This window comes from Photobacterium sp. GSS17, from assembly GCF_028621875.1.
GTDB classification, from domain to species: domain Bacteria; phylum Pseudomonadota; class Gammaproteobacteria; order Enterobacterales; family Vibrionaceae; genus Photobacterium; species Photobacterium ganghwense.
Genome location: NZ_CP117518.1, coordinates 1,729,869 through 1,787,539 on the forward strand (window position 1 = coordinate 1,729,869; position 57,671 = coordinate 1,787,539).

Sequence of the window (57,671 nt, forward strand, 5' to 3'; positions counted from 1 at the left end):
GACCAACGCTGGCTATCATGGCTGCGCCGGTTAACCTGTCACTCACGGCATACCTGCTGAACGTCAAGCATCCTGATCCGGTTCTGACCGGAGCTCTGGCTGGTGTTGGAATTACCATGACGATTCTGGTTTATTTGTGCTATTTCGATTTGCTGCGCCAGCGTTTTCAGCCATCTCTGGCTGCTCTGACCTTCCCCTCGGTGATCAGTGCAGTGGCACTGGAACGTCTGACCCAGTGGCTAAGCCAGGATTTTCCACACTGGGCCTGGCTTGAAAACCTGGGCATTTTTGAAATCATGGTGGCGACCGGACTAGTGTTCTGGGTCGGCTGGAATTACATCGGCATGTACTGGCCGCACGCCGCGCCAAGCAAAATTATGCAATCAAATCAAAGCAGTTAGTCTCAATAAAGGGTTTTCGATAGAAAGCCCTTTTTTATATGTGGCCTTATACTTAGGGAGAAAGTGCCGGACCAGGCGGCACGAAACACAATCGATAATAAACCTGGCTTACCTGTGAAACGCTGTGGAGGTAAAGAATGAAATACCTGATGTTACTTGTGGCAGCCTTCGTTCTGGCAGGTTGTTCCGGACAGTCTTACGATACCGAGCTGGCAAAAGAAAGCCGATGGAAAGCGCTGGGCATTAAGGACGGTGAAAACGGGCGCCTGGTCAGAACCAAAGATGAACTCAATCAGCTAACCCCGCTGAAAGAAGACGCGTATGAACTCTATCAGCTGGGATACCGGGAAGGGATTGAAGACTACTGCCTGCCTTACAAAACTTATAAACAAGGGAAAAAAGGAGCGCAGTATACCGGCCAGTGCCTGAACACGTCTCATGAGCGCCTGGCCATTGAAGGATGGGAAGCCGGCTACAAGGAATATGTGGCTGATCAGGACAATCAATGGCTGAACAGGGATTAAGGAACGTTGTTATCCCGCTAACCTCTTGGCCTGCTATCCAAAGTCATCGGATAGACCCCCAATAGAAAATAGCGACCCAATAGGATAGCAACCCAATAAATGATTTTCAGGCCGGACATGGCTTCTATAAAGGGGCATCATCGAGTAATGAAGCCCCTTTATCCTCTTCTTGGATGCCTCAGTTTTTGTTGTCATGAACTGGTTGCCATGTGCTGTTTCCAGGCCGCATTTTCTATTTTATTTACTCGCCATGTTTGCATTGTCATGTTGGTACTGTCATGCGGCCTGCAGATGAATCTGGCTTATTCAGCTTGATCTATTCAGTCTGAGTCTGCTTTTCTGAGCGCCGGTTCCAATTAAAAACCCACTCACTCCTTCATAATAATGCCGAAACAAGCTGCTACTGAGCCAGTAGATAACCAGCTGGTTCTACAGACTCGTCGGCTCAATTAACAAGGAGTGAAACATGGCAAAATTACTACAGGTCGATTTTGAATTTAATGGCCCTTTTGGTGAAGAAATGGCGAGGGCACTGACCGAACTGGCAGAATCGATCAATCAGGAACCAGGTTTAATCTGGAAAATCTGGACAGAAAACCAGGCCGAGCAACGTGCAGGCGGGGTCTACCTGTTTGAGGACGAAGAAAGCGCTAAAGCGTATCTGGACATGCACTCAGCTCGACTGACACAAATGGGCATTCGGGATATCCGGGGCTACATTTTTGATGTCAATCAGCCGCTGACCGCGGTTAACCAAGGCCCTGTGGCATAGAGTAATGTCGCGTAAAGTCCTGTCACGTAAAGTCCTGTGGCGTAATGTTCCACAGCGAAAAACTCCGTAACGAAAAGCTCCGTAGCGTAAAGCCCTGTGACATCAATATTGGCCACGCCGGTTTTTGTGGACAATATTTTCCATGACAAGGCTTGCAACTTCAGCCTCGTCGAGATTTTCAGGACTCGTCCAACGCTGGTAACCCGGAGGTTGGTATCACGTCACCCACCCGGAATACGACAGCCTTTTCTGGTACAAAAATTTTACGGATACATGAAAAAACGGCCCTGAGCTTGCGCTCAGGGCCGTTTCCCGTTCCGTAAAAATCCTGTGTTCCAAGCAGGATAGTCTGGGTGCCCCCAGTGTCAGGCCAACACCATCTTTCAATGCTATTGAGCCTTATACCACCTCCCTGAGAGGGAAGTAGTGAAAATGCTTTCGATTTGAATGTCTCAAATCTGGAGCCAATTTATCACATAATTTTATTAATGCAAAAATTATTTTAATCATTAACTGATTTTTTGAATATCACCTTACTATGTGAGAATAGGAAACTGAGGCGGGATACATAGCTAAACCATCGCATGCCCCATCCTAGCCTCAGAAAATAGATGAAAAACCATACAAAAACCTGTAAGAATGATCAAAACACACCATCTTTGCCAGACAGTCTGCAATACGTATAGTCGTGCAGCCAAACAAGACTTACAGAAAAAGTTGAATGGTGCCTTGATAAACCATCACCTCAAACCAATAAACAAGGCAACCCACTGCTGCAACACTCAACTACAACCACAAAATATCAATTATTTTTTAGTTTATTGGATGCTATTCAACAATTTTGACTCTCACATCCCTCAGACCCCCAGTAACAAAGGTTTCCAAGCCGCAGGATACACTTCACGCTTTGCTTGCCAGAGATGACCTCTGCACTTGTCGGCCACCGACCACCAGCAACGCGCCCAGCAGGAACATACTCAGGCTATACACCACAATCGGCAATGACATTTCACTGGAGCCCAGTAACGTCAGTGTAACCATCAACGCCAGAGTGCTGTTTTTCACTCCCAACTCAACCCCTAAAGCCAGCGAGTCCGCTGTCGGGAGTCTGGCCAGCCTTCCGGATATAACCCCGGCACAGACACCTAACCCGTTGAGAAGAAGCGCCGCCGGGCCAGCCTGAACCAACAGCGCCGGTAATTGTGCGCCAATATTCAGAACAATATTGATCACCAGCAAAAACAGGGTCAGTGCGCCTAACTTATTGACCCAGCTTTCAGCCCGTAGCGCCCAAGCAGACCAGTGGTAACGAATCGCCATACCGATCATGACAGGCAGCAGCACCACCCCAGCCATCATGGCGACCGTTTTACCGACCGGTAAAGTAAAGGTCATCGCCGTGCCACTGAACAGCTCCAGGGCATAGCCGGTCACTACCGGCAGTGACAGAATCGTCAGCAGACTGGCGGAAACGGTCAGTAAGATTGACAGTGCCACATTACCGCGAGCCAGCAAAACAAACAGGTTTGACGTTGTTCCTCCCGGACAGGCGGCAATGACGACCAACCCGACAGCCATCGCCGGGGATAAATTCAACCCCCAGGCCAGCCCGAATGCCAGGATAGGCATAATCACGATCTGGGCGAATGTTCCGATGACCAGCCCTCGTGGTTGCAGGGCAATCCGGCGGAAGTCAGCACTGGTGAGTGTCATGCCGATACCGGTCATGATAATAAACAGCGATACCGGTAATCCGATGGATATAAGTGGGGTTGATTCCATTCTGAGCCTCCTTGCTTCAATAATCACACATCGATGCTTTCAGCAAAGCAGCCTCAGGGGCTGGTTCACTGAACTATTCCAGTTTTCGTACGTAGTGGTCCATCACTTCAGGGTTCAGCACGGTGACCCGACCGTATTCCAGTTTCAGTAAGCCTGCCTGTTCAAACTGCTTCAGCACTTTATGCACGCCCTGTCGGGTCATCCCCATCATGTTGGCAATATGTTCACGGGTCACCCGCACACTGAATGGCAGATCGCCCAGAGACTGGCCGCGCTGATATTCCGCCAACAACAACAATCGACGGCCAATACGCGCCTCCATACCTCGGAGCGCATCATCTTCAATCACCGAGATCGCCGACCATAAACGCCGACTCAGCAGATCCAGTGCGACGGCGTAATTTTCAGGGTATTTGCTTAACAACTGGCGGAACTTATCACCCGGCAATTCAATCAGGGTGACGTTACTGTGTGCCGTTGCTCCGTAGACTCTTGCCATACCCGGCGAAAACACGTTATCGCCAAACCAGGTGCCAGCCTCAAAAATCATCAACGTGGCTTCCTGTCCGGTTGCGCTGACAGAATTAATCCGTACCGCACCTTCAGCAATCACCGATAACGCAGAATGCCGATCACCTTTGTCATAAATCAGCGCTTTCTCTTCAAAATTCCGCACTTTTGCGATGGCAACGGCTTCAGCAATCCCTTGCTCCGGCAATCCGGACAGTATCGGACACCCCTGTAACACCTTGTTAACATCTATCATGGACTCAGCCTACGTCATAATTACTCAGTACAATGTCAATGATTTAACATTTTGCCGGGCTTTTCTGTGCTCTCATTAAACAAATCGTTAACAAAAGGAAAAAGATGATGGCACTTTATGATTCCCCAAAAGCCGCTTTTACCGACATGGCGAACGGCACGGCTGAAGACTGGCAAATTATTGCGAAAGAATTTGGCGAGTTCGCCGCCGAGTTACCAGACAGAATCATGACTCACCTGAATTTACTGAGTGGCGATTTCGGCGGGTTTCCGGTTGATCGACTGACTCACTGTCTGCAAACCGCCACGTTCGCCTATCGCGACGGTAAGGATGAAGAATACGTGGTGTGTGCGCTGCTTCATGATATCGGCGATACACTGGGCTCATACAACCATGCCGACGTGGCAGCGGTTCTGATCGAACCATTTGTCAGTGAAGAAAATCACTGGATGATTAAGCATCACGCCATTTTCCAGGGGTACTACTTCTTCCATTACCTGAATATGGACAGGTATATGCGAGATGCTTATCAGGATCATCCCTATTTTGAACGCACCCTGGAGTTTGTGACCAAATACGACTCCCCGGCCTTCGACCCGAAAGGTGACACCCTGCCTCTTACCTTTTTTGAACCTATGATTCGTAAGGTGTTTGCCAAACCGGTGCGCTCGCTCTATAAGCCGGCGCAGGAAAAAATGCATCGGGCTACGGTGGACGCCGTTCAGAACTAAGCCTTACCTAGCCCACCAGCAAGTGACAGTACAATCAGACTTAGTGGACAGTGCCCATTTGGGGCTACACCACATCGTATAAAACATTATATGGAACATCGCCCACAGGAGGTGAGTATGAGCAATTCGTTGAAACATCAGGTCTCTGAAGAAGAATGGAAACTACGGGTCGAACTGGCCGCCTGTTACCGTCTGGTCGCCCTGTTCGGCTGGACCGATTTGGTATTCACCCATATCAGTGCCCGCATTCCAGGGCCAGAGCACCACTTTTTGATCAATCCGTATGGGTTGATGTTTGATGAAATCACCGCCTCCAACCTCATCAAAGTGGATCAGCAGTGCCGCAAGCTCAGCGACAGTCCTCATCCGGTCAATCCGGCCGGGTTTACCATCCACAGCTGTATTCACGATGCCCGCCACGACGTTGGTTGTGTGCTGCATACCCACACCAAAGCCGGCGTCGCCGTGAGTGCTCAGAAAGACGGCATTTTGCCGATCAGCCAGCAGTCTACCTTTGTTTTGTCGTCACTGGCCTACCATGACTATGAAGGCGTCGCCGTTCGGGAAGATGAAAAACCGCGCCTGCAACGTGACCTGGGAGATGCCACTTTCTTTATGCTGCGCAACCACGGTTTACTGACGGTGGGCAACACCATCGCCGATGCCTTCCTGGCGATGTATGCCTTCGAAACCACCTGTCAGATACAGCTAGCCGCCCAGTCCGGCGGAAACGAACTCATTCATATTGAGCCGACAGTCGTCAGCTCCATTACCGAAGCCCTGAAAGTACAGGGGCTCGACGGTGAATTCATCTGGCCGGCACTGATGCGTAAACTGGATCGCTTGGATCCGAGTTATAAAGAATAATGCCTCAGCGTTTGCCTGATATAAAAAAACCGCCCGTGAATGGGCGGTTTTTGCTTAGTCGAATAGAGGAGAGGCGCCTACAGAGCCGTCTGCACCATCGGCTTACTTTGCGACTTTACAAAGTAAATGCAGCCAGCCAGTACCAGCAGAGGAACAACAGGGTCAAACCAGCTACCGTGAGTGCCGAACAGCAGGTTCAGAATCATCACCAGCGTACCGCCAATTGCCCAGGCAATTGTCGTTGGAACCGTCCAGATCACCAGTTGCTTACGTACTTCGGTTACGCCCATCAGACGGTTCACGATGTGGAACAAGCTGTCATTGAAGTAACCAGCAAACAGGCTGCCCATGGTTGCCGCAGAGGCAGCAAACAGCATGTTGATTCCTTCCATTTCAGCCAGTACAGGTGCAGAAATGGATGCCGCAGTAATCATAGAAACGGTACCGCTGCCCTGAATAACACGAACCAGAGTGGCGATAATAAACGGAATCATGATAGGTGAAATTGACAGCGCAGCAATCTGGTTGGCAATTTCAGCCCCAGCACCTGACTCACGCAGCACACTCCCCAGCGCACCACCGGCACCGGTCACCAGCAGGATAATCCCTGAAGTTGAGATCCCTTCTTCCAGCTTGTGTGTCGTCGTTGCTTTGTCCAGGTACGGTGTCAGGGTGTAAACCGCCAGTAGTGTACTGATTGACAGAGCAATTACCGGGTGACCCAGGAAGTTAATGGTCGCGCCCAAGGCACTGACCGACAGCCCTTCCATACCCAGCTGCTTTTCAGCCAGAGACATCAGCGATTTCACCAGAATCAGCAGAATCGGTACCACAATCGGCATAATAGACTTGGTCAATGACGGCAGGGTTTTCGACGCCTTCGACGCCATGTAGTCGTCATGAACTTTCTTCAGATCACCGGATTCGTGTGCCAGCGTTGGTGGTGCCATGTACTCAGGGAAGTGGTTCTCCAGCCAGCGAGCGTACATAACGATGCCGTAGATACATGGCAGAGCAATCAACAGACCCAGACCCAGCATAGAGGCGATATCAACCCCGAAAATGCTGGCCACACCCAGCGGTCCCGGTGTCGGCGGAATACAGTGGTGCGCCACGACCAGACCACCGGCCAGTGCCACAGTCAGCGTCAGAATAGAACGCTGTGACGTTTTCGCCAGCGACTTAGCAATCGGGTACAGAATAATGAGTGCGCTGTCGACAAACACAGGGATACTGACAATGTAACCGGTAATGGCCAGCGCCATTTCCTCACGCTTTTTCCCCAGCCACTTGATGAAATGGTAGGCGATAGATTCGCCGGCGCCGGATGTTTCCAAAATGGCGCCCATCATAACCCCAAGGCCGATGACAATCCCGATACCGCCCAGTGTGCCGCCAAAGCCTTTGCTGATTGCGGCCATGGTATCGTCAACACTCAGGCCGCCAATCAAACCGGCGATACAAGCTGCCGCCAACATGGCAATCAGGACGTGGACACGGGTACGCAGAACCAGAAAAATCAGAACAAATACAGCAATAATCAAACCAATAACTGAAATAGGTAACATTACACCGCCTCCTCTTCCGAGACCGGATACTGACTCAGATACGCAGCCAACACCGATTGAAAATCACGATCGGCCTTAAAGCCCAGCGCCCGTTCTTTTTCATTGTTGAACGCTTGCGGCCAGCTCGCCACAATGCGTTCAATCGCCGGATCCGGCTCATTACTGACCAGCTCGACCCGCGCAGGATTGACGGCTTCGGCCATCGCCGCCAGCATAGTGGCCGGGGTAACCTGAATCCCTGGCAGGTTAAAGGTACGGAAGCCCTGAATGGCATCCGCCGATAACTGGCTGGCGTGAATAATGTTGTCAATCACCGTTTCAGGACTAGAGATCCACAGCGGCAGATCCTGTGCAACCGGGCAGTTGGAACGCTCGCCTTTAAGCGGCTCACGGATGATCCCGCTGACAAACGAGGACGCGGCTTTGTTTGGCGTGCCCGGACGGATACAGATAGTCGGCAGACGCACGGTGATGGCATCGACCAGACCGCGACGGCCGTAGTCGTTTACCAGCAGCTCACACATGGCTTTCTGGGTGCCATAGGAGGAACTTGGCTGAGTGGCCGTCATCGGTTCAATCACCGCCGGTAGCTCGCCACCGAATACCGCCAGCGAACTGGAGAACACAAAGCGGATGGCCGGATTGACCTGACGGCATTTTTCCAGCAGCAGTTGAGTAGCGACCAGATTAACCTTAACCCCCAGGTCGAAATCTTCTTCCGCGTGGCTCGACACAATGGCCGCAAGGTGGAAAACATGGGTGGTTTCCTGGTCGACAATCATGTCGACATCAGCCGCATTGGTGATATCTGCAACCACAGAAGAAATGCGCGCGTCAGTGATCGCCGTTTCCGGTAGTGGCACCCGATCCACCACTTTCAGTGAGGCAATATCAGGGTAGCGGTTAAGTAGGGTACGGGTCAGCATGGCGCCTAAAAACCCGGCGCCACCAGTAATTACGATGTTCATAGGATTGTCCTTGTCGTGATATCTAATTTGTACTTCCTGTTACAGGTACGGTGTTACCCAGTTCAGGCCTTCTTTTGTGCCTGTTTTCGGGTTGTATTCGCAGCCAATCCAGCCGCTGTAGCCCGCCTGATCCAGCGCGGCAAAAATATGGGGGTAATTCACTTCGCCCTCTGACGGTTCATGACGAGCCGGTACAGAAGCAATTTGGACGTGACCAATGGTCTGCGCCAGATCCCCGATCATGGTCGTCAGATCACCGTCCATGATCTGGGCGTGATACACGTCAAACTGCAGTTTCACGTTCGGGCGATCTATACGCTCGATAATCTTCGCCGCATCCCGCTGATGGGCAATGAAATAGTTCGGTACGTCCCGGCTATTTAACGGCTCAATCAGCAGCGTAATGCCATGCTGCGCGAACTGGTCGGCGGCGTAGCGAATATTGGCGACAAACGTTTCTAGGTGCTGCTCGTCGCTGAAGCGAGGATCAATGATCCCGGCCATGGCATGCACTTTCGGGCACCCTAACACCCTGGCGTAATGCAGTGCGGTGTCCACACTGTCACGAAATTCTGCTTCACGCCCCGGCAAAGCGGCCATGCCTCGTTCACCGCTGTCCCAGTTGCCCGGCGGCATGTTAAACAACGCTTGTTCCAGCTGGTTTTCCTGTAACAGTGCAGCCAATTCATCGGCTTCGAATGCGTACGGAAACAGAAATTCCACCGCCTTAAACCCAGCCTCACGGGCCAGCGCAAAGCGCTCCAGAAACGGCTGCTCGGTGAACAGCATGGTAAGATTTGCAGCAAAACGGGCCATTATTTCCCTCTCCCTTTCAGGTCAGTGACTTCACCGTCAGTCAGATAACGGATTGCCTTGCCGTCAAGCATCAGCGCCAGCTTGGCGGTTTCTTCCAATTCCTCGGCGTTATCCACGGCGTCACACAAATCCGTTCCGGTTACCACCGGGCCATGATTGGCCAGCAGAAACGCCCGGTAATCCGCCGCGCGGTTTGCCAGCTCAGTGGCAATCTGTGGGTCGCCCGGACGCAGGTACGGGATCACCGGCAGTTGTCCAACCCGCATCACGTAGTACGGTGTAAAAGGACGAATCGCATTGTCCGGATCCAGACCTTCCAGACACGACAACGCGGTCAGATAAGTTGAGTGCAAGTGGACGATGGCATTGCACGCCGGGTTATTACGATAAATCGCCAGATGGAACGCGACTTCTTTCGACGGCTTGTCACCGGAGAGATGCTGACCGTCGATGTCTACCACCGACAATCTCTCAGCGTCCAGACGACCAAACGACGAACCCGTTGGTGTTGCCAGAAAGTGACCGTCAGGCAGTTTCAGCGAGAGGTTTCCCGCGCCGCCAGTGGCATAACCCCGTTCAAACATGGAACGCGCCAGGCTCACCATCTGCTCTCTTAATTGTTGCTCAGTCATGGATATACCCTTGTGCTGTCGTAAAGAACTGTTCGTCACCAAAGTTGCCGGATTTCAACGCCAGCGAAAGTGGCTGGTCGATGGCTTTAACCCACGGTACACCCGGTGCAATTTGCGGTCCGATGTGGAAACCTTTTACCTTCAGGCTTTGCGTCACCACGCCGGAGGTTTCACCACCTGCGACAATAAAGTTGGTCACGCCGTGCTGTTGCAAACGCTGAACCAGCTGATGGAAAAACTGTTCAACCGCTTGACTGGATGCCTGCGCACCAAATTCCGCCTGAATCGCATGGAGCATTTCCGGCTCAGCGGTGGCGTACACCATCGGCGCCAACTTGCCGCCCAGATGAGAGGCCACCCAGTCAAACACAACGTCAACATAGTTGGATTCACTCAGGCACCGTTTCACATCCAGCGCAAAGTGCGGTGCTTGCGGCTGGTAGGCCGCTACTTGACGGTTCGTCATGACCGAGCAGGAGCCGGATAAAATCACGGTGGGGCCAGAAACCGGCTGGCCAGCTTGCATCGCGTCAGACTGATCGGACAGGGACTCAGACCAGTTTTGCGCAATCCCGGCAGCCAGTCCGGAGCCGCCGGTGATCAGTGTCAGATGGCGGCAAGCCTCACCAATCGCAGCCAGATGTTGATCGTTAAGCGTGTCGACCACGGCATAGCGATAGCCCTGCTGTTTGAGTTCCGCAAAACGCGCCGCAACATTGTCAGCCCCCAGCTCAATTTCTCGGTAGCTCACCAGACCGGTTTTTCCGGTTGCCTGGGCATCCATCAGGCGCATCAGGTTGGCATCTTTCATTGGCGTAACCGGATGATTTCGCATCCCGGATTCACTGAGCAGATCGCCCTGCACAAACAGATGCCCCTGGTACACGGTACGGCCGTTGACCGGCAATGATGGACAGATAATGGTAAAAGCCTCGTCCAGCGCGTCCAGCAGCGCATCTGTCACCGGGCCGATGTTGCCTTCCGGTGTACTGTCGAACGTCGAGCAATATTTAAAATAGAATTGCTGGCAACCCTGAGCCTGTAACCACTTCAGCGCGCTGACCGACTGCGCCACAGCCTCATCGACTGGGCAAGAGCGGCTTTTCAGGCTGATCACAACCGCATCCGCTTCTACTGACACGGCTTCCTGCGGAACGCCGTTTAGCTGAATGGTTTTCATCCCGTTGGCGACCAGAAACCCAGCGATATCCGTCGCACCGGTGAAGTCATCGGCGATAACACCTAATAACATCGTCCTTACTCCTTGTTCGGCAGCGTAATACCCGGGAAAATTTTGATGACGGCACTGTCATCTTCTTTCCCATAACCGGCATTGCTGGCAGTGGTAAACATGTTGAGGGCCGTACTGGCCAAAGGCAGCGGGAAGTGGAGTGATTTGGCAGTGTCGGCCACCAGCCCCAGATCCTTCACAAAAATATCCACCATGGATTTCGGGCTGTAATCACCGTCCACCACATGCTTCATTCGGTTTTCAAACATCCATGAATTGCCGGCAGCATGGGTTACTACGTCGTACATCAAATCCAACGGGATATTGGCGCGCGCCGCCATTGCCATGGCTTCCGCTCCCGCTGCAATGTGAACGCCGGCCAGCAGTTGGTGAATGATCTTTACCGTAGACCCCATGCCGATCTCTTCCCCAACGGTATAGACCTGACTGGCTACCGCCGATAGCACCGGCTCCAACTGGGCAAAGACAGCTTGCGGACCAGACGCCATAACGGTCAGCTCACCCGCCGCCGCTTTAACAGCGCCGCCGGAAATTGGCGCATCCAGCATCGGCAATGAGTAAGTCGCCAGATCAGCCGCAATCGCTTTGGCATCTTCCGCAGAAATCGTGGCGCACACCATCACCGGGGTCTGAGGCTTTAATGCCGCAGCCAGGCCAGAATCAAAAAGGACGGTACGCACTTGTTGGGCATTGACCACCAGCACGACAACCGCATCCAGTTCCTGAGCAAAAGCAACAGCACTGGTTGAAGTCGCTTTGGCACCACAAGACGCCAACTCTTCTAACGCGGCGGGATTCACATCAACGCCATACACGTTAAAGTCGGCACGCAGGCAGGATTTCGCCACCCCCATGCCCATCGAACCGAGTCCAATCACCGCGACCGATTGCATTTTGCTCATCGAACTACCCTCATTGATTGTTATATTTTGTGAATTAATGTTCATGTTTGTGATTCTAGCTGCTAATCGAAACATTACTGCAATACTCATCACAAAAATTAACATTGAGTGATTTGTTATTTGTGAATGTGTGTGAAGAAAAGAACGACACGAATGTTAAAAAATGCAATAACAATAGGTTACTGACACCATCACACTTTCACTTAACAAATATTCACATCACTGCGTGATATCGTGTTATGATTTTTTCGGGTTTGATAAATAAAGATGAGTGAGAAATATGATTCCTGCCGAGCGTCAACGAGCCATTTTGGCGTTATTGAGTAACCAGCAAGTCATCAGTATCAATGAGCTGACCCAGCAACTGGATGTGTCACACATGACCATCCGCCGTGATATTGCCAAACTGGAAGCTGACGGCCGGGTCATGTCGGTATCCGGCGGGGTCCAGCTGACCGAGTCCATCCATCTTGAATTGCCGCATGACGATAAGATCACTCAGCAGCGGGAAGAGAAGGTAAAGATTGGTTTGCACGCTGCAGAGTTGATTCGCCCGCACTCCACCATCTATTTAGATGCCGGAACCACCACCCTTGAAATCGCTCATCAGCTGACTCAGCGAGCAGATTTAACCATCATCACCAATGACTTTGCGATTGCGGCGTACCTAATGGCGAATTCGGAATGTGTGCTTTACCACACGGGCGGAAAAGTCGACCGGCACAATCAGTCCTGCGTCGGCGAAAAGGCGGCAAACCTGCTGCGTGAGATGAATATTGATCAGGCGTTTGTGTCCACGTCATCCTGGAACCTGCGAGGGATCTCTACCCCAAGCGAAGATAAAGTACTGGTCAAAAAGGCTATTGTCGCGGCAGCACAGAATAACTATCTGGTTACCGACTCGTCGAAGTATGGTCGGGTAGCGACCTTCCATGCTGTCGATATCAGCGGCTTCGACAAAGTAATCACCGACAAATTCTTCCCGCAAAGCTGTATCCAGGACTTTGCCGAGCGAGGCGTGGAAGTTATTACGGTTTAGGCGAAGTACGGTATAGGCTGAGATAGATATATAGATAGATAACATTAGCTTCCCGGCGCAGGGCTTGCCATTCTCTTTGGCAGCTCTGCGATACATCCCCCCACCCAATACATCTCTTATCTTTTCATTTCACGCTCACCCGGCAGGCTTCTCCTCTCTTTTCCCCTTAGGCGGACCATATGTTGGGCTGATGTTAACACCCCTTCTTTCACCGACCTTTCTATCAATACTGCAAAACTGAGCTGTCCTTTTCTCATAATGACCTTCTTTACTAGAAGATGCTAAAAATTTCAGCAGATGCAGCATTTTCACCAAGCAAAAATCAAAACCGCAGCATTGGCAACATTATGAGACTTCAAATTATTCACAAAATAACGAACATTTAACTACATCAAGAAATAAAAACGGTATTAACGATTAACATTTGTTAAAAATTCAAAGTACCATTCTTTAAAATTTCGTATAGACTATGTCAAAAATAACTATTCACCAAAACGTAGAATACGTGAATGGGTGCCTGAAAAACGTAAGATCGAGTTGGTCGAAAACACTGCAGCATTGCAGTCAAGATGTCTTCATTCATAAACCGCGTCAGTTGGCTCAACCTGATAGCACAAAAATTAAAGAATAAGACAAACAGCAAACAGACCAACCAGTATTTCATGAAATTTCAGGACACGACTTCATGGATATATTCCCCATCAAACGGGAAATCGTCAGGTGAACACGGATGTAAGCCGTCGGAAAGTGAACCTTATTCCCTCCTCTCCCATCGCCCACCCGTGAATTTTTATCCAGTAACAATACATAAAAGCTAAACATAAAAATCATAAGGCGTTCCTGTAAACGCTTGAGTGTAGTCAGTCGCACAAGGAAAGAACATGGGTAGAGCAGCCACCGCCACTATTAATTTAGATGCATTTCGTCACAACTATCGTCTGGCAAAATCAGTCGCACCAGAACAAAAAGCTATTGCGATTGTTAAAGCCGACGCCTATGGCCACGGTGCAGTGAAACTGGCCTTCGCGCTGGAAAACGAGGCCGATGCGTTTGGGGTCGCCTGTATCGAAGAAGCCATTGAACTGCGTGAAGCCGGCATCAAACAACCTATTCTGCTGCTGGAGGGTTTCTTCACAGAAGACGAACTACCCGTCATCAGCGACAACAACTTCTGGTGTGCCGTTCACAGCCTGGAGCAAATCGACATCATTGCTCGCAGTCAACTGAACCAGCCTGTGAATTTCTGGCTGAAAATGGACAGCGGCATGCACCGTCTGGGCGTCAGCCCACAGGACTACCGTCTGGCCTACGATAAATTACGCAGCCTGCCGCAGGTGAACGAGATTGTCCTGATGAGCCATTTTGCTGACGCCGATGCTTTCGGCAGTGCAATCACCGCCCAGCAAATCAGTTGTTTTGAAGAGATCTCCCGTGACATTGACGCGCCGGTCAGTATTGCCAATAGTGCCGCGGCCATGGAGCATACCTCCACCCGCCGTGAATTCCAGCGTCCGGGTCTGATGTTGTACGGATCAAGCCCGTTTGAAGCTGCTCAGCCAATGGCCGAACAACTGCAACCTGTAATGACACTGACCTCGGAAGTGATTGCGGTGCGCGAACTGGGGCCGGGTGATGGTGTGGGTTATGGACACCGATTCGTGTGTGACGGCCCGACTAAAGTCGGCACCGTGGCGATTGGCTATGCCGATGGCTATCCGCGCCATGCCAAAGACGGCACGCCGGTTCTGGTCAACGGCCAGCGTACCCGCATCATTGGCCGTGTCTCAATGGACATGCTGACGGTAGACCTGACCCATATCGACGATGCTCGCGTGGGCGCGAAAGTCGAGCTGTGGGGTGACAACCTGCTGGCTGCCGAAGTCGCTCCTTACTGCGATACCGTGCCTTACACCCTGTTCACCGGCATCACCCGCCGTGTTCACAAAAAGTATATCGGCTAAACCGACTCTGTTATTGCCATAAAAAAACCGCCAGCATTGCTGGCGGTTTTTTTGTTGTAACTTTAACTGTTGTGGCCTTCACGACGCACTTAGGCGTGCAGCAGCGCCATCGCTTCTTTCGCGATCACCCACTCTTCATTCGTCGGGATAACCATCGCAACTGGCGTGTTTGGCTTGCTGATAATACCGCGGTTGCCGAAACGCGCTGCAGCGTTCGCTTCTTCGTCTTCGCGGTAACCGAAGATCTTCAGATTAGCCAGGATCTGGCTTCGTACAGGCAGCGAGTTCTCACCAATACCGGCAGTGAAGATAATGGCATCCAGCTCGTCCAGAGCAACCATGTATGAGCCGATATATTTAGCAACACGGTAACAGAAAATTTCAAACGCCAGAGTTGCCCCTTCGTGGCCGTTTTCCATCGCCTCAACAATACCGCGGCAGTCACTGGTCAGGCCGGAAACACCCAACAGACCTGAGTTCTTGTTCAGCTCATTGAAGACTTCTTCCTGGCTCCAGCCTTTTTTCAGCAGGAACTCAATGATGCTTGGGTCAAGGTCACCACAGCGGGTACCCATCATCAGACCAGCCAGCGGGGTGAAACCCATACTGGTGTCAACGCTTTGACCGCCTTTCACCGCACACACAGATGCGCCGTTACCCAGGTGAACAGAAATGAAGTTGCTGTTTTCAACTGGCTTGTTCAGCATTTTCGCCGCTTCACGGCTGACAAAGTAGTGGCTGGTACCGTGGAAACCGTAACGACGGATGCCGTATTCTTTGTACAGTTTCTGAGAGATAGCACCGGTGTAAGCTTTCGCAGGCATTGTCTGGTGGAAAGCAGTGTCGAACACAGCGTACTGTGACAGCGTCGGGAACGCTTTAATCGCTGCGCGCATACCAATCACGTGGGCAGGGTTGTGCAGTGGCGCCAGGTCACTCAGGTTTTCGATTTCCTGCAGCACAGCCTCATCGATTTTCACTGTCTTAGTGAATTTTTCGCCGCCGTGAACCACACGGTGGCCAATCGCAACGATATCTTGCTTCATGCCCAGCTCTTCCAGCAGGGTCACAATTCGGTCAACGGCCAACTGGTGGTGATTACCTGTATCAGCCAGTTTGTATTCCTGTTTCTCGCCGTTGATCTTCCAGCTGACGTTCGCTTCAGGAAGGCCAAAACATTCGCCCAGACCGCTCAGTGTCGCTTCACCACTTACCGTGTCGATAAGGGCAAACTTCAGTGAGGAACTGCCAGAATTGATTACAAGTACTAGAGAGTTGCTCATGGTTATCTCATCAGATTATTGTGGGCTCAAGGACAACGCGTGCCCCATGACACATCTGTCATACAGACCGGCTGAGGAGAACGTGTGGAGCAGCATTCTCTCAGCATTATATCTTTTGATTACATTATTCAATTTTTTTTGAATAACTCAACTTTTGTTTCCGAAAAAGCAAAATAAATTGAAAAATCGCTGGTTCAGATCAAAATAACCGCAACGAAAACGTTTACTTTTGATGATTTATTCATCAGATGCGATCTGTATCACTCAAGTTTTTTTAGTATCGTTCAACAATATCAACAGTACAAAACTGCTTCTGGGACCTCACACGCATATTCCGGCCAGCGCGTTGAACACTTTAAGATGATGAGGACTTTACACAACGGACTCATTTTAAACGGTGATCACACAGCACAATGGCCACTCTGTCAGTTACCCCACCAGGCTCAATGGCGCTTTCTGAAACCACTGGGTCAGAAAGTTCATCAGGCAACGGATCCGGGGGTTCACATGGACATCGTGATGGCAGACCAGCCACCACTGAGCATCAGGAATGGGGGCGCCAGGCAGCACCGGCACCAGCTCAGGATAGCGGGCCGCGACACTGGCAAACATGACCGTGATCCCCGCTTTCGCCCGGGCCAGTTCCAGTTGCATTTTGTAACTGTCAGTCCGGTAGCTAAAGTGAGATTTATTCACCGTTCCGCCAACCCGCGCGGCGGCTTGCGAATACACCTCCAGCCTGTCGTAACCGATCAAGCGGTAATGGCCGGTATGCATATCATGCAAGCTGTCTGGCACACCATGCTGGCGCAGGTAGTCACGATGGGCATAAAAACCGATTGGTGCCTGATGCAATAAACTGACCACCATATCTGGCTGGGACGGTTTCTCTCGGGCAATCCAGATATCCGCTTCCCGTTTGTTGAGATTCACACCACGATTTTCCACCAGAATTTCAACCTCAATACCCGGGTATTCCCGCCCGAAAGCTTCAAGTGCCTTCGGCAGAAAGTAAAACCCCGCCACCTCACCGGCCGCCAGCCTGACAGGCCCCTGATGGTTATCAATGCAGGTATTCACCTGCCGCAAAAAGCCTTTGACGCCCAACTCTGCTGCCCGGGCTGATTCCAATAACCCCTCCCCTGCCGTCGTAAGGGATAAACCGTTTGACGAGCGGTCAAAGAGGTTAAACCCCATTTTTTCTTCCAGAGCAACAATTTGTCGGCTGACGGTGGGCTGTGACATCCCCAGCACTTGCGCCGCGGCCGACATGCTGCCTTCTTCCACAACGGCCAGAAAAATCCGGATGCTATCCCATTCAATGCTATGCATTATCAAATACCCACTATGCCGATTTATCTATGTACTATACCCACAAAAAGTCCTTAACTTGTTGAGATTGTCTTTGATATGAATCGCAAGGTGGAAGGTAACTATGAAGAAAGCGTTAGTACTCGGCGCAGAACAGCAGATGGGCAACCTACTCTGCCAGGCGCTGAACAAACACCACTGGGACGTGGTCGCCGCCATCTCCGATCATACCCAGCCGGTTTTTCTGTCTGACAACCTGATGATTGCGGAAATGGCCCCGGATGATCATGCGCTGATGGAGCAACTGGTCAGCGAATCGGAAACCGTATTCTTGCATCTCCCGGATCCATGTGCTGGCCCGCTATGCAGTTTCTCTCTCGATACACTGATCGAACTTGTGGCCCGTTATCAACGCCATCTGGTACTGACCACCAACCACTACGACATTCATCATTCCATGGGCAACTGGCTGTGGCAGCGCAAGGCTCCCCTTCCCCTGCATCTGCCTGCCTCTCTGACAGCCCGGATCCAGCAGGCGGTCGCAACCGGTGCCAGTGTCTCTGTGGTGTGTTTTGGCTACAGCCTGGATGATCAGTTCCAACGCAGCTTTCTCGGAATGCTGATCAAGGAAACCAGCCAGAAACTGATCCTGCAATCCCCCAGCCCTTATGAGCTTTGCCATTACTGGACGTTTCTGCCTGATCTGGCCGAAAACCTTGTCCATCGCCTGACTGTTCAACCGTGCCAACCCACAGGACTCGATGTGTTTTTTTACCGGGGATATAAAGCCAACATGCAGGACATTGCCCGCTGTCTTGCACTGTCGAGCGGCAAGCCCGTCAGTGTGATGCCGCTGCATTGGCCGCTGTTCGGACTCCTTGCTCTCTTCTCCCCCTTATTTCGGGGATTCACGAAAATGCGGCGCTTCTGGCAGCAAGGCGGGCAGCTGGCCATCACAGGGAAGTTGCGGGGACATCCGGCGATGACACACACGCCGCTGGAGCTGGCCATGCAACACTGCTGGAACAAAAGGCGGCGCCCGGCGTGAGGCCACCTCATATTGACTTCATTGCGGCTCCGGGTATGATTCGTCCAACTTTCACTTTCCTCACAGGAGCAAACATGCTGATTTTACAAGCTGCCGCAAGTGCTGCTGTGACGACTATTGCTTACCTCCAGCAACCCTGGATTGCCTAGCGCTGGCCGGGAACGCCTGTTTTCTCGGCCACCGGGTGCGCACTCACCTTACGATTAACAAAGATTCAGCGACCACAACGAAGACCTTAGCATCGGCTTGAATGATGAGAGGCGGTGGTCCCCTTTCCCCCGTGGCCATCACACTTTACTCAGACTCAGGTTTTTGCTTCCTCTATGCGCGGAAAACGGCGCAGACGCGAGTGAGAACCACACGGAGATCACGATGGCATTATCAAGCAAGGCTTTATTGAAGTTGGTTCTATCGACAACGGTGTTATCGATAACCGCTCTGTCGAAAATACCCCAAAGAATTTGGGCCGGATGGAACACACTTAGGGAGAATCTCAGAGCGAATCGTTTAGCAAGGGAAAAAGCTGGGCAAACGCCTCGCCTGTCGCCCGGCCAATCAGACAAACACTGGTCAACCGTAGCGCTGTTGCATGAAACCGTCACCAACCCGAACATTATCCTGAAAGGTACCCATAGCTATTACAGCGATGCCTATGACGATGGCTTCGAGCAGTCTGTCGTACGCTATCTGCTGGGCGATGAAGTCAGCCGTCACTGGAAGCCACGCTGGAAAATCGACAAACTCTTTATTGGCGATTATGTCTGTATCGGTGCCGAAGCCGTTATCCTGATGGGCGGCAATCATACCCACCGTCACGACTGGTTTTCATTGTATCCATTCGCCGACACCATTGAAGAAAGTTATCAGGGCAAGGGCGACACAATTCTGGCAGACGGATGCTGGATTGGGATGAGGGCGATGATCATGCCCGGTGTCACAATTGGTGAAGGCGCAATTGTTGCCGCTAACAGCGTTGTGACCCAGTCAGTCGCCCCCTACACGATCGTTGGAGGTTCACCGGCCCGCTTTCTTCGCCACCGTTTTTCAGCAGCAGTGACAAACAAACTACTGACCTTACGGATCTACGACTGGCCAGAAGAAAAGTTTACCGCCCTGAAGCCGTTGCTGTGTGCTTCAGATATTGAGGCGCTGGAGCATGCCAGTCAGAATTACGACATGGTACAAGCGTGACACAACACCCTCGGATTCAGTACCACCGAACGTAACCAATCGTCAGCCGGGCAACCGGCTGACATACCCAACGGCAGTACCGATTGCTTGTTTCACGGCTTATCAATGGCCCCGGAACCTAAAACCACCTCTGAACAGGCCCCCCGAACAGACAGCACCTGAACATACAGACAGGTCACAGCTTCGCTTTAAACGCCAGATAATACTGGTACAACTCATCGACATCACTGCTGCACATCACATCCATATGCTTTTTCAGCAGCGCCAGTGGCCAGTCCCACCACTTCATTTCCAGTAATTTCGCAATCTGTTCGTCACTGAAGCGCTTTTTCACGACCTTCCCCGGGTTCCCGACAACGATCGCGTAGGGCGGCACATCTTTGGTGACCACCGCTCGCGCACCAATCACCGCGCCGTCACCAATGTTGACGCCGGGCATGATCACACATTCGGTCCCCAGCCACACATCGTTACCAATCACGGTATCACCGTCTCGTTCAAAGCCCGATTTAACCTTATCGCCAAACTTGCCGACATCAAAAGGAAAGGATGAAATCCAGTCATGGCGGTGCCCCTGGTTGCCCGCCAGCATGAACGTTGCGCCGGAAGCGATTGAACAGAACTTGCCAATAATGAGTTTATCGACCTCACCAAAGATACCGGATTCCCAGACAGCCCGGCTGGAATGATCGCCCAGTAAGTAGCGTACGCAATGATCTTCAAAATGCTTATCGTGGTAATACCCGGAGTAATAGGTATATTCCCCCACGGAAATATTAGGATTTTTTATATGATCCCTGACTTCATAACCACCCAGCCATGAAGGAAAAATGGATGCTGACATAGCCACACCTTATAATGATTGCCTGAACTCACACCCGGCTCTGCCGACTGAAACACAAGTAATGCCATGTGTCTGAATCCGCTATTTTCTGCCTATCGAGGTGAGCTTTACGGCATCGCCTTTTTTACTGCTTTTGCTCAACAGTATAGTGATGATACCCATATCAATAAATGGCAACTTCTGATACAAGTTGAAGAAGTTACCGCCAAACTGCTGAAAAACGGGCTAACGCCACTGGGAATGGATTGCCCGCAGGCAGACCCGGAAATGGAAAATAAAGGCGTCAAGGACGCTGAAAACTGGTTGCATCTGAGCTGGCCAGCCCTGCTCGATACCCTGATCCCGTGGGTGGAACCTTACGCCGTGCGCTATCGCCGACAAGCCGATGACGCCACGGATCACCACGACTTGTACGCGTTGGTACGCGATCACGAAGATGCCATTCTGAACTTTCTGCAGGCAGAGAAAGCCCGTCCGGGAACCGGCCTGCCATACCTGCAACACTTTCTGACAACCTATGCATCGCAGGCTGTCGTATCCTGGCCGACCAGTGGTGTCATGATTGAGATGAACGATAGATTACCCCAACAAGGCCCAGCCAGAATTTGCGTCATGAAGCACAAATTTACCTGATGAATGCCAGTTCCCAGCGATTCAGCTAACAGATTCCATGTCCGGTGATTGTCTATTCCAGTGCCCTGGATTATCACTCTGAATGGAGGATGCAGCAGCAGGGACATACGATGAACAGCAAATTCAGAACACGTTGCGTGATTTTTGACTGCGATGGCACGTTAGTGGACAGTGAAATCCTGTGTAATCAGGCACTGGTTAATATTTTCTCACGGCTTGGCGGACACCTGACCCTTCAAGAATGCCTGCAGCATTTTCAGGGTGGAAAGATTGTCGATATTCTGGCGGCAACCCGGTCCCGAACCGGAGTGCGAACGCCAATTGATGTTCTCGAGCCAATGTACCGTGAAGAGTGCCGTCAGCTGTTTGAACAGCATCTCAAACCCATTCCCGGTGTCCCCGAATTACTGGCGACGCTCCACGAGCAGGGGATTGATATGTGTATCGCGTCAAATGGCCCGGTGCACAAAATGGAACATACCCTGAGCCTGACTAACCTGCTTCCCTACTTTGAAGGCAAGCTGTTCAGCGGCTTTGAAGCCTGCAGCTGGAAACCTGACCCGGATCTGATCCACTTTGCCGCCATGAATATGGGTTACCGGTTACAGGATTGTGTATTTGTCGATGATACTCTCAAGGGTGTGCAGGCCGGTATCAATGCAGACATTCCGACCTTTCATTTCACGGCGTGCGCCAATACCCCGCACATCGACCACCCGCTTGTCACACCACTGACAACCATGCCGGATTTGCTCAGGCACATTGAGCCGGCCTGAAGAGAGCCGTTCTGAAAGCATCTTTGTTCCGCACCGCAGCGTACAAGACAAACAAAAACGCCGGGCTGTGATGCCCGGCGTTATCTGTACTGAAAAGTCTTACTGCTTTTTCACGTCGACAGGATTGCACTCGCGGGAGTGCTTGTCAGAGGAACACACTCAATGTCGCGACAATTACAAACGCGATGGTCCCGAGCAATGTTTCCATCACCGTCCAGGTTTTCAGCGTGGTTTTCTCATCCATTTCCAGCAGGCGACCAACCAACCAGAAACCTGAGTCATTGAAGTGCGACAGCACAGTCGCCCCTGCGGCGATCGCAATCACGATAAAACACAAGTCAAACTCAGTCAGTCCCACGGTTGCTGCCACTGTCGGTGCAATGAGCCCGGCGGTCGTCGTCAAAGCAACCGTTGCCGAACCCTGAGCCACCCGAAGTGCCGTGGAAATCAGGAAGGCCGCCAGAATCACCGGCATACCGGTATCTGCAAGAAGTTGTGACAGAGCATCACCAATTCCGCTGGCACGCAGCACTCCACCGAACATGCCGCCGGCACCGGTCACGAGTATCACCGCACAAATCGGCGCCAGTGATTCGCCGCACATTTTCTCAAGCCTTGCCATGCCGTAGTCTTTGGCAAACACCGCCAGGCAAACCAGCAGAGTGATCAGCAGCGCAATCGGCGTTTTACCTAGCATCTGCAGTACATTGACCCAACCAGCATCGCTGTTAACCGTGCCGGTGACGGCCAGGGTATTAAGGCCAGTGTTCATGAAAATCAGCACCAGTGGCAGCAGGAGGATCCCCATGACAACTTTGAATGACGGTTTATTCTTCTCATCAATTTGCGCCTGTGCCGACAGGAAAGCCTGTGGCAACGGCAGAACAAAGCGCTGTCCGGCCCATTGCCCATACAGGTAGGCCCCAAGGTACCAGGTTGGAATCGCCACCAGCAGACCCACAATCGTCAGCAGGCCGATATTGGCATTCAGCAGCTCACCTGCCGCTACAGGACCCGGATGGGGCGGCAAAAAGGCATGCATGACCGCGAACGCACCGGCCGCCGGCAGGGCGTATTTCAGGGTAGACCCCCCAAATTGTTTCGCGACGCTGAACAGGATTGGCATCATCACAATCAGCCCGGCATCAAAGAAAATCGGAAAACCGAACAACAGTGAGGCTATCCCCAGCGCCAGTGGGGCCCGATGAGCACCAAAACGCCCAATCAGTGTTTCGGCCAGCACCTGAGCACCTCCGGTGATTTCCAGGATACGGCCAATCATGGTGCCCAGGCCGACCAGTAACGCGACCGACGCCAGTGTGCCACCAAAGCCAGACAGCATGGTCGGCACAACTTTGTCGACAGCCACCCCGGTGGCCATCGCCGTCAGCAAACTGACCACGGTGAGCGCGATAAAAGCATGAACTTTTAACCGCATGATTAATAACAGTAATAAGGCTATGGCTGCAGCAGCCACTGATAGCAAATATGCCGGATCCGGTGTATTGGCTATAGAGTTCATAGGAGTACCTTTTATTTATTCATGTTACGCCGCTATCCCGCGACTCTGATTATTGTGGGAAACTTCACAAAGTTCATAGTTACCGGTAACATGTTACCGGTAACATGCTAAGTTACAAGCCAAGACGCAAGCCAAACTTCAAAAATGAGATAGAGGTAGAAAAATGGCAGGTAAGAGCATTATCGTGATGGGCGTATGCGGCAGCGGTAAATCCACTGTTGGTGAACGCATTGCCCAAGTCCTCAACGCCAAGTTTATTGACGGTGATGATCTGCATCCTCGTGCCAATATCCAAAAAATGGCCAGTGGTACCCCGCTGAACGATGACGATCGCGCCCCGTGGCTGATTCGGATCCGTGACGCGGCTTATAGCCTGGAAAACAAGAATGAAACCGGCGTGATCGTCTGTTCTGCGCTGAAACGCCAGTACCGGGATCAAATCCGTGACGGTAACCAATCCGTGCGTTTCGTTTTCCTTGATGGCGACAGAGACATGATCATGGCCCGCATGAAAGCGCGTAAAGGCCACTTCATGCGCGAAAGCATGGTCAACAGCCAGTTTGCCACGTTAGAACGTCCCGATGCAGAGCCGGATGTGGTCACAGTCTCTATCGACGGCAGCATTGAAGAAGTGGTTGAGCAGGCTATTCATGCCTTGGAGGCGCTGGCATGAGTTCCCCAACAACACCGCAGCAAAAACCGGCCGTTCACGACATTGTTCAACAAGTCACCGAGCGGATCGAGGCTCGCAGTCAGGCCACTCGCGCGGCGTGGCTGGCTCGCACGACACAACAGGCACAAGAAGGTAAAGGTCGCAGCTCACTGTCATGTGGCAACCTGGCGCACACAGTTGCAGCCAGCTGCCAGCAGGAAAAAACACAGCTGCTGGATATGACCCGTGCCAACATCGGCATCATCAGCGCCTACAACGACATGCTCAGCGCTCATCATCCTTATCAGGATTACCCTCGGCAAATCAAAGCCGCGGTCGGACGGGATGGTCATACCGCCCAAGTCGCCGGTTGCGTGCCCGCCATGTGTGACGGCATTACCCAGGGCCAGCCAGGTATGGATATGTCACTGTTTTCGAGGGATCTGATTGCACAGGCCACCGCCCTGTCACTCAGCCACAATGCATTTGATGCCACCCTGCTATTGGGCATTTGCGATAAAATTGCCCCGGGGCAGTTAATGGGCGCGCTGGCTTATGGCCACCTGCCTACCGCCTTCGTCCCAGCCGGGCCCATGAGCAGCGGAATCACCAACGAAGAAAAAGTCAGTGTCCGCCAGCAATATGCTGCCGGAGAAGTCGGTAAAGACGCCCTGCTGGAAATGGAGTGCAACGCTTATCACTCAGCCGGAACCTGCACCTTTTACGGTACAGCCAACACCAATCAACTGGTGTTTGAAGCTATGGGGCTGATGCTGCCGGGTTCCGCATTTATTCATCCGAGCGATCCGCTGCGACAGGCACTGACCGAAGAAGCCGCGCGCCGGATTGCCGCCATGACACCGAGTTCCGGTGCTTACCGTCCACTCAGCCAAGTGGTTGATGCCAAAAGTCTGGTCAATGGGCTGGTGGCCCTGCTGGCCTCTGGCGGCAGCACCAATCACAGCATTCATATGGTTGCGGTGGCGCGCGCGGCGGGATTGGTGCTGACCTGGGACGACCTCAGCGATCTGTCAGATGTGGTACCGTTACTGGTACGTATGTACCCTAACGGCCCGGAAGATGTGAACGCCTTCCAGCAGGCAGGTGGCGTACCCGGCCTGATGGCAAGGCTGGCCGAATCCGGGTTGATCCACCTGGATGCGACTCCGGTGTTCGGCACCATGCAGGATTACCTGACTGTACCACAGCTGATTGACGACCAACTGAAATGGAAACCTGTCGGTGCCAGCTCACGCCCGTCCGTGCTTGCCGCCCGAGGCGAACAGTTCCAGGTCAGTGGTGGCCTCAAGGTACTGCGCGGTAATCTGGGCCGTTCAGTCATCAAAATTTCTGCCGTAGCGGACAACCAGCGGCTGATTGAAGCACCGGCCAAAGTCTTTACCAGCCAGCATGACGTGGAGCGAGCCTATCACAGGGGTGAGCTCAATCAGGATGCGATTGTAGTGGTCACCCACAGCGGGCCGGCCGCCAACGGGATGCCCGAACTGCACAAGCTGATGCCGATTCTCGGCAACCTGCAAAAATCCGGCTTTAAGGTTGCGCTGGTCACCGATGGCCGCCTGTCCGGCGCATCAGGAAAAATTCCCGCCGCCATCCATGTCACCCCGGAAGCGGTTCGTGGTGGCGCCATAGGTCGCCTGCGTGATGGCGATCCCCTGCGTCTGGATGCGGACAGCGGCACGCTGGAATGCCTGGTTGACCTGAGCGGGCGAGAGCCTGCCAATGTCGATACGGAAACCGAACAACAAACCTGGGGACGTGATCTGTTTGCCCTGATGCGCAGCAATGTCTCAAGTGCCGAAACCGGTGCGACGATCTTTTACTAAGGAACTCATTACATGAACAACTGGAATATCAGCCCTCAAGCCGTTTTCTCCGCCTCACCGGTTGTACCGGTCATGGTGATCGACAATCTCGAGGATGCACTGCCAATGGCCAAGGCCCTGCAGGATGGTGGCATTACAGTGTTTGAAATTACCCTGCGTACACCTGTCGCACTGGAAGCCATTGCCCGGATCGCAACAGCAATGCCAGATGCCATGGTCGGCGCAGGCACCGTGCTGACCTGTGCCCAGTACGATGCCGCTATAGCCGCCGGTGCGAAATTTGTGATTTCTCCGGGAATGACTCCTGCGCTTCTGGCGCACGCCAAACTGGGCACAGCTCCGCTGATCCCGGGGGTCAGCACACCGTCAGAAGTCATGCAGGCCCTGGACGCTGGCTACGACCACCTGAAATTTTTCCCGGCAGAAGCCAACGGCGGTGCCAAAGCACTGGCCGCCATTGCCGCGCCGCTGCCTCAGGCACGATTCTGTCCGACCGGCGGTATCAGCCCGGGCAATGCTGCTGACTACCTGGCGGTGACATGTGTTGCCACCGTTGGCGGATCCTGGATGCTGCCTAAAGACGCGATTAAGCATGGTCAATGGGATGAAGTCACCCGCCTGTCTCAGGAAGCCGTGGCGTTGACGACAAAGTAAGCCTCAGGCGCTTTCACTTTCAGGCAATTGATGCTAATCGACCTCTTGCGCGAACCAATCAGCCAGTAGCTCATGACTCGTATCTAATTGCCAATCGCAAAAACAAAATAAGCCGCCCTGCTGCCTATCACAGCAGGGCGGCTTATCATTGAAAAAACGATCTTTTTACTGGCAAAGAGCCATCGAAAACCGACTGCTTGTCAGCCGATACTTTCCCCAATTAACACTGTAAATCCGACATCGTTAAAACGGGCAGCATCCTCGTCACCCCCCAGTCTGGCTAGCAACATTTCGGCCGCTCTGATCCCCATCACTTCACGCGGCGTTTCGACACTGGCCAGGGCCGGTGAAACCGACTGCCCAATATCCAACGCGTTATATCCCGCAATAGCGATCTGGGCCGGAACGGCAATCCCTCGCTGCTGACACCGCAGCAAAGCCCCAACCGCGACATCGTCATTGGTGCAAAACAGGCCATCGGCATCCGGGTACTGTGCCAGAGCCTCATCCAATAACTCGCGTCCTTGGGTAAAACTGGAATGCTTTTCCGTCAGTACATAGCGAGGTTCCAGGCCATGTGCTTCCATCGCCTGAGCATAACCTTCCATCCGCAGGCGGGTACGTACGTCCAGACGAGCCCCGACATAAAGTATCCGGCTTTTGCCGCGCGCCAGCATGGCTTCAACCATCGCGTTGGCCGCTGCGCGGTGATCCAGCCCCACCACCATATCGATCGGCTCTTGCGGGATATCCATGGTTTCAACCACCGGGATACCGGCCGCCTTGATCATTTTCAGTGTTTGCGGGGAATGGCGCCCTTCGGTCAGAATCAAGCCATCAACATGGTATGACAGCAGCGAAGCTACTTTCTTTTCTTCTTCTTCCGGCGAGTAGCCGTAGTGGGCAATCAGAGTCTGGTAGCCGGCTGGACGGGTAACCGATTCAATTCCCTGCGCCAGTGCAGCAAACACCTGGTTGGATAACGAGGGAATCAGGATGCCGATCGCCTTGCTGGTGGAATTAGACAGAATATCCGGGGCCCGGCTTGGCACGTAGCCCATCTCATCGACAGCCAGCGCTATTTTCTCCCGGGTAGCCGCCGCTACGGTACTCGGGTCACGCAGGTAGCGACTGACGGTCATTTTGGTTACCCCCACCCGCTCAGCAATATCTTTCAGGGTCGGACGGCGTTTTCGTTGCTCTGTCATCTTTAGTTCCAGCCAGAATGTTACGTGTAACATAGCGCTTTGTTATTGGAATGTCAGCTTTTTTCCTCGGCCAACCGATTGCGTTCTCCTGAACGCACCGACTTACCGCTTCTTTGCCGAACATCTGTCCAAGATGAAGCACTCCCGGCACACGCAACTGACAGCCATCCTCACCTACATCAGCGTCTGACTCGACCTCTCTCCCATAAGAGAATGAAAAAAGCGTCCAAATGCAGGCAGTGAGGCTCCATTTCCCGCAACGATGATCAAGGATAAGATCCACGATTAGCACAATGAACCGGGCAGCCTACCCCACTCACCAACAATCCGATCATCGCCTATACCGCCCCCTGATCTTGGCATCCTGGCATAGCTTCCAGATCAAAGCTCCTTGAACCATCGCACTTGAACAAGGCGTCTTGATCATAATTTTGATCACTGCACCTTGATCATTGTTCCAGGATCCTCATGTCTTAATCACTCTTCCAAGGGCCTTGCTTCCAGATCCTGAATCATCATTACCCTCCTAAAAACCATCCGAGAGTCACTTGTTGTAAGGTAACTCGCCACAGCGACACCTTAACCTTAAACCTTAATGCAACAGGCTCACTCGCAACCTTGCCCCTAGCGCGTTCATCCAACGACAGGTGGCTGCACTATAGATATGTCACGGAACTGCCACACAGCAGTCACAGTCACCCCGAATAATCAGTTCCCGGAAACAATGCCCGGAAACAATGCCCGGAAACCATGGCCGCCAAATGAGCCGCAGTCACAAGTGAGCAGTAATGAAACACACATTTCCAGTTAACCGCGTGTCATGCGCCCCCAGTCATTCCCACTCCGTTTCCCGATACCTTAAGACAGGATCCCCTCAGACGGGACGCCCGATGGGATTTGCTGAGTTCAACCGGCTGGCCGACAAAATGTGGCAAGAGCTGCGCGCGACAGGAATTCCGGTTAGCCAGATAAACACCCCTTAACCCTCTGTCAGAGTCGTGACACCAGCGTTAGGGGGATGTATCAGAGGGTGAGGTTTCCTGCGCCAACTGTTTCTGAAGCTGCCGGGTGACGTACTGCGGACTTTGCGTACCGCGAGCCAGCAGGCTATACATCACCGGGATCACCACCAGCGTAAACAGGGTTGCCAGGCTGATCCCACACAGGACGACGATGCCAATCACCATCCGGGTTTCTGCGCCGGCACCGGTTGCCAGAATCAGCGGAATGGCACCGGCTACTGTGGTGATCGCCGTCATCAGGATGGGTCGCAGCCGCTCGGCAGACGCTTCCAAAATCGCTTCTTCAAAAGCCACGCCCTGATCTCGCAGCTGATTGGCAAACTCCACAATCAAAATTCCGTTTTTGGCCGCCAGCCCGATGAGCATGATGATCCCAATTTGGGAATAGATGTTAAGGCTCTGACCGGTGAAATAGAGGCCGAGTAATGCCCCGAACGTCGCCAGCGGCACGGTCAGCATAATCACAAACGGGTGAACGTAACTTTCGAACTGAGCAGCCAGAACTAAAAACACCACGATCAGCGCCAGGGCAAACACAAACACCGAAGAGGTGCTGGAATCCTGGTAGTCTTTCGATGCGCCCTTGTAATTCACCACGGCGTCAGGCGGCAAATACTGGCGCACCAGCCCATTTAAGTAATCCAGCGCCTCTCCCAGCGGATAACCGTCCGCCAGATTGGCTTCCAGAGTAATAGAGCGAACCCGGTTAAAGCGGTTGAGCTGCTGAGCATCGGCCATTTCCCGGACACGGATCAAACTGGACAGCGGAATGAGCTCATCGGTACGCTGAGACCGGACATACAAATTGGCCAGATCCTCCGCAGTATTCTGACGCTCACGCTGCCCTTCGATAACGACGTCATACTCTTCCCCCTGCCAGGTATAGGTCGTGACCTGACGAGATCCGAGCATCGATTCCAGGGTCTGACCGATTTCACTGAGTGAGACGCCAAGATCACCGGCCCGATCCTGATCTATCTCCACCCCGAGCTGTGGCTGGGTTTCTTTATAGTCATGATCCAAGCCGGTTAGCCCCGGGTTTGCCGCGGCGGCATCCAGTATAAGATCCCGCCACGCCGCCAGCTCTTCGTAACTACCGCCCCCCAGTACAAACTGCACCGGTTTTCCCACCCCACGCCCAAAAGGCTGGCGCATCACCGGGAAAGCGGTGATACCGGCAAGATCCCCCAGCCGCTGACGGATATCGGCAATGATGGCACCAGCATCACGACGTTTACCCCAGTCTTCCAGTACCACAATGGCAAAACCGTTGGAAAAATCTGAAATGCGTCCCCATCCCCTTGGCGCACGGATCAGCAAGCGTTTGATCTCTTCGCTTTCCACCAACGGCATCAGCCGGTGCTCAACTTCATTCATGTAAGGCTGCATATAGGCGTAGCTGGCACCGGGAGGACCGTTCACAATGATAAACATGGCCCCGCGATCTTCCCGTGGGGCAAACTCAGACGGAATACGGCTGGTGAGCCAGCCACTGGCAAGCATCACCAGCACCAAGCCAGCCACAATGAGTGCGGGCCGATGCAGCCAGACCACCAGCGAAGTCCGGTAAGCTCCGGTCAGGGATGCCAGCGCCTGGCCGGTGACCCTGACTAGCCAGGGTTCGTCCGCAATCGGGGTCATCAGCTTTGAAGCCATCATCGGGCTCAGCGTCAGAGCTACCAGCGATGACAAAATCACAGCCGCACTGATAGCTAACGAGAACTCGCGGAACAGCTTGCCCAAATCTCCTTCCAGAAAGCCAATTGGCAGAAACACGGCGACCAACACGACGGTGGTGGCAATAATGGCGAAGCTGACCTGCTTCGCGCCCAGAAACGCCGCTTTGAGGGGCGGTTCACCGGTAGCAATACGACGGTGGATATTCTCTAGCATGACGATCGCGTCATCGACCACAATACCGATTGCCAGAATCAACGCCAGGAGTGTCAGAAGGTTGAGGGTATACCCCAGCGCATACAGCACGATAAACGCGCCAATCAACGCGACCGGCAGCGTCACCGCAGGGATCAGCATGGCACGCAGGCTGCCAAGGAACAGGAAAATCACCGCAATCACCAGAATCAGGGCGATCACCAGGGTTTTGTACACTTCATCGATGGAGGCCTGAATAAACACGGATGAGTCATAGGAGCGCTTAATTTCCATGCCGTCCGGCAGGGTCGGGTTGAGCTTGTCAACCAGCGCGTTGGCGGCATTGGCGACCTCCAGGGTATTCGCCGTCGATTGACGGGTAATGCCCAACCCAATCATCTCCTGGGTATTGCCGCGAAACGTGATGCGCTCTTCTTCTGCGGCCAGCTCAACCCGGGCAACATCCCCAAGTCGGATCAGGTAGCCGTTTTCCCCCTCACCGATAACCAGACGGGCAAAATCTGACGGTTCAACAAAGGCCCGCCGGGTTCGTACGGTAAACTGGCGGTTTTCCGATTCGAGCGCACCGGCAGGTAACTCGACATTGTCGTCACGCAGCGCATCTTCGACATCAGACACAGTCAGGCTGCGCGCTGCCAACTTCTGGCGATCCAACCAAATTCTCAGTGCATACGCTTTACCGCCCCCGACCCGGATATTGGCGACCCCGTCAATCACCGAGAAACGATCAACCAGATACCGCTGAGCATAATCCGTCAGCTCCAGCGTGTTCATCCGGTCTGAGACCACATTTAGCCACATGATCACTTCCGAACTGGCGGCAGCCTTCTCCACTTCCGGCGGGTCTGCTTCCGGTGGCAGATCACTGAGGATCCCAGACACCCGGTCCCGGACATCATTGGCTGCCGCATCAATGTCCCGCCCGATTGAAAACTCCAGCGACACTGTCGACTGGCCATCCATGCTCTGGGAATCTATCGCCCGGATACCGGCAATACCCGACACCCGGTCTTCAACCAGCTGGGTAATTTTGGTTTCGACTATAGCGGCAGAGGCTCCCCGATAGCTGGTGGAGATGGTCACGACCGGTGGGTCGATATCCGGGTATTCACGCAGTGGCAGACGTTCAAACGCCACCAGGCCAAACACGATCAGCAACAGGCTTATCACCGACCCCAGTACCGGTCGGCGAACAGCCATATCCGACAACCACATCAGCCTGCCTCCCGATAGGTAAACTGCTCCTGCTGACGGATCTCAACCGTCTGGCCAGGACGCACCCGCTGGCTACCACGGGTGATTACCTGCTCCCCTTCCCGAGCGCCACTGACAATCTCCACCTCACCCCGCCGCCGGAACCCGACTTCCACCAGCCGTTGCGACACGGTGCCATCCGGCTCGACCACAAACAGATAGTGAGCCTGCTGACGAGGCACCAGCGCTTCTTCGGGTACCACCAGCCCTTGGTGTTCAGCCAGAATCAGCTGGAGGGTCATCAGCATCCCGGGACGCAGCCGCAGCCCGGGGTTGGCAATCTCAGCCCGGACAGTAACAGAGCGGGTCTGCGGGTTAATCCGGCTGTCGATGCTGGTCACGAGACCGGAAAACAGCTGCTCACTGGAAGCCGCCGCCTGCCCTTCAATACGGGTGCCGAGCGACAGCTTGCCGAGAAACACTTCAGGGATCGAAAAATCCAGCTTAACCGTGGCAATATCGTCGAGGGTTGTCAGGACAGTCCCGGGGGTCACCAGCGCTCCTGGACTAATCTGGCGGAAACCCAGAACCCCGCTGAACGGTGCCCGGATAAAACGGGCATCCAGCTCCGCTTCGTTCTGAGCCAACACGGCCTTCGCAACCTCGATATCGGTATACAGCTTGTCCAGCTCCGAACTGGCGATGGTGTTGCGCCGAACCAGCCCTTCTATCCGCCGGTATTCACGCTGCTGCTCCTGCAGGTTGGCACGGGCGGCTCTGACCTTGGCGCTCTGCTCGCCGGAGAATAGGGTCACCAGCAACTGACCGGCTTTAGCTTGCTGGCCATCCTGAAAGTGTACTTGTTCAACCTTCTCAGTCACTTTGGCGGTCAGCACAACCGATTCACGGGATTTCACCGTACCCAGAGCTTCCACTTGCTGGCGCACCGGTTTTCGCACCACTTCGCTGACCACCACTGTCGGCGTGATAGCGCTTCGCGAATTTGTCTGCGCGCCGGCGTAATATTCCTTGTACCAAACTCCAGCTACCACCGCGCCAAGTAACACAACGCCAATCATGAGCCCTGTCAGTCGCACTCTCGCCCCCAAAAAGTTGGATTGACCTTGTTCCAGGTCACAATGAGAAATCTTGCTCCGTCTTCAATTGATTATAGATAGGGATAGGATCTGACGTACGCAGGTTCAGGGCGTTCCAGAAACGATAACAGTGCATGTGTCGAATCGAAGACATCGGAATAACGGGAAGAAGCAGGAAAGCAGGAAAGCAGGAAAGCAGGAAGTGAACCTGACGGCAGGCAAAAAAAAAGCGAGCCGGTCGATGGCTCGCAAAATAACTCATATATTGCATTTCGAGAGGGTGACAAGGTAAGTTCCCGACCTCCATGACGGTCAACTACCCATCTCATCGAAAGGGACAAAGGTTATATCCACTTCCTATTGTGCCGGGAAATCTAACCTTGATGTCAAGAAAATGTCAGGAACAGTGACAATAATTCTGACACTGTGTTCTTAGTTCCATTTTTTTGTGTTCTAATCTTCAAATACAATCCCTACCGTGACTAAAAATCACACTGAGTGAGTGATATTTTATCGATACAAATCAATAAAATGTGCCACCCAGCGTAAAGTAGACCGCATTCTCGCCCCCTTCAGCCTGACCGTATGCCAGATAGACCGGGCCCAGTGGGGTATCCAGTCCCATAAACAGACTGGCCGCGCCAATGCTGCTCTCCCAGCTGATTAAGTCCGCCTGATCCCACACGTTGCCCCGCTCTAACGAAGCCCCGATGTACACAGGTATAGACAAGGCACCGAAATTGTTATCCAGTAGTCGGTAACTGTACACCAGCCCTGCGAACGCCCGGTAGCGGCCATTGAGTTCATAGCGATGATACCCGGACAAATTAAACAGCCCGCCCAGATCCTGGGCATATACCGGCAGCAACTCATCCGATTCACTGCCAGCGTAGCGAACAATAGAAACCAGGCTATGCCGGTCATAACTGAACGGGGCAATCAGCGTTGCATCATAGTGCAGGCTGTCACTGTCAATTCTCGGATCATCATTTAGCTGGCTGCTGATATCCCCCAGCCCCAACGTCATCTCAAAACGCGTGCCCTCACGCGGGAAAAAGGAATTGTCCAGATCATCGTATTTGAATTGCAGGTACGGACCATTCGAATGATAAGTCTGCTCGTTCAGGTCGCTGACTTCAGACGCCCGTCCCTTACTGTACCGATAACCCAACGCCAACGCGCTCCAAGGACGCAGGTTCCAGCCAAATTCGGCAAACCCATGGTAATTCTCATACTCGGTTTCCAGTACCGCGCCCCCCAGACGATCGATCAAATCGCCCTGCTCTTCCGACAGCCGAAACTCGCGGACCTCATGCTGCCAGCCTGCCCCAACCGAAAAATAGGTCTTCTTGCGATAATCAAGCGGGAAATACAAGCTGGAGTTAATCAGTTTCCAGCTCCCGAGCAGCCAGTCAAACTGCCATTCTCCGCCTTTTTCGGTCAGGTCAGTGTAGAGGTATTGGGTACCAAAAGAAAAATCAGAGCGGTTCGCAAAATCATCCTCAAAGGACAGCTTGAGGTTAAGGTACCCCGGTCCCCAGCTTTTCTCGCGCACATCCATGATCAACACGTTCTGATCATCCTGACGATCAATCTGGTAGGTGATCCGTTCAAAGATATCCTGACTGTTCAGCCGTTTAACGGCATCATCCAGCTCGTGCGAAGCGATAACGCGCCCGGCCTTCAGCTCCATCAGGGCACGTAGGGCCTCATCAGAGCGGCGGGTATGATTGTTAATAGCAATCTTATCGATGTAGTAAGCCGAGCTGGCCACGAGCTGACTGCGCCGATCCAGCTTGCGCCGAAGGTAATTGCGGTATTCCGGCTCAGACAGCTGGTAGCGCAGCAATTTAGGGAGCGATTTCAGTGCCACGGATCGGCCGGCCTGGTACGCCTGCTCCATTTTGTCGAAGTCCGGTGCCAGCATAAAGCTCACATCCGGCTGGAGATAGACGTCCTCATCATCCAGGCGTTGCATCTGCAAGTCAGAATTGGAGTTAGTCATGTAGGTGGTCAGCTGACCGATGATATTGAGGGCGCTGTTCAACTGCTGTTCGCCAAACAAGGCATCGCGCAGATCCACAGCGATGATCACCTCAGCGCCCAACGCCTGCGCGGCATCTACGGGCATATTGTTAACGATCCCGCCATCGACCAACACTTGATCATCGATCCGTACCGGCTGCAATGCGCCCGGCACGGTCATGGATGCTTGCATCGCCGTTGCCAGGTGGCCCTTACTCAGAATCACAGGCTTGACATGGACAATATCGGTTGCCACAGCCCGGTATGGGATTGCCAGCTGATTGAAGCTGGGCAACCGCGGGAGGTTGTCTGTCAACTGCCCCAGCAGAGTAGCCATCCCCTGCCCCTGAAACGCCCCCGGGCGGGCCCGGTATTCACCGTCAATATCCAGGCCGATGTCGGCATAAATCGGATAATTGTCATTCTGCTGTTTACGACGCAGCACCAGATCATTGCGTCCGACTCGGTCATTGTAACCACTCAGCCAGTCAGCCTGCATGGTGCGACGGTGGACTTCTTCCGCCGACAGCCCCATGGCATACATACCACCGACATACGCCCCCATGCTGGTCCCAGTGATCACATCTACCGGGATCCGGTACTCCTCCAGCACAGACAGCACGCCAATGTGGGCAGCCCCTTTGGCACCGCCGCCGCTGAGGACAACCCCCACTTTCGGTCGTGCTGACGCCGTCTCGCTTGCCACGGCCTCACTTCCAGTCCCCAGCCAACAGACCAGAGACACCACTACCAGTGAGGTACGTCGCTGTAACGCTCTCTGCCAGCTCATCATAATTCCTTTAGATTCAACTACAAATCTTGCAATAGAACGCATCCTAGCACGGTTTATTGCGTATTCTGTCAGGGAAATAAAAACCGGCAGAATGCCGGTTTCAGATAACGCCGAGAGCGGTAACGACCTCAGATCCCACGTGCCATATCATCAAGCGCGGTCATGACCTGTTCGTTGTAATGTCCCTCAAACACCAATTTACACACCTTACGGCGCACAGCCAGGCCCGAGATCAGACGCTCAATGGACAGATGACGCTCATCCTGCTGATTGTTGTAGAGCTCGATGGTCTTACTTAAGGTTTCATAAGGCATCGCATCCCCACCAACACGAATCCAGTCCAACTTTTCCAGCAGGGCATGACACTCTTCGCTGATAGCCGCGATCGAATGGCCGGTCATCGCCGACAATGCGGTAATACTGCGCTGTAGTGCCTCCGGCGACGTATATTTCGACAGAGTGATTGTCAGCTCATCGGCATTGATTTCGACCAAATGCTTACGCAACTTCACCCGGCGCCCTAAACGGCCCTTACTGCGGCCCTCTTTGCGCTGGATCGGCTCAAATTCACCGTCAATAATCTCGGAAAGCTGATCAAGCTCCTGCTTGGGCAGGATCTCATTGCGCAACGGGTTCGGCATCGTCGGCGCCATGGAACGCTTACCCTCGTTGGTCGTTTTGGCGCGAGAATAACGAATCACCTCATCAGCATCACACCGAATATCGATCTGGTAATCGCTATAGCGCTTGTCACGCTCATGCGGGGTGATCGTCAGATGATAGCCCCATAAGTTGACCGCAAACATATCGTCAGTGATCTTGCCCTCAGCCAGCTTGCGCAATTCACGGATCAAGTCAGACGAGAAACGACGCCATTCAATATTTCGAGCCAATTTCTGGTTCAGCTCGCTCAGCAACATGGAGTCATTGATCCGGCGTGACATCCGGCTCCGGAAAAAGGTATAGAGCTGGAACACCAGCGTATGCTGACGCAGAATTTCTGGCGGAAACAGGAAGAAATAATCCCGGGTCAGCAGCTCATCAAAGAACGATGGCTCCCAGACCAGAATGTAGAGATTAGGCTTGATACGGATCTCGCCGTCATCCCCTTCTTTCGGCGCTTCCTCGGATGCGGTGATGGTGCGTGCCAGAAAGCGGAAACGATCACTTTTAAAGCCTTCCGGCATGTTTTCACTCAGCCAACGACCGGTCAACTCGTGTAACTGGAAATCGGTGAACTCAATGCGATCAATACTCTCTCGGATAGAATCACGCGCCGGACCGCTGTCCTTCTTACCTCGCAGAGCCAGAATATCGGTAATGTATACCGGCGTTTTATTGGCCATTGTCCGCGCCTGCAGCTCGTAGTCAGCGATATGATGATCGTGATACTGCACTGTCAGGGTAAACAGGGCAAACAGCGTCATGAGATCGTCGACCGTCATGATCGATTTGGACGATCGTGTTTCGATGATCGCTTTCGTGCCGCTGATCGCAACCATCGACTTCTGATAACTTTTCTTAGTGCGTGGCGGGGCCAAAGCTTGGTCAATGATCCCTGCCCAGCTGGTGGGAGAAACCACGATTTGATCCGCTTCATCCGGCATAGTCGGTGGTGTGCCAAGACCATGTTCGCTCAACAAAGCACGATTGATATGGTTTTGAGCCAGTGCCTTGGAGCGTTTCTGTTTTTCCTTGGCTTTACTCTGCTCTGAATTCAGGCTGCCTGAACCCAGTTGGGAGATCAGCAGGGCCGGGTTGATAAAATGATGCAGCATCGTTTTACCGGCTAAACCCTCTTCAAAACGAACAGGTTGTTGTTTAAACAACCCGATATTGACGGCGGCACGCAAGCGCTGCTGGATAGCGGCACGGGTTAGCTGACCTTCTGTCGCCTCAACCAGCTCGGTTGTTGAAACCATGCCATCTTGACTGGACAGGCCACGCAGGGAAATTAAATTCAGCAGCTCAATGATGCTTTTTGTCACCCCTTTAAAGTGCTGATACTGCGGTAACCAGTCAACCAAGTTGCCAGGTATCGCAAAAAGATGACCGTCTTTATGAGATCGAGGGGCGGAGATCAGGATTTTTTCAGTGTGATTATTTTCCGGTACAGGTACTGAATTCATTTGTCATTAGCCGTAGATACATCATTTTTCCGGAAAAGATTAACGAAAAAAGATCAAGAAAGAAAGTGCTTTTTATGAAAAGTTTTTACAACTGATCTTTATGATTTATCTGATCTTATTGTTTAAGTGATCTTATGATCTGGGCGGCGGATTTCTTGTAAGTGCCTAATATTAAAAGACATAAAAAAGGTGCTAGACGGAACCATGATCAATGGCATCAGGGAAGCATGATCATTAAGGTCTCGTATCAATGATCAATGTGGCGTCGGAACCATGATCATTATCACATCGTAACGATGATCATCAGTTGCCAGCAAGCATGATCATCGTTGTAGAACAGGTTACACACAGGGTTATCCACAGTAGTGCTCTCTAACGATAAGATTTCAGCGTGGGAAAGAAGCCAATCCCGCTTTAGGTGCTTCATTTTACCCAGAAAAATGATCAAGTAGAGAGCAGATGAATGTAAAAACACGGCTATTTTCTTTTTTGAGGTCGTAAAGCGCTGCTTTTTCAACCAAAGTTGAAATGACAGTGGCCGTAGTTATCTGGCAAATTGTCATGTGTCCGGTAAGGAAACATGATCAAGTGATAAGAACTGCATTTCAATTTCCTCGTGGTACCCTGCTTTGTACTGGTGTGCGACTATTTTTAGCAGGCTTTATTCCTCTGAAAGCCTTGTCAGTTCTACATTTACCGTAGTTTAGTCTCCTTTTTACATGCTTCCGGGGGATCTTTAAGCGTTGCCTTTAATGAGGATCTCACCTTGATCATTTTTCCCTATTGAGCAATGACGTCCGGAATCCGGTTGCGGTGTAAATTTGGCCAGATGATTCCTTGATCATTGTTTCAGATCTTAGGCCACAGCTTAGGAAAGATGATCAAGTATCCGCATGATCAAAGCAAGTTAGTGTCGTCTGAATCCTGCTATTGGGGCTATTTAGCATGGATTTCAGGATGATCGTTAGATTGAGCGAATAACAAACGCCGGGTGATCATCCTGAAATCTGTGAGTAGCGGAAGACTCCCGGCGGGGAACTGACCGTTAACAGCCTGAAAGTACTGCCGGTTATCTGTATTGCGTATCCGTGAGTTGATTACTGGTTGGTCAGTATTGCAAGTGATGCCAATCTCGCCTGCCCTGCCCTGCCCTGCCCTGCCCTGCCCTGCCCTGCCCGAATGAATGCTGTTAGCCAACCGCGCTTTAGGTTGGTTGTGTTAAATTGAAAATACACTTACCGTAATTCAAGCGAAGATTAATACGCTTCCGGTGTAATCCTGTCCACTCAGACCTTAACTTCGTCAATGAGCAAAATTTACATTGTAAAATAGTGACGTTGTAACACTTTAAATATGAAGTTTCTAACGAACGAATCTGCTGGAATTTTCGTGTAATTTGTTATTGGTGTTGGTAGTTTTTTGCTCATTGTTTCCCTTTCTGCTGAGATAAATATCACACAGTGTCGTTCAGCTTTTTATTGTTTCGGTGTTGTTTTGCTGTACAATAAGTCAAAAACTTACAAAGCGAATAATAAGACGATGAACAGGGAACAGACGATAGAAAATTTGCTCAACATTGCGGAGCAAACGAAGCAGGTACAAGCTGACCGTATTGAAATCGTGTTGGAAGAACGTCGTGAGGAAATGTTCCCTCCGATGTCAAAGGCCTTGATGGAAAGTCGCTCTGGCCTGACCCGACGGAAACTGGATGATGCGATTTCCAGAATGGAGAAAGCGGGCCATCAGTTTACCAAAAACAATGCTAATCACTATTCCATTACGCTGGAAGAAGCGCATCAGTTGATGGATGCCGCAAAGAAACCGGCGTTTTATCAGCGCGAAGGTGCCGGTCGTAAGCCATGGATTGTTAATGTGCAGAACCAAAAAGGTGGCACCGGAAAATCGATGACTGCGGTACACCTGGCTGCCTGTCTGGCTCTCGATCTGGACAAACGTTACCGAATTTGTCTGATTGACCTCGACCCGCAGGGGTCGCTGCGTCTGTTTCTGAATCCGCAGATCAGTATTGGTGATCAGGAAACGATTTATTCAGCGGTCGATGTCATGTTAGGTAACGTGCCTGAAAATCAGGCGATCGACAAAGCGTTTTTGATGGGGAATGTCGTTATGCCGACTCAGTACCCGAACCTTAAGACCATTGCAGCGTTCCCTGAAGATGCCATGTTTAATGCTGATGCGTGGCAGGATTTGGCTGAAAATCAGGATCTGAATATTGTCCGCCTGCTGAAAGAGCAGGTGATTGATCCCATCTCCGATGAGTTCGACATCATTATGATCGATACTGGTCCGCACATTGATCCGCTGGTCTGGAACGCCATGTATGCATCGAATGCTCTGATTATTCCGTGTGCCGCCAAGCGTTTGGACTGGGCGTCAACGGTGAACTTTTTCCAGCACTTGCCAACCGTTTACGAGATGTTCCCTGAAGACTGGCACGGCCTGGAGTTTATTCGTCTGATGCCGACCATGTTTGAAGATGACAATAAGAAACAGGTCTCAGTGCTGACGGAGATGAATTACCTGTTGCGTGATCAGGTTATGATGGCGACCGTGCCGCGTAGCCGCGCGTTTGAAACGTGCGCAGACACTTACAGTACGGTGTTTGACCTGACGGCCGCAGAATTTGAAGGGGGGAAGAAAACCCTGTCAACCGCCCAGGAAGCGATTCAGCGTGTTGGTCTTGAGCTGGAACGTGTGATGCATAGCCATTGGGCGAATCTGAACCGGGAGTAAATTAACAGATGGCAATCAAAACGAAAGATCTTAATGCTCGTCTGTTCGGCAAAGCCGATAAACGTCGGGCAACGACGCCGACAGAAGCACAGACTGCGGCGCGTGATAAAGCCGCGGTGATTGAATTGGCCGTGGCTGGCGAAGAGACCGTTGCGTTTGAACTGGTAAAAATCAGTGCTGGTGAGGTTGCGGAAAAAACACAGGTATTTGAAGAAAATGCCCGTGAACAAGCCTTCCTGACGGAGCATGCGCTGGCTGATATTCTGTCTACGCTGAAAGAGCGAGGGCAGCAATACCCGGCTGTCGGCCGATGGTTGGATGATGGCAGAATCGAAGTGCTGGACGGTAGCCGCCGTCGGATGTCGTGTATTCTGGCTGAAAAAGACTTCCTTATTTACGTCGGCAAAGGCATCAACAGTGAACATGCTAAGTTCCTGTCCGATGTTGCGAACGCACACAAGCCGCTGTCGCTGTATGAGCGCGGCAAAGAGATGCAGGCGTTGCTGGAATCTGGCAAAGTGTCGGATCAGAAAGAGCTGGCCAAATATTGTCAGTGTAGCGAGGCTCTGGTGAGTGGGGCACTGAAAGCGGCATCGCTACCGATGGAACTGCTGATGGCGTATCCGAGTGTCAGTGAGCTGGGCCGCCCGACAATTGTGAAGCTGCACCGTCTGTTCTTTGGTCTCAGTGAACACCAGCAGCAAGCGTTTGTTGGTGAGCTTAACAATGGTAAAGCAGCACTTTGGAAAACCATTGATGCTTCCGGTATTACCCGGATCACCCGCGAGGTGACTAACCATCTGGAGCAACTGGGTGAGACTCTTAAGCCAAAAATGGTGATTGAAAAGCCTCAGCCGTTGGAGTTGGTGAAAGGTAAAATTTCTTACCTCCGTGAAGGCGACAAGCTGCAGCTCAAGCTGAAAAAGCTGACCGAACGTCAGGCTGACGACATTCTGGCCTATCTGGCAGACTACCTGAAGTAATCAGTAAAACCACGCTCAATAGCGTGGTTTTTTTTTCTCTGTTCCCGCAACTTGGTATGATGCCTGAGTTAACACAAGAAACTCAGGTACCCAGTTCATACCATGAATACCCTCCAAGCTTTTTGTTCTCAGCTGAAGGCAAGCGCGCGCTATGCCCGTTGCCGTTATCTGGTCGTTATCCAGGGAAGTCTCTCTTGGTCCCGTTCGACGGCGCAGCTGTTTATTGAGGATGACACTAAGACATTGCAATGCGGCCCGCCACTGTTGGCTGAGATCAATACCATTGCCTTTCGTCAGGCGAAGCAATGGTTAGGCCGTGAGTGCGAAAGCCTGATTGTCAACGCGCGTGATGGTTTTGATGCAGAAGCATTTGGCGCAATGACCGGAACCCTGGTTGGCGGCGGTCTTTGTGTACTTGTTTTACCTGAGCAAGGGTTGCAGACCCGAACGTCAATGTTTGACAGGCGTCTGGCGGGGTTGCTTCAATCACCGGATGTGTATTGGTTAAGGGAAGGGCAGGTTAGTTATCCTCTCGTTGTTTCCCATTCGGAGCGAGAACCTGACACTGGCAACGGGCGGGCGCAAACATCGCGTTGTGATCAGCCATTCTCGGAAAAGCTTGCGAAGATTGATGCTGATGCTGATGCTGATGCTGATGCTGATGCTGATGCTGATGCTGATGCCGGCGCGCTGACTGTGTGCCAGGCACAGGCGATAACCGCGATTCGGCGGGTTGTCACCGGCCATCGTAAGCGACCGCTGGTATTAACTGCCGACCGGGGCCGCGGCAAGTCAGCGGCGCTTGGTCTTGCAGCAGCCAGCTTACTGGCTGAACGTTCGCTTCGTATCGGGATTACGGCACCGTCGTATGCCGCGGCAGAAACGGTGTTTCGTCACGGCGCTATGCGTCTCGGGCTCCCTTTTTCCCAGCAACGTAAACTTCAGCATGGCAACGGTTCGCTGGCATTTTTTTCGCCGGATGCGCTATTGGCTGAACAACCCAATCTCGATGTGCTGTTTGTCGATGAAGCGGCGGCAATCCCGACCCCGATTCTCCATACCTTGTTGCAGCGATATAACCGCTTGGTCTTTGCCAGTACGGTACATGGTTATGAAGGCACTGGGCGTGGGTTTGCGGTGAAGTTTCGGACATTGCTGGATCAGGTCATGCCGCAATGGCGTGAATTTAAGATGGCACAACCGATTCGCTGGGCAGAGCAGGATCCGCTTGAACGATGGGTGTTTAATGCCTTGCTGCTGGATGCTGATATTGACGATGTGGCGTTAGCTGCGGTCGCTATCGGCGAGCAGCAGGGGGATAGTGCGGATTCGCCATCATGTATCGAAATATCTTATCGGGCTATTGATAAACAGACGCTGGCATCGGATGAAAAGTTGTTGCGGCAAGTGTTTGGTCTATTGGTTAATGCGCATTATCAAACATCCCCGTCTGACTTGACTGCACTGCTCAATGACCCGCAGCTTCATGTACTGGTTGGTCACGCCAATGAACAGGTTGTCAGCTGCTGTCTGGTTCAGATTGAAGGCGGTTTCGATGATGAGTTGGTGATGCAAATTCAGAACGGCTCACGCCGCCCGAAAGGACATTTACTGGTTCAGTCGCTCGCTGCACACCTGGGAATTGGTCAAGCGGCCAGTCAGCTTGCAGGTCGTATTTTACGGATTGCGGTCCATCCGGATTTGCAACAACAGGGGCTGGGTTTGGCGATGTTGCAATTTACGGAGCGATGGGCTGTTGGTCAGGTAGATTACTTGGGGACGAGTTTTGGATTTGCGCCGGAGTTATTACGTTTCTGGCAGAAGGCGGGTTATATGCCGGTCAGGCTCGGGTTTAAAAATGATGCTGCCAGCGGTTATCCTTCTTTACTCTGCGTGCGGGCACTTGAACCTGTCAGCCAGCATTGGCAACTGACCGCTTCAACCATATTTGCGGCCACCTTTGCCAGCAATGCAATGGAGGCTTACTCGCAGTTGGCTTTAGAGCAATTTGTACCGCTGTACTTAATGTTATTACCGTCGATGGTGCCGGTACAATCATTGCCGGCAGACATCGTGGATCATCATTTAGCGTTATACTCTGCCGGAGGCTTGGGCTACGAACTGGCTTTGCCTGCGTTGACCATCTGGCTTAATCAGACGTTATTGACTGCTACTCAGGAGCAGGCCGAAACTCTTGCTTACGCTATTGCCAAGGTCATCCAGCGGCAATCTTGGAGTGATATGGTTGTAACGTTTAACCTGGCGGGCAGGAAGCAAGCGGAGCAGGTTTTGCGAGATCTTGTTTATGCTCATCTGAATACATCTGACATCAAGGAGTCTGAATGAAGATTGTTGTTGACACTCATACGCACACACTGGCCAGTGGCCATGCTTACAGCTCGTTATTGGAAAATGCGCAAGCTGCTGCTGAGGCTGGGTTAGCTTTGTTATGTGTGACGGATCATGCGCCCTCAATGCCTGGTGCTCCGCATTTTTGGCATTTTGCCAATCAGAAAATTCTGCCGCGCTTTCTTCATGGGGTTGGCCTGCTACGAGGTGTCGAAGCAAATATTATCAACCCTGCTGGTGAGATTGATATCACGCCTCAAGTAGCTGAGCATCTTGATTGGATTTTAGCGAGTTTTCACGAACCGGTTTTTCACCCGGCTGACAGGGAAACGCATACCCAGACTCTGTTGAACGTGATTCAGTCTGGTCGGGTAGACGCGCTTGGGCATCTTGGTAATCCCAATTTTGATTTTGATTTTGAGCGTGTTATTAAAGCTGCGGCAGAATGTGGCGTGGTTATTGAGATTAACAATTCGTCGTTGTCAGGTTCTCGAGTAGGAAGTGCACCGCGCTGCGAGGACATAGCATCACTTGCGAAAGAACTGGGGGCTCGTATTACCACGGGCTCTGATGCCCATTTCGCGGCGGATGTGGGAAATTTTACCTCAGTAAAAGCATTGCTTGATTATGTCGCTATGCCTGAAGAATTGGTTGTGACAGCAAATGCCCAGCGCTTTCTGGCATTTTTGCTAGAACGTGGTCATCATCCGATTCCCGAATTTTCGGGGATGACCAGCTGAATTTACACTGTAAATTTTTATTCCTTTCAACGGTAAATCTTTTCTTGTCATTTCTTTGCTACCTTGCCGAGTAAATCAGTTCTTTTTTATGACCCGGCAAGGATAGCGGACAGCGTGCAGCCATCAACGACTATGATGAGGCCTGTAATCTCATTCCAAAAATGATGCTATTGTGGCGCAGTGCTAGCTAGCCATCTTATGGCGATCACCTCATTTACACTGTAAATTCATATACAGAATGTTGTTCCATAACGTAATTGTGATTTGTAAGATCCGCAGATTTTTTACTAATGTTATAAGACAGCCCGCGCTTGGGGCTAGTTGCGTTTACCTCAAAACAATTAAAACAAAAAAGTTCGAATTCCGTTCTTTGACTATCGTCGGTTTGATAAGGAGGCGTCATGAGCCTGATAAAAGTGCCCAGCCCTGCACTGCGCAAGCTGATTTCAACCCCTGATATCTCGCTTTCGCAGTGGGATGAGCGTTGTTACTCGCTCGGCAAAGGGGGCGTGGCTGCCCGTCTCCACTATCAATCGCTGGCAGATGATACGTTGATTGATTGGCATGATGTTGGAGTGAAAGTGTCCATAAATCGTGTTAGTCGCCATTCCCTGTATTTTGAAACTGACCATCGCTTGCCGCCAACAGCCAGTTACCAGCTCTATCTGCATTCTGTTGGCAGGGTGGATGGCTATGTACGCCTTGACCCGGACTCTTCGAATAAGAAACACCCGGCACGCTATCAGTATCAGTTTGTGCTCGATCACTGGCTGAATGAACAACAAGTGGCTGGTATGGCTGGGCTCGACTAATTGCCTGATTCTCGATGTCTGAGGCGATTGTGTTACGTTACATGTGCGGGGTATCACTGATTCAGTGATCTGGCGGTGTTTTCTTGGCTGTATTTGTGACCTGTCGATTATTGGCGAAGTTATTGATTCGGTATTATTTCATTGAATAGCGAGACTGTTATTCGATGACTACTGTATTCAAGGAAGGGAGTCGCAATGGCCGAACGGTTTCTTCGTTTTTCTGACGATGGGCAGGCGGTACTGTTTATCCCGAAAGCTGCGGGGAGACAGGAACAGGAACTGACGCGGGCTGACATTCTGGCTCAGCTTGCGGAGTTAGGCGCGGAGCGCTTTTACCTGTTCGAACAAGCCGTAGATTCTGCATTGGCCAGAGTTAAAACGGCGCAGGCCGCTGAATCTGCCGATAGATCCTCAGGCCATCCTGCTCCCACCTCCCCGAAAGATTCCATTATCGTTGCTGAACGACGTGATGCCCAATTGGTGGTTAAGACTGATCCGGATGGTATGCGGGCCTCTCTGACCGTAACGGCTCCGTATGGTGGAACACACCTTTCAGGACCGGGGTTACTGGATGTGTTACAGTCGCATCATATTGTTAAAGGCATTCGTAAGTCCCAGTTGCAGCACCTGCTTAGTCAAACTCTCGCCCTGAATCCCGGTGAAAAAATATCGTTGCCGGTAGCATTTGGCAAGCTTCCCGAGCACGGTAAAAACACCCGTTTTGAGCCGTTAGTCGAAGATGCAGGCTCTCGTGTGTTGCGTCCTCAGCAGACTGATGATGGTAAAGTGGATATGCGGGATCTGGGAGAATTGGTCACCGTAAAATCCGGTCAGCCGTTGATGAGGCGCTACCCCGCGACGGAAGGTACGCCGGGCTACACCGTACACGGCAAGGTATTACCGGCTAAACCGGGTAAGAGTGAAGAGTTTGAGACTGGCGAGGGGACGCTGATCAGCCAAGCCGATCCGGATATTCTGTTGGCCAACAAGGCCGGTATTCCTGTTCGTCAAAAACGCGGTATGCAGATTGATGACGCATTAACGCTTGCCGGGGTGAATGTGGCAACCGGCCATATCTCCTTTGATGGTAGTGTGATTATTTCCGGAGATGTCACCCCAGGGATGAAAGTGACGGCCAGCGGGAATATCGTGGTGGGTGGTTTTGTCGAACTCGCAGAGCTGACCGCCGGCGGTGACGTAGTCATTCAGAAAGGAATCATTGGGCGTAAGCAAGAGGGCATGGATTATGCGTGTCGGATTATTGCCGGTGGCAGTGTCACCAGTAAATTTGCACAGTTTGCTGGTATTGAAACCGGGATGGATATGGTGTGTACCCTGCACGTATTGCATTGCCGTATCCGTGCCGCCGGTGAAGTCGTTGTCATGGACCAGCTAAAGCGCCACGGCACGTTAAGTGGGGGGGACGTCGAAGCTGGTTATAATGTGAAGGTGGTGAACCTCGGGGCTTTGGCGGGGGTGCCAACGACGGTAAAAGCTTTTACGAAATCCCCGACCTTATTGCAGCATATCCAAGCCGTGCAGCGCGAAATTGATGCGGAACTGGGTCAAATAGATAAGATCCGGCAGGCTCAGCATAAGTTACTTTCAATCCCCCAAGCAAACCGCCCTCCGGAGTTAGTCGACAAAATTCGCACGATTTCCCTGCAACATCAAAGTCTGATGACATCGCTTCGTGAACAGCAACAGCAGTTGCGGGACGAGTATGATGAAGTGCGTCGCTTGGTAGCAGTCAAAGTCCTGAACCGAGTCTATCCCGGCGTTAAGGTGCAGTTAGAGCGAGATTTGATTTCGGTCTCTAATGAACATGGCCCTTCCAAAATCCATTTTGATGACCAGGAACTGGTACTGCAGCCACTTTGATTTACAGTGTAAATGCTATTTACACTGTAAATCAGCCAGCCATTAATAGGATGGCAAGGGTGCACGAATCGTCTGGTTTAGCCGAGATTGCTTTTGTCGAGTTTCGATGATGTAGCCTTGAAAACCACTTACAAATAAATCGGAAAGCCGGTCGAGCTGAGTTTCCGTTTCTACCCGGGTGGCGATGGTTAGAATGTTGAGACTATGCGCCGTGCGGGAAATGGACGACAACAGGTTTATCTTCTGTTGGTCATTCAATTGATGCGTGTACGAAAAATCGATTTTGACATAATCCGGCCTGAATTCTGTCAGGTAGTCGAGTGATTTAAAGTAGCGGCCATAGTTATCGACCCCGAAGCGGAATTTGTAAAACCGAATTGCTGAGCACAACAAGCTGCAGGCATCCGGAGTCCGCACAAAGCTGGTTTCCGGAATTTCAAAAAACAAGCGGCTGGCGAGCCGTTGATTACGCTCCAGGATCTGACTTAACCAGCGAATAAAAGCTGGGTCACTCACGCTGTTTGTCGTGATGTTGATTGCTAATGGGCCCAGCGTGCTGTCGGCATTGAGACGGTTAATGTGATAGGCAATCACGTGGCGGTCGAAGACGACGCCGGAACCCACATCTTCAATGGCACCAAGAAATTGACCGGCTGTATAACGTTGCTGGCCTTTTTGAATGGCCGAAAACACTTCATAGTGGTAAATCCCTTTATTCTCATTGGCGACAGGCTGGTACTGATACTGAATGCCATCATTGTCAATGGCTTCCAGTAGGAGGTTTTTCCATTGCAATTTGCCAAAGGCGATCGGGTGCTCGTTATCATTGGCTAATGTCAGCGGGTGGTCGGGGTTACGTGCGGCCTGAGCCAGTACGTTATCCAGCTGAGCCAGTAACTGGCTGGCATTCCCCGGATGGGTCGCCATCAGTAAGCCGATGTGAACACTGTCTGGCGACTCACTGCCTGAAGCGGTTTGCAATTCTTGGTGCACGCCCAGCAGGTTTTCCCCAATTATGGTTAACTTATCTGACGTAATGTTCGGCGCCAAAACGGCAAACTCGTCGTAAGAGAGTCGGGCCAGAGTGATGTCACTGTGGATGATATTGCTGTTGATACTTTCCGCCAGTTTGCGGACAAACTCATCACCTTCAGTAAAACCGCGATGGCGGTATATGTCATCGATCAGCTTAGATTTAAGGAGCAGTAAGCCACCTTTGGCTGATTCTGCCAACCAGGTGTTAATCTGATTGATGAAGTAATGGCGATTGCCCAAACCAGAGACATTATCCCGGTAGGCCTGTTCCTTTAGTTTGACGGCTTCTTTAGCCTGCAATTTGAAATTTGATTCCAGTTGGCCCGCCAGGTGGTTTAGCATGCGGGCAATTGTCCGTCCTTCACCATCACCCGGTAAGGGCAGCAGGCTCTTGAACTGGTTGTTCATCACCAGGTTGGCTTGCGCCGCAATGGTGGTGATGGAACGTAGTTTATGGTTCAGTACAATGAAGATCAGGAACATCAGCATCAGGCTGCAACCACCGGCGACGATAAAAAATGAAACCGCTTCCTGCCATAGCAACTGTTCACGCGTTTCCGGCGATAATGTAAAAATCAACTCACCCATTGGATTCCCCTGATAGATAAGGGACTCTCTGACCGTTAACGGCTGAAAATCAGCGACTGTTGTAAACCATGGCTGTGCAGTAACAACGGTGTCGGTGCGAGATACCCAGTGCAGGGGCGTTTCTGCATGCGCTGACAACCTGAGTTCGGCCGATAACCCTGGCGTGTGTCTGAGCTGGGTCGTGAAGATAGTTGTTAAGGATGAAGAATCCGCGCGAAGCAGATTGACATGATCCGGCAATGTCAGCCAAGACTCCAAGGTCCGTAAACTTTGCTGTAACTGGGAATGTGTTTGATGGTCAATAGTCGTTTTCAGCACATAGAGATGTGCTGTTGAAAGGGTCAGGAATAACAGCGTCAGGCAGAGAGTTATCCAACTGAACGCAGATTTAATTATGGTCATATCTCAGTCTCGAAACGCAACGTGCAGAATCAGTCGAGGGCGGTAAGGATGTTTGCTGCCTTAAATTATCAAAAAGCGCGCTGAGATAGAGTTGGAAACTTCTTGGCGAGTGATTAAAGCTGAATATGACTCGAAGGATTCTGCAACGTTACTGGCCTTTACAGCGCGCAACGCGCTGTTTGGCTGATTTCAGGAGACTTTAAATTCGTCTTTGTTTATCTCATATTTTTTGAGTTTGTCGTACAGCGTTTTACGTGCCAGACCAAGTTCTGACTGAACGTCTTTCAGCCGCCCTTGATGACGGTGAAGTGCATCACACAGCAGTTTGCATTCAAAGTCTGCAACCCGGTCTGCCAGAGTGGGGACCTGCTGAGAGTGGGACGCTGCCGTAATGTCGCCATTCACACCCAGACTGGCTTGTTTTCCCATTAAGGCGTAGCGCTCAGCAAAAGTGCGTAATTCACGAATGTTGCCCGGCCAGTTGTACTGGGTTAATTCATGTTCCAGTTCATTATCCACCTGCGGCGGTTCAATCCCGAACCGACTGCAATCCGTTCGAAGAAAGTTTTTAAACAGCATGACAATATCTTCCCGTCGCTGGTGCAGCGGCGGGAGGGCGATGCCGACGAAACCAAGCTCATAATAGAGCGCTTTGACAAATGGAGAGGCATGTTGCAGCTGCTGATTATCCAAAGCCGCGGATACAATGATACGGGGTGACTCAGGCGCTTTGGCTTCACGAATCGCTGTCAGGAGCGGTAGTTGCAATGCTGACGGTATCTGTTCGATGTGCTTGAGATACAGTGTACCGCCAGAGGCACGGTGAAAGGCGCTTGCCGCTGCCGTACCCGATAGGGGATCTGATTCATCGTCGGTGAGACCAAACAGCTCGTGGTGGAGTTGATGAGGATGTTCCGTCTGACAATTGACTGTAATGAAAGGGGAGTGCTGTCGGTTACTGTGATCATGGGTAAAGCGCGCGACCAGCGACTTCCCTGTGCCGTGCTGGCCATGGATAAACAGTGGTGTGGGATTCTGGGCCAGATGAGACAACACCCGACGCAGTTGCCGGATCATCGGCGAGGTGCCCAGTAATCGAGGCCCCGGACCACTCTGCACTTCCAGCTCACGGCGTAGCTCACGATTCTCGAGTACCAGTTGGCGTTTGTCAGCGGCCCGTTTTACCACATCAAGCAGGTGTTCGGTTGAGAATGGTTTCTCCAAAAAGTCATAGGCGCCGATTCGCATCGATTCGACGGCCATCGAAATATCACCGTGTCCGGTCAGCATGATAATGCTGAATTCCGGATCAATGGCCAGTGCCTGCTTGAGAAAGGTCAGCCCGTTGATCACCGGCATGTTGATATCTGTAATGATCACGCCCTGAAATTGGCTATCGAGCACGTCTAAAGCCGGTTTGGCGCCGGGAAATAACTGGACATCATAATCCTCCAGCTCCAGAGTTTGGCCTAGCGCATCACGGATGGCTTTGTCATCGTCGATAAAAATGACGGGAATGTTCATGAGGATCTCTCACTCGATAAAGGCAGAGTAATAATAAATTCAGCGCCGCCACCAGGATGATCTGTCACTGACAGTTCTCCCTGGCTGGCATGAAGAATGCGCTGGGAGATGGTCAGACCCAGTCCTAAGCCATCTGGCTTAGTGGTGTAGAATGGGTTGAAAACTGATTGTTTCTGCTGATCCGATAAACCGGGACCGTTATCCCAGACATGGCAGGACAGGGTGTTCTGATGACAGGTAAAATCAACGCCTATCTGAGGCTCTGGGTGCTCTGCCAAAGCCTGCACGCTGTTTTGTAACAGGTTAACCAAGACTTGTTCAAATTGTACTGCATCAATGTCGACTGTCGTGTCGGCGTTCAACTCCCCGATCCGCAGCACGACCCCTTGCTTGATCAGGCTGGTGCGCAGCAAGGCGGCAGCCGCACGAACGGACTCATGGACATTGGTGTGGCGTGTGGCTGCCTGCGGGGAAGTCTTGCGGGCAAAAACTTTAAAACGGGCAATGATGTCGGCAACCAAACCATTGAGACGAACAATTTCGTCGAGGTTTCCGGCGACAGCCTCAAAACGTTCTTTTGCTAACAATTTGCGGGAGTTTTCGGCATAGGTTCGCATGGCTGCCAGAGGCTGGTTAATTTCATGGTTGATGCTGGCAGACAGCTCGCCCAGCATCGCCAACTTGGCTGCTTGCATCAGTTCTGATTGCGTTTGTTTCAGCTCGGCCTGGCTGAGTTCGTACTGGCGCAGGGTTTGTTTGAGTTGCTGATTGGCATTTTGCAGGTTCTGGGTACGTTTGGTGACCGTCCGTTCCAGCTTGCTGTTCAGCTTCGCCAGATCACGGCGAGCACGGTAAGTCTGCCACCAAGCATGAAGGGCAAAGCACAGCAAAATATACAGCAGGATAAAAATCAGTAATTCTTGTCCTACCATCTGGCTGACCGCCGTCAATGGGGTGAAACCGTAAATGGTCCAGCCGGCTTTTGCCATCTCATGGCGAGCAAATGAAAACCGGGTCTGTTTGCCGCTGCCCGGAGCACTCATAACCGGGTAGCTAAGCTGATTGAATTCTGCCAGGGTAGAGGAATGGGTCAGTGGTGCCAGAGGAGCATTGCCGTACTGTCGTGAGGCAATCACTTGTTGTCGTACTTCCGGACTGAGGGCGGCCAGGCTGTGATACAGCCAGGTTGGTTCTGAGCTGTAAAACACAATGCCTCGTGCATCGGTGATCGCATACTCAATTTCTTCGTATTGCCAGATATCCTGAATCAGCGACAGATCAACTTTGATCGTCAGTACTCCCAGTACCGTATTTTCATAACGGACCGGCGCCGAAAAGAAGTAGCCGCGTTTTTCTGAACTGACCCCTAAGGCAAAATATTGCCCGTGTTGGCCTTGAAAGGCTTGCTGGAAATACGGACGGTAATGGTAATTTTGTCCGACAAATGATTGTTTCGCTTGCCAGTTGCTGGACGCCAGTGTCGTGCCATTGGGATCCATCAGATAAATCGTGTCAGCGCCCAGGGTGTTGCACCACTCCTGCAGCAGCTGGCTGGTGACCTGAAATTGATTGGTTACCGGGTATCGTTCTGATACATCACTGAGAAGCGGCCCCAGTAAACGGGGATCATTGGCCAGTACTTGAGGCAAACGACTATAGCGTTTTAACTGTACGTCGATTTTGTTTCCCAGCTGGTCAACATTCGCGATCAGTTTCTGGTTGAGTTGTTGCTGAGCCTGATGATAGGTCAGTGAAGCAACGGCACCAGTACCGAGACAGCCGATCACGACTGCCAGCGTCAGGAACTTTCTTTTTATCGTCATATGTTCGTCAGCAGGAAAAGCAGAAGGCTAATGTAGCAAACTTTTGGCGTTGCTTCAGCGAGGTGGCTATCAGTTAAGCACCCTGCCGGATTCAGCTTGTGTTTCGCCAAGACAAAGCGCAAAATTTTAGCGTCAGTCGTACTTCACAGATAACTAGCGGAGATAACAATGGAATTGTCTGATATTCGTCGTGACTATACACGCGGTGGATTGCGCCGTCACGATTTACCTGAGCAGCCAGAAAAGCTGTTTGAAAAATGGCTGGACCAGGCGATAGCGGCCAATCTGACGGATCCGACTGCGATGACAATTGCGACGGTGGACGAACATGGCCAGCCGTATCAGCGAATTGTTCTGCTGAAGCATTACGATCAAGATGGTTTTGTTTTTTACACTAACCTGGGCAGCCGTAAAGCCAGCCATCTCGAGCACAACTCGCGTATCAGCCTGCATTTTCCATGGCACCCGCTGGAGCGTCAGGTACATATCACCGGCACTGCAACCAAGCTTTCCAAGATGGAAGTGATGAAATATTTCACCTCCCGTCCGAAAGAAAGCCAGATTGCGGCCTGGGCCAGTAAGCAGAGTTCACGTCTGACCGCCCGTCAGGCGCTGGAAAGCAAATTCATGGAGCTGAAGCAGAAGTTCGCGCAAGGTGAAGTGCCGGTGCCAACCTTCTGGGGGGGATACCGGGTGAAAATTAACTCGATAGAATTCTGGCAAGGCGGCGCAAATCGTTTGCATGATCGCTTTATCTACACGCGCACGGCAGCAGATAGCCAGGAGTGGACGATTGAGCGCTTGGCGCCGTAACACGGTATTTGTGTCATCTGAATAAAAAGAGCAGCTTCGGCTGCTCTTTTTTGTGTTCTGTGTTCAGGCCAGTTGCGGTTGGCTGGTAACGATGCTGATGCCTTCCGGATGGCGAAGTTTCAGCGCTTTCTCAGCGCTGGCAATGGACTCCACTTCATTATTTGCCTGAATGTGGTATTTGCAAGGAATATTGAAGTGAGGGTGTACAACGTAAGTGATAGTGAACTGTTTCATACTGTTTCCGAGAATAACTGTGGCTTGCGGCCATGAATCAAATCTGAGCGGATTATAGGCAATGGCTATCGCTCAGATTTTGATCTGGAAACAGGGTTGGTACTGCAAAACCGTAATCTAAAGATCCGATCTTTTTCTATCTGGCGGTTACTCTTTCAGGATGACAGAAAGCTGGCGTTTGAGCATGCTTTCCGGAATATGTGAGCCGTAGCCGAGATCCAAGGCGATATCCAGCAGTTCATTTTTGGAGTTGGCGTTAAATTTCTCGCGCAGTCGCAGTACATAGTTTTCGACGGTTTTGACTGATACGCCAAGCACCTTACTGATGTACTGAGGTTTTTTGCCATAAAGCAACAAAAACAGCACTTCTGACTCGCGGGTATTTAGGTTGAGTGGGCGATGGTTGAGATCCAGGTTAAAAGACGCTTGTTCTTTCGGATCCAGGCCGGCTGCGCGGCAAATCCAGTGCCCGACTTCCAGTACGGCGGTATCTTTCAGCTCGACACCAGAGAAAATCGTGCCAACGACGTCATTATTTTCATCTCGCCACGGGGTTTTAGTGAATAAATGTGCACGCCAGCTCCCGTCCGAGTAGGGATGAATATCCAGCACCCGCATTCTTTTGCCCGTTAAAATAACCTGGCTGTCCTGCTCGCGAAATGCTTCGGCACATTCCACCGTTGGGCTTGGCATATCAAAATCAGTGCGGCCAATACAATCTAAATGATGGTCGACCCCGATAATTTCCCCATATTCTGCATTTGCATAAACAAAAACAGAGTCTTTATCTTTACAGCCCCAGCATCCGGGGAGTTGATTAAATAAATGTAATAATGACGGGTCGACTTTATTTTTCACTTACGCAGCCTGAACCAAATAACGTTAAACCAAATACAAGAGGGAAGTGTAAAGGAATATGGCGGGGTTACAATATCCGGATGACGGTTAATTGGACATTAATGGAGAAAAACAAAAAAAAGCCGACCTATTTAGGTCGGCAAAGACAAGAGTTTGACTCCGAAGAGCACAATCCTGTACGACGTGTAGAAGAGGTATCCAATCAGATTCATAATCTTCGATATGAGGGTGTATATCAAAGCAAATCCGCTTGGCATGTATCCAAAGCTGGATACGGCAAACAGTAAACGCTGAATCCCGTCTGCTGCCTGCGGGACTAAATGTATCGCAGCGGGGCGAGTAGTTTAAGGGGGGAATTCACCTATTGACAATATTTTTACTTTGTGATTTGTTATTTTTGTCTGTGAAAGTTGACATTTCTTCACACTATTCGCGTATTTAACCCTCTTTCTTAAAATATCCTGTTAGTTTCATAGTTAATTGACAGGTTATTCAAATATACCGCATATCGGTGTTACATTTATTTTTAATCATAAAAGTGAAACAGGTCACATCGCGTATCGGGCATATAATGCGACTGCCCAGTTATGCATACATGTGATATGCCCGTTGTTTATTTGCTACCAATAATCAGAATTTATATTTCAGGTCAGGGCTTTATCGACGAGGTTTATTTTTCTTACCTGACATTTATCGCGAAGAAAAATAACTAAAATGGCTACCTTGCCAGGTAGCCAAATAATTTAGTCAATAAGCCGGAAAGTTTTTAGCAGGGTGATGCCAAGGCTACAGGTAAATAGTGAGCCTAACGTTGTGATGGCAATAATGTTGGCGGCCAGATTGGCATTTCCCCCCATGTTTCGTGCCATGACATAACTGGCTGCGGCTGTGGGGGCTGCACTCATCAAAAAGATAATACCCAGCTCCAGTTCTCTGAATCCGGCCCAATAGCCTGCCAGTGTGATCAGCAGGGGGGCGATAATCAGACGTCCGCTGCTGGCAAAGTGGGTCAGGGTTGAACTTTGTCGAAGCTGCTTGAAATCCAGACTGGCCCCGGTACACAACAAGGCAAGCGGCAAGGTCATATCAGCAAAATAACGGCCGGAATCGGTCAGGATTTGCGGAATGGGAATCGTAAACACGGAAAAGGGTAATGCCAGTACGATGCTGAGGATAAGCGGATTGGTGGTGATGGAGCGTATCAGAAACCGGGTGCCCAGCTGTTGTTGTTGCGGGTTTGCCCGGCTGAGGGTGATGACCGCCAGAATGTTGTAGAGCACCGTAATGGCTGCCACATACAGTGAGCCAATTGCCAGGCCAGTTTCACCGAATGCGTTGCTGACATACGCCAGCCCGATTATTCCGGTGTTGGCGCGAAATGCGCCCTGCACTACGACCCCAATATCACGACGTTCCTTGATCAGCTTTCCGGCGAGGCTTTCAAACAGCAGATAAATCAAAATGTTGGCCACAACCGCATACCCCAACAGATTGACATTGCCGATCTGGGCCAAATCGGCCTTGGCGACGCTTAGAAACAACATGGCTGGCAGGGTGATGGTAAAGACCAGTTTGGAGCCGGTTTCGATAAACGGGTCTGTCAGAATCCCCCGACGTTTAAGGAACACCCCCAGCCCGAGCATCAAGAATATGGGCCCGGTAACGGAAAAAGAGTAGTGCAGCTGTGTGAAAAATTCGTTCATGAAACGGTATCCTTATTGTGAGCCCTATTTGTAGCACAATTAACATACACTGTGTAACAAGATCATCGGATCGGTAACCACTTGATCTTAATGGGAATGCATTGAGTCACTCGGCGTCGTTATCCATGTGACAAACGGACGCTAAGGTGTTGATAATATATGGAACGATGATCAAGGCTGGCTAAATAACGGAGGGTGTTGGTTCAATTGGAACGATGATCAAGTACGATCCCGATCCATTTTTTCACACTGGCCCTGAAGCATGATCAAGGGAAACCCCATCGTTGTGGCGGAGGTGTGGGTCTGGTTGGGCGGGCTTATCCTGATGATTCTCGGATCAATTTTCTATCTATATGATTTAAAATATTTAAATTCCATTTTTGGAGCGGCGAAAATGTATACACTTAACGTCGATTGCGAGGTGATGAGTGACCTCGATTAGGGAAATTTGTGTTGAAAATCAACAGAAGTGATTTGAAACGACATCCGCCGTAAATAATTGCTTCTTGATCATAGTTCCGCTGTTATCGTGGGGGGAGAAGGTATGGTATGATCTTTCTATGTCCTTACTACGGCCCTGCAACTTTTTAGCATGAGTGACAAGCTATATTCGGTGACCTACAAACCTTCCGAGATCATCAAGCTGCCGGAACAGATGGATCATCACAACCACGGTTATAACCAGGTCGTGATTGGGCTGTCCGGGCAAACGGAATTTGATATTGAAGGGGCGGGAAATCTGGTCTGCCCGGGGCAGGGCTGCCTGGTAGCGGCGGATTCGGAACACGCCTTTTCCGGTATCGGTAACAATGAAATTCTGGTGCTTAATGTTCCGGTCGAACAATCACAGGCTGTGTATACATCGAACAACCTGTCTCGCCTGTTTGAACAATCCGGTTATTTTCATCTGGATCGCCAGGCGCAAAACCTGATCCAGGTGCTGACTGCTGAGATGATTGCACACCCCGATGACTTACTGCTCAGCAAAGCGTGTACCGATACGTTGATGTGTGTCCTGCATCGGCACTTCAAACCGCTGAATGAGGAGCGTCATTTCTATCGCCTGAAT

45 protein-coding genes (2 of these 45 cut by a window edge) are annotated in these 57,671 nt (G+C 51.6%); 22 read left to right on the top strand and 23 right to left on the bottom strand.

The window, feature by feature from the left end:
* From PGW97_RS24185 to PGW97_RS24195, 3 genes are all read left to right on the top strand, one after another.
* On the top strand, positions 1-401 hold the 3' portion of the coding sequence (locus tag PGW97_RS24185) for a TDT family transporter (RefSeq protein ID WP_047885014.1). It extends 574 nt beyond the left edge of the window; only the last 401 of its 975 coding nucleotides appear in the window; its start codon lies beyond the left edge, outside the window; it ends in the stop codon at positions 399-401.
* 137 nt (positions 402-538) lie between these two features.
* Complete coding sequence (locus PGW97_RS24190; protein WP_273860076.1) at positions 539-925, top strand: DUF2799 domain-containing protein; 387 nt, start codon at positions 539-541, stop codon at positions 923-925.
* A gap of 466 nt (positions 926-1,391) precedes the next feature.
* The gene (locus tag PGW97_RS24195; RefSeq protein WP_273860077.1) at positions 1,392-1,697 is read left to right on the top strand and encodes a monooxygenase; all 306 of its coding nucleotides are present in this window, start codon (positions 1,392-1,394) and stop codon (positions 1,695-1,697) included.
* A 900-nt stretch (positions 1,698-2,597) separates the two neighbouring features.
* On the opposite strand, the gene PGW97_RS24200 is transcribed toward PGW97_RS24195, so the two are convergent.
* Together PGW97_RS24200 and PGW97_RS24205 are read right to left on the bottom strand one after the other, a co-directional pair.
* The gene (locus PGW97_RS24200; RefSeq protein WP_217391352.1) at positions 2,598-3,479 is read right to left on the bottom strand and encodes a bile acid:sodium symporter family protein; all 882 of its coding nucleotides are present in this window, start codon (positions 3,477-3,479) and stop codon (positions 2,598-2,600) included.
* 73 nt (positions 3,480-3,552) lie between these two features.
* Positions 3,553-4,245 carry a Crp/Fnr family transcriptional regulator gene (locus tag PGW97_RS24205; protein WP_273860078.1) on the bottom strand — a complete coding sequence of 231 codons (693 nt, stop codon included), beginning with the start codon at positions 4,243-4,245 and terminating at the stop codon, positions 3,553-3,555.
* 107 nt (positions 4,246-4,352) lie between these two features.
* Here PGW97_RS24205 and PGW97_RS24210 point away from each other — a divergent pair, with 107 nt between their 5' ends.
* The gene (locus tag PGW97_RS24210) at positions 4,353-4,976 is read left to right on the top strand and encodes an HD domain-containing protein (RefSeq protein ID WP_273860079.1); all 624 of its coding nucleotides are present in this window, start codon (positions 4,353-4,355) and stop codon (positions 4,974-4,976) included.
* Between the two features lie 117 nt (positions 4,977-5,093).
* Positions 5,094-5,843 (top strand): class II aldolase/adducin family protein, encoded by a 750-nt coding sequence (locus PGW97_RS24215; protein ID WP_047885009.1) that lies wholly within the window; start codon positions 5,094-5,096, stop codon positions 5,841-5,843.
* Positions 5,844-5,920: 77 nt separating this feature from the next.
* On the opposite strand, the gene PGW97_RS24220 is transcribed toward PGW97_RS24215, so the two are convergent.
* From PGW97_RS24220 to ltnD, 6 genes are read right to left on the bottom strand one after another with little or no spacing between them, the layout of a single operon-like run.
* Positions 5,921-7,411 (bottom strand): GntP family permease, encoded by a 1,491-nt coding sequence (locus tag PGW97_RS24220; RefSeq protein ID WP_273860080.1) that lies wholly within the window; start codon positions 7,409-7,411, stop codon positions 5,921-5,923.
* Positions 7,411-8,379 (bottom strand): D-erythronate dehydrogenase, encoded by a 969-nt coding sequence (gene denD / locus PGW97_RS24225; protein ID WP_047885006.1) that lies wholly within the window; start codon positions 8,377-8,379, stop codon positions 7,411-7,413. Before denD ends, PGW97_RS24220 begins: the two co-directional genes overlap by 1 nt.
* Before the next feature lie 39 nt (positions 8,380-8,418).
* Entirely contained in the window at positions 8,419-9,195 is a 777-nt protein-coding gene (gene otnI / locus PGW97_RS24230) for a 2-oxo-tetronate isomerase (RefSeq protein WP_273860081.1), read from the bottom strand.
* Positions 9,195-9,827 (bottom strand): 3-oxo-tetronate 4-phosphate decarboxylase, encoded by a 633-nt coding sequence (otnC, locus tag PGW97_RS24235; RefSeq protein ID WP_273860082.1) that lies wholly within the window; start codon positions 9,825-9,827, stop codon positions 9,195-9,197. The genes otnI and otnC overlap by 1 nt, the downstream gene beginning before the upstream one ends.
* Positions 9,820-11,079: a 3-oxo-tetronate kinase gene (otnK, locus tag PGW97_RS24240; protein WP_273860083.1), complete on the bottom strand. Its 1,260-nt coding sequence runs from the start codon at positions 11,077-11,079 to the stop codon at positions 9,820-9,822. The genes otnC and otnK overlap by 8 nt, the downstream gene beginning before the upstream one ends.
* Before the next feature lie 5 nt (positions 11,080-11,084).
* Complete coding sequence (gene ltnD, locus PGW97_RS24245; protein WP_273860084.1) at positions 11,085-12,026, bottom strand: L-threonate dehydrogenase; 942 nt, start codon at positions 12,024-12,026, stop codon at positions 11,085-11,087.
* Between the two features lie 235 nt (positions 12,027-12,261).
* On the opposite strand from ltnD, the gene PGW97_RS24250 reads away from it, so the two are divergent.
* Together PGW97_RS24250 and alr are read left to right on the top strand one after the other, a co-directional pair.
* Positions 12,262-13,020 carry a DeoR/GlpR family DNA-binding transcription regulator gene (locus PGW97_RS24250; protein ID WP_047885001.1) on the top strand — a complete coding sequence of 253 codons (759 nt, stop codon included), beginning with the start codon at positions 12,262-12,264 and terminating at the stop codon, positions 13,018-13,020.
* A gap of 881 nt (positions 13,021-13,901) precedes the next feature.
* Positions 13,902-14,981, top strand: a complete 1,080-nt coding sequence (alr, locus tag PGW97_RS24255; protein WP_273860085.1) for an alanine racemase — start codon at positions 13,902-13,904, stop codon at positions 14,979-14,981.
* 89 nt (positions 14,982-15,070) lie between these two features.
* Here alr and PGW97_RS24260 read toward each other — a convergent pair whose 3' ends face one another.
* On the bottom strand, positions 15,071-16,264 hold the full coding sequence (locus tag PGW97_RS24260) for an acetate/propionate family kinase (RefSeq protein WP_217393538.1): 1,194 nt from the start codon (positions 16,262-16,264) through the stop codon (positions 15,071-15,073).
* Between the two features lie 429 nt (positions 16,265-16,693).
* Positions 16,694-17,596 (bottom strand): LysR family transcriptional regulator, encoded by a 903-nt coding sequence (locus PGW97_RS24265; RefSeq protein ID WP_273860086.1) that lies wholly within the window; start codon positions 17,594-17,596, stop codon positions 16,694-16,696.
* A gap of 103 nt (positions 17,597-17,699) precedes the next feature.
* Between PGW97_RS24265 and PGW97_RS24270 the strand changes: the two genes are divergently transcribed.
* Both PGW97_RS24270 and PGW97_RS24275 read left to right on the top strand, forming a co-directional pair.
* Positions 17,700-18,623: a hypothetical protein gene (locus PGW97_RS24270; protein WP_273860087.1), complete on the top strand. Its 924-nt coding sequence runs from the start codon at positions 17,700-17,702 to the stop codon at positions 18,621-18,623.
* 540 nt (positions 18,624-19,163) lie between these two features.
* Positions 19,164-19,814: a CatB-related O-acetyltransferase gene (locus PGW97_RS24275; protein ID WP_273860658.1), complete on the top strand. Its 651-nt coding sequence runs from the start codon at positions 19,164-19,166 to the stop codon at positions 19,812-19,814.
* A gap of 175 nt (positions 19,815-19,989) precedes the next feature.
* On the opposite strand, the gene PGW97_RS24280 is transcribed toward PGW97_RS24275, so the two are convergent.
* The gene (locus PGW97_RS24280) at positions 19,990-20,658 is read right to left on the bottom strand and encodes a CatB-related O-acetyltransferase (protein WP_047884996.1); all 669 of its coding nucleotides are present in this window, start codon (positions 20,656-20,658) and stop codon (positions 19,990-19,992) included.
* A 66-nt stretch (positions 20,659-20,724) separates the two neighbouring features.
* On the opposite strand from PGW97_RS24280, the gene PGW97_RS24285 reads away from it, so the two are divergent.
* Both PGW97_RS24285 and yieH read left to right on the top strand, forming a co-directional pair.
* Positions 20,725-21,291, top strand: coding sequence for a hypothetical protein (locus PGW97_RS24285; RefSeq protein ID WP_273860088.1), 567 nt, complete (start codon positions 20,725-20,727; stop codon positions 21,289-21,291).
* Between the two features lie 110 nt (positions 21,292-21,401).
* Positions 21,402-22,067 (top strand): 6-phosphogluconate phosphatase, encoded by a 666-nt coding sequence (yieH, locus tag PGW97_RS24290; protein ID WP_273860089.1) that lies wholly within the window; start codon positions 21,402-21,404, stop codon positions 22,065-22,067.
* Positions 22,068-22,212: 145 nt separating this feature from the next.
* Here the strand turns inward: yieH and PGW97_RS24295 are convergent, their stop codons facing one another.
* Positions 22,213-23,589, bottom strand: coding sequence for a GntP family permease (locus tag PGW97_RS24295; RefSeq protein ID WP_047884994.1), 1,377 nt, complete (start codon positions 23,587-23,589; stop codon positions 22,213-22,215).
* A gap of 163 nt (positions 23,590-23,752) precedes the next feature.
* Here PGW97_RS24295 and PGW97_RS24300 point away from each other — a divergent pair, with 163 nt between their 5' ends.
* From PGW97_RS24300 to PGW97_RS24310, 3 genes are read left to right on the top strand one after another with little or no spacing between them, the layout of a single operon-like run.
* Positions 23,753-24,262, top strand: coding sequence for a gluconokinase (locus PGW97_RS24300; protein ID WP_047884993.1), 510 nt, complete (start codon positions 23,753-23,755; stop codon positions 24,260-24,262).
* On the top strand, positions 24,259-26,088 hold the full coding sequence (gene edd, locus PGW97_RS24305; RefSeq protein WP_273860090.1) for a phosphogluconate dehydratase: 1,830 nt from the start codon (positions 24,259-24,261) through the stop codon (positions 26,086-26,088). The genes PGW97_RS24300 and edd overlap by 4 nt, the downstream gene beginning before the upstream one ends.
* 12 nt (positions 26,089-26,100) lie before the next feature.
* Positions 26,101-26,742, top strand: a complete 642-nt coding sequence (locus PGW97_RS24310; protein WP_273860091.1) for a bifunctional 4-hydroxy-2-oxoglutarate aldolase/2-dehydro-3-deoxy-phosphogluconate aldolase — start codon at positions 26,101-26,103, stop codon at positions 26,740-26,742.
* Positions 26,743-26,942: 200 nt separating this feature from the next.
* Here PGW97_RS24310 and PGW97_RS24315 read toward each other — a convergent pair whose 3' ends face one another.
* The 5 genes from PGW97_RS24315 to PGW97_RS24335 form a co-directional block, all read right to left on the bottom strand.
* Positions 26,943-27,950, bottom strand: coding sequence for a substrate-binding domain-containing protein (locus PGW97_RS24315; protein WP_273860092.1), 1,008 nt, complete (start codon positions 27,948-27,950; stop codon positions 26,943-26,945).
* A gap of 1,010 nt (positions 27,951-28,960) precedes the next feature.
* A complete protein-coding gene (locus PGW97_RS24320) occupies positions 28,961-32,080 on the bottom strand; it encodes an efflux RND transporter permease subunit (RefSeq protein WP_273860093.1) in 3,120 nt (1,039 codons plus the stop codon).
* A complete protein-coding gene (locus PGW97_RS24325) occupies positions 32,080-33,156 on the bottom strand; it encodes an efflux RND transporter periplasmic adaptor subunit (protein ID WP_273860094.1) in 1,077 nt (358 codons plus the stop codon). Before PGW97_RS24325 ends, PGW97_RS24320 begins: the two co-directional genes overlap by 1 nt.
* A gap of 523 nt (positions 33,157-33,679) precedes the next feature.
* The gene (locus PGW97_RS24330; RefSeq protein ID WP_273860095.1) at positions 33,680-35,971 is read right to left on the bottom strand and encodes a patatin-like phospholipase family protein; all 2,292 of its coding nucleotides are present in this window, start codon (positions 35,969-35,971) and stop codon (positions 33,680-33,682) included.
* 131 nt (positions 35,972-36,102) lie between these two features.
* Positions 36,103-38,103 (bottom strand): replication initiator protein RctB domain-containing protein, encoded by a 2,001-nt coding sequence (locus PGW97_RS24335; RefSeq protein ID WP_273860096.1) that lies wholly within the window; start codon positions 38,101-38,103, stop codon positions 36,103-36,105.
* Positions 38,104-39,642: 1,539 nt separating this feature from the next.
* On the opposite strand from PGW97_RS24335, the gene PGW97_RS24340 reads away from it, so the two are divergent.
* The 6 genes from PGW97_RS24340 (at position 39,643) to PGW97_RS24365 (ending at position 47,622) form a co-directional block, all read left to right on the top strand.
* A complete protein-coding gene (locus PGW97_RS24340) occupies positions 39,643-40,857 on the top strand; it encodes a ParA family protein (protein ID WP_047884986.1) in 1,215 nt (404 codons plus the stop codon).
* An 8-nt stretch (positions 40,858-40,865) separates the two neighbouring features.
* The gene (locus PGW97_RS24345) at positions 40,866-41,840 is read left to right on the top strand and encodes a ParB/RepB/Spo0J family partition protein (protein WP_273860097.1); all 975 of its coding nucleotides are present in this window, start codon (positions 40,866-40,868) and stop codon (positions 41,838-41,840) included.
* A 102-nt stretch (positions 41,841-41,942) separates the two neighbouring features.
* On the top strand, positions 41,943-44,186 hold the full coding sequence (locus PGW97_RS24350) for a tRNA(Met) cytidine acetyltransferase TmcA (protein ID WP_273860098.1): 2,244 nt from the start codon (positions 41,943-41,945) through the stop codon (positions 44,184-44,186).
* Positions 44,183-44,929, top strand: coding sequence for a phosphatase (locus PGW97_RS24355; protein WP_217391489.1), 747 nt, complete (start codon positions 44,183-44,185; stop codon positions 44,927-44,929). The genes PGW97_RS24350 and PGW97_RS24355 overlap by 4 nt, the downstream gene beginning before the upstream one ends.
* A gap of 401 nt (positions 44,930-45,330) precedes the next feature.
* Positions 45,331-45,741, top strand: a complete 411-nt coding sequence (locus PGW97_RS24360) for a hypothetical protein (protein WP_047884982.1) — start codon at positions 45,331-45,333, stop codon at positions 45,739-45,741.
* Positions 45,742-45,936: 195 nt separating this feature from the next.
* A complete protein-coding gene (locus PGW97_RS24365; protein WP_273860099.1) occupies positions 45,937-47,622 on the top strand; it encodes a FapA family protein in 1,686 nt (561 codons plus the stop codon).
* Positions 47,623-47,664: 42 nt separating this feature from the next.
* Here the strand turns inward: PGW97_RS24365 and PGW97_RS24370 are convergent, their stop codons facing one another.
* The 3 genes from PGW97_RS24370 to PGW97_RS24380 form a co-directional block, all read right to left on the bottom strand.
* Positions 47,665-49,647: an EAL domain-containing protein gene (locus PGW97_RS24370; protein ID WP_273860100.1), complete on the bottom strand. Its 1,983-nt coding sequence runs from the start codon at positions 49,645-49,647 to the stop codon at positions 47,665-47,667.
* 189 nt (positions 49,648-49,836) lie between these two features.
* The gene (locus PGW97_RS24375; protein WP_273860101.1) at positions 49,837-51,171 is read right to left on the bottom strand and encodes a sigma-54-dependent transcriptional regulator; all 1,335 of its coding nucleotides are present in this window, start codon (positions 51,169-51,171) and stop codon (positions 49,837-49,839) included.
* Positions 51,168-52,994, bottom strand: a complete 1,827-nt coding sequence (locus PGW97_RS24380) for a sensor histidine kinase (protein WP_273860102.1) — start codon at positions 52,992-52,994, stop codon at positions 51,168-51,170. The genes PGW97_RS24375 and PGW97_RS24380 overlap by 4 nt, the downstream gene beginning before the upstream one ends.
* Before the next feature lie 168 nt (positions 52,995-53,162).
* Between PGW97_RS24380 and pdxH the strand changes: the two genes are divergently transcribed.
* Positions 53,163-53,807, top strand: coding sequence for a pyridoxamine 5'-phosphate oxidase (pdxH, locus tag PGW97_RS24385; RefSeq protein ID WP_217391495.1), 645 nt, complete (start codon positions 53,163-53,165; stop codon positions 53,805-53,807).
* Positions 53,808-53,870: 63 nt separating this feature from the next.
* Here the strand turns inward: pdxH and PGW97_RS24390 are convergent, their stop codons facing one another.
* From PGW97_RS24390 to PGW97_RS24400, 3 genes are all read right to left on the bottom strand, one after another.
* Entirely contained in the window at positions 53,871-54,041 is a 171-nt protein-coding gene (locus PGW97_RS24390; RefSeq protein WP_047884977.1) for a hypothetical protein, read from the bottom strand.
* Between the two features lie 147 nt (positions 54,042-54,188).
* Positions 54,189-54,899 (bottom strand): helix-turn-helix transcriptional regulator, encoded by a 711-nt coding sequence (locus PGW97_RS24395; protein WP_047884976.1) that lies wholly within the window; start codon positions 54,897-54,899, stop codon positions 54,189-54,191.
* Between the two features lie 743 nt (positions 54,900-55,642).
* On the bottom strand, positions 55,643-56,602 hold the full coding sequence (locus PGW97_RS24400; protein WP_047884974.1) for an AEC family transporter: 960 nt from the start codon (positions 56,600-56,602) through the stop codon (positions 55,643-55,645).
* Positions 56,603-57,194: 592 nt separating this feature from the next.
* On the opposite strand from PGW97_RS24400, the gene PGW97_RS24405 reads away from it, so the two are divergent.
* Positions 57,195-57,671: the 5' portion of a helix-turn-helix domain-containing protein gene (locus tag PGW97_RS24405; RefSeq protein WP_047884972.1), read on the top strand. 315 nt of this gene lie beyond the right edge of the window; only the first 477 of its 792 coding nucleotides appear in the window; it begins with the start codon at positions 57,195-57,197; its stop codon lies off the right edge, out of view.

Excerpts from the sequence above, each read along its gene's own strand:
- PGW97_RS24370 (WP_273860100.1), bottom strand. The coding sequence starts at position 49,647 with ATGACCATAATTAAATCTGCGTTCAGTTGGATAACTCTCTGCCTGACG.
- denD (WP_047885006.1), bottom strand. The coding sequence starts at position 8,379 with ATGAACATCGTAATTACTGGTGGCGCCGGGTTTTTAGGCGCCATGCTG.
- PGW97_RS24200 (WP_217391352.1), bottom strand. The coding sequence starts at position 3,479 with ATGGAATCAACCCCACTTATATCCATCGGATTACCGGTATCGCTGTTT.
- PGW97_RS24205 (WP_273860078.1), bottom strand. The coding sequence starts at position 4,245 with ATGATAGATGTTAACAAGGTGTTACAGGGGTGTCCGATACTGTCCGGA.
- PGW97_RS24375 (WP_273860101.1), bottom strand. The coding sequence starts at position 51,171 with ATGAACATTCCCGTCATTTTTATCGACGATGACAAAGCCATCCGTGAT.
- edd (WP_273860090.1), top strand. The coding sequence starts at position 24,259 with ATGAGTTCCCCAACAACACCGCAGCAAAAACCGGCCGTTCACGACATT.
- PGW97_RS24330 (WP_273860095.1), bottom strand. The coding sequence starts at position 35,971 with ATGAGCTGGCAGAGAGCGTTACAGCGACGTACCTCACTGGTAGTGGTG.
- PGW97_RS24390 (WP_047884977.1), bottom strand. The coding sequence starts at position 54,041 with ATGAAACAGTTCACTATCACTTACGTTGTACACCCTCACTTCAATATT.
- PGW97_RS24350 (WP_273860098.1), top strand. The coding sequence starts at position 41,943 with ATGAATACCCTCCAAGCTTTTTGTTCTCAGCTGAAGGCAAGCGCGCGC.
- PGW97_RS24215 (WP_047885009.1), top strand. The coding sequence starts at position 5,094 with ATGAGCAATTCGTTGAAACATCAGGTCTCTGAAGAAGAATGGAAACTA.
- pdxH (WP_217391495.1), top strand. The coding sequence starts at position 53,163 with ATGGAATTGTCTGATATTCGTCGTGACTATACACGCGGTGGATTGCGC.
- PGW97_RS24345 (WP_273860097.1), top strand. The coding sequence starts at position 40,866 with ATGGCAATCAAAACGAAAGATCTTAATGCTCGTCTGTTCGGCAAAGCC.
- PGW97_RS24220 (WP_273860080.1), bottom strand. The coding sequence starts at position 7,411 with ATGTTACCTATTTCAGTTATTGGTTTGATTATTGCTGTATTTGTTCTG.
- PGW97_RS24210 (WP_273860079.1), top strand. The coding sequence starts at position 4,353 with ATGGCACTTTATGATTCCCCAAAAGCCGCTTTTACCGACATGGCGAAC.
- PGW97_RS24280 (WP_047884996.1), bottom strand. The coding sequence starts at position 20,658 with ATGTCAGCATCCATTTTTCCTTCATGGCTGGGTGGTTATGAAGTCAGG.
- PGW97_RS24320 (WP_273860093.1), bottom strand. The coding sequence starts at position 32,080 with ATGTGGTTGTCGGATATGGCTGTTCGCCGACCGGTACTGGGGTCGGTG.
- yieH (WP_273860089.1), top strand. The coding sequence starts at position 21,402 with ATGAACAGCAAATTCAGAACACGTTGCGTGATTTTTGACTGCGATGGC.
- PGW97_RS24190 (WP_273860076.1), top strand. The coding sequence starts at position 539 with ATGAAATACCTGATGTTACTTGTGGCAGCCTTCGTTCTGGCAGGTTGT.
- PGW97_RS24340 (WP_047884986.1), top strand. The coding sequence starts at position 39,643 with ATGAACAGGGAACAGACGATAGAAAATTTGCTCAACATTGCGGAGCAA.
- PGW97_RS24355 (WP_217391489.1), top strand. The coding sequence starts at position 44,183 with ATGAAGATTGTTGTTGACACTCATACGCACACACTGGCCAGTGGCCAT.
- PGW97_RS24380 (WP_273860102.1), bottom strand. The coding sequence starts at position 52,994 with ATGACGATAAAAAGAAAGTTCCTGACGCTGGCAGTCGTGATCGGCTGT.
- PGW97_RS24260 (WP_217393538.1), bottom strand. The coding sequence starts at position 16,264 with ATGAGCAACTCTCTAGTACTTGTAATCAATTCTGGCAGTTCCTCACTG.
- PGW97_RS24295 (WP_047884994.1), bottom strand. The coding sequence starts at position 23,589 with ATGAACTCTATAGCCAATACACCGGATCCGGCATATTTGCTATCAGTG.
- PGW97_RS24310 (WP_273860091.1), top strand. The coding sequence starts at position 26,101 with ATGAACAACTGGAATATCAGCCCTCAAGCCGTTTTCTCCGCCTCACCG.
- ltnD (WP_273860084.1), bottom strand. The coding sequence starts at position 12,026 with ATGAACATTAATTCACAAAATATAACAATCAATGAGGGTAGTTCGATG.
- otnI (WP_273860081.1), bottom strand. The coding sequence starts at position 9,195 with ATGGCCCGTTTTGCTGCAAATCTTACCATGCTGTTCACCGAGCAGCCG.
- otnK (WP_273860083.1), bottom strand. The coding sequence starts at position 11,079 with ATGTTATTAGGTGTTATCGCCGATGACTTCACCGGTGCGACGGATATC.
- PGW97_RS24360 (WP_047884982.1), top strand. The coding sequence starts at position 45,331 with ATGAGCCTGATAAAAGTGCCCAGCCCTGCACTGCGCAAGCTGATTTCA.
- PGW97_RS24265 (WP_273860086.1), bottom strand. The coding sequence starts at position 17,596 with ATGCATAGCATTGAATGGGATAGCATCCGGATTTTTCTGGCCGTTGTG.
- PGW97_RS24300 (WP_047884993.1), top strand. The coding sequence starts at position 23,753 with ATGGCAGGTAAGAGCATTATCGTGATGGGCGTATGCGGCAGCGGTAAA.
- PGW97_RS24285 (WP_273860088.1), top strand. The coding sequence starts at position 20,725 with ATGTGTCTGAATCCGCTATTTTCTGCCTATCGAGGTGAGCTTTACGGC.
- alr (WP_273860085.1), top strand. The coding sequence starts at position 13,902 with ATGGGTAGAGCAGCCACCGCCACTATTAATTTAGATGCATTTCGTCAC.
- PGW97_RS24365 (WP_273860099.1), top strand. The coding sequence starts at position 45,937 with ATGGCCGAACGGTTTCTTCGTTTTTCTGACGATGGGCAGGCGGTACTG.
- PGW97_RS24315 (WP_273860092.1), bottom strand. The coding sequence starts at position 27,950 with ATGACAGAGCAACGAAAACGCCGTCCGACCCTGAAAGATATTGCTGAG.
- PGW97_RS24270 (WP_273860087.1), top strand. The coding sequence starts at position 17,700 with ATGAAGAAAGCGTTAGTACTCGGCGCAGAACAGCAGATGGGCAACCTA.
- PGW97_RS24195 (WP_273860077.1), top strand. The coding sequence starts at position 1,392 with ATGGCAAAATTACTACAGGTCGATTTTGAATTTAATGGCCCTTTTGGT.
- otnC (WP_273860082.1), bottom strand. The coding sequence starts at position 9,827 with ATGACTGAGCAACAATTAAGAGAGCAGATGGTGAGCCTGGCGCGTTCC.
- PGW97_RS24335 (WP_273860096.1), bottom strand. The coding sequence starts at position 38,103 with ATGAATTCAGTACCTGTACCGGAAAATAATCACACTGAAAAAATCCTG.
- PGW97_RS24400 (WP_047884974.1), bottom strand. The coding sequence starts at position 56,602 with ATGAACGAATTTTTCACACAGCTGCACTACTCTTTTTCCGTTACCGGG.
- PGW97_RS24250 (WP_047885001.1), top strand. The coding sequence starts at position 12,262 with ATGATTCCTGCCGAGCGTCAACGAGCCATTTTGGCGTTATTGAGTAAC.